Source organism: Desulfovibrio sp. (assembly GCF_014803725.1).
Taxonomy (GTDB): Bacteria; Desulfobacterota; Desulfovibrionia; order Desulfovibrionales; family Desulfovibrionaceae; genus Desulfovibrio.
This window is the reverse complement of sequence record NZ_JAAVBE010000003.1, coordinates 41771-98739: the sequence shown is the minus strand read 5'-3', so window position 1 is coordinate 98739 and position 56969 is coordinate 41771. Positions and strand designations below refer to the sequence as shown.

At 67.6% G+C, this 56969-nt stretch carries 48 protein-coding genes, 1 pseudogene and 1 riboswitch (1 of these 50 cut by a window edge); of the genes and pseudogenes, 31 read left to right on the top strand and 18 right to left on the bottom strand.

Going from position 1 to position 56969, the window contains the following annotated elements; translation table 11 throughout:
* Positions 1-1509 carry the 5' portion of a flagellar hook-length control protein FliK gene (locus HDR50_RS00755; protein ID WP_291355103.1) on the bottom strand. 372 nt of this gene lie to the left of the window's left edge, so the window shows 1509 of its 1881 coding nt (coding positions 1-1509); the start codon lies at positions 1507-1509; its stop codon lies beyond the left edge, outside the window.
* 244 nt (positions 1510-1753) lie between these two features.
* On the opposite strand from HDR50_RS00755, the gene HDR50_RS00750 reads away from it, so the two are divergent.
* The 7 genes from HDR50_RS00750 to HDR50_RS00720 all read left to right on the top strand — a co-directional run bounded on the left by HDR50_RS00750 (position 1754) and on the right by HDR50_RS00720 (position 7737).
* Positions 1754-2683, top strand: a complete 930-nt coding sequence (locus HDR50_RS00750; protein ID WP_291355101.1) for a phosphoglycerate dehydrogenase — start codon at positions 1754-1756, stop codon at positions 2681-2683.
* Positions 2684-2782: 99 nt separating this feature from the next.
* Positions 2783-2900, top strand: a riboswitch (cobalamin riboswitch).
* Positions 2901-3106: 206 nt separating this feature from the next.
* Complete coding sequence (locus HDR50_RS00745) at positions 3107-4159, top strand: iron ABC transporter permease (protein WP_291355099.1); 1053 nt, start codon at positions 3107-3109, stop codon at positions 4157-4159.
* The gene (locus tag HDR50_RS00740) at positions 4159-5010 is read left to right on the top strand and encodes an ABC transporter ATP-binding protein (RefSeq protein WP_291355097.1); all 852 of its coding nucleotides are present in this window, start codon (positions 4159-4161) and stop codon (positions 5008-5010) included. The genes HDR50_RS00745 and HDR50_RS00740 overlap by 1 nt, the downstream gene beginning before the upstream one ends.
* Complete coding sequence (locus tag HDR50_RS00735; protein ID WP_365816404.1) at positions 4958-5848, top strand: ABC transporter substrate-binding protein; 891 nt, start codon at positions 4958-4960, stop codon at positions 5846-5848. The genes HDR50_RS00740 and HDR50_RS00735 overlap by 53 nt, the downstream gene beginning before the upstream one ends.
* Positions 5845-6588 (top strand): precorrin-2 C(20)-methyltransferase, encoded by a 744-nt coding sequence (cobI, locus tag HDR50_RS00730; RefSeq protein WP_291355092.1) that lies wholly within the window; start codon positions 5845-5847, stop codon positions 6586-6588. The genes HDR50_RS00735 and cobI overlap by 4 nt, the downstream gene beginning before the upstream one ends.
* A gap of 109 nt (positions 6589-6697) precedes the next feature.
* Positions 6698-7384, top strand: a complete 687-nt coding sequence (locus HDR50_RS00725; RefSeq protein ID WP_291355090.1) for a hypothetical protein — start codon at positions 6698-6700, stop codon at positions 7382-7384.
* Positions 7385-7434: 50 nt separating this feature from the next.
* Entirely contained in the window at positions 7435-7737 is a 303-nt protein-coding gene (locus HDR50_RS00720) for a hypothetical protein (RefSeq protein ID WP_291355088.1), read from the top strand.
* A 36-nt stretch (positions 7738-7773) separates the two neighbouring features.
* Here the strand turns inward: HDR50_RS00720 and hypE are convergent, their stop codons facing one another.
* From hypE to HDR50_RS00685, 7 genes are all read right to left on the bottom strand, one after another.
* Positions 7774-8781: a hydrogenase expression/formation protein HypE gene (gene hypE / locus HDR50_RS00715; protein WP_291355086.1), complete on the bottom strand. Its 1008-nt coding sequence runs from the start codon at positions 8779-8781 to the stop codon at positions 7774-7776.
* A gap of 29 nt (positions 8782-8810) precedes the next feature.
* On the bottom strand, positions 8811-9929 hold the full coding sequence (hypD, locus tag HDR50_RS00710) for a hydrogenase formation protein HypD (RefSeq protein WP_291355084.1): 1119 nt from the start codon (positions 9927-9929) through the stop codon (positions 8811-8813).
* Positions 9930-9932: 3 nt separating this feature from the next.
* Positions 9933-10988 (bottom strand): N-acetyl-gamma-glutamyl-phosphate reductase, encoded by a 1056-nt coding sequence (argC, locus tag HDR50_RS00705; protein WP_291355082.1) that lies wholly within the window; start codon positions 10986-10988, stop codon positions 9933-9935.
* A gap of 46 nt (positions 10989-11034) precedes the next feature.
* The gene (locus HDR50_RS00700) at positions 11035-11322 is read right to left on the bottom strand and encodes a DUF1844 domain-containing protein (RefSeq protein WP_291355080.1); all 288 of its coding nucleotides are present in this window, start codon (positions 11320-11322) and stop codon (positions 11035-11037) included.
* A gap of 169 nt (positions 11323-11491) precedes the next feature.
* The gene (locus tag HDR50_RS00695) at positions 11492-12682 is read right to left on the bottom strand and encodes an alanine--glyoxylate aminotransferase family protein (RefSeq protein WP_291355078.1); all 1191 of its coding nucleotides are present in this window, start codon (positions 12680-12682) and stop codon (positions 11492-11494) included.
* Positions 12683-12703: 21 nt separating this feature from the next.
* Positions 12704-13882 (bottom strand): class I SAM-dependent rRNA methyltransferase, encoded by a 1179-nt coding sequence (locus HDR50_RS00690; RefSeq protein WP_291355076.1) that lies wholly within the window; start codon positions 13880-13882, stop codon positions 12704-12706.
* A gap of 1 nt (position 13883) precedes the next feature.
* The gene (locus tag HDR50_RS00685; protein WP_291355074.1) at positions 13884-15485 is read right to left on the bottom strand and encodes a hypothetical protein; all 1602 of its coding nucleotides are present in this window, start codon (positions 15483-15485) and stop codon (positions 13884-13886) included.
* Positions 15486-15744: 259 nt separating this feature from the next.
* Here HDR50_RS00685 and mgtE point away from each other — a divergent pair, with 259 nt between their 5' ends.
* The 5 genes from mgtE to HDR50_RS00660 all read left to right on the top strand — a co-directional run bounded on the left by mgtE (position 15745) and on the right by HDR50_RS00660 (position 22575).
* The gene (gene mgtE / locus HDR50_RS00680; RefSeq protein WP_365816319.1) at positions 15745-17202 is read left to right on the top strand and encodes a magnesium transporter; all 1458 of its coding nucleotides are present in this window, start codon (positions 15745-15747) and stop codon (positions 17200-17202) included.
* Between the two features lie 441 nt (positions 17203-17643).
* The gene (locus HDR50_RS00675) at positions 17644-18897 is read left to right on the top strand and encodes a hypothetical protein (protein ID WP_291355070.1); all 1254 of its coding nucleotides are present in this window, start codon (positions 17644-17646) and stop codon (positions 18895-18897) included.
* A 337-nt stretch (positions 18898-19234) separates the two neighbouring features.
* Positions 19235-20239 (top strand): secretion protein HlyD, encoded by a 1005-nt coding sequence (gene hlyD / locus HDR50_RS00670; RefSeq protein WP_291355068.1) that lies wholly within the window; start codon positions 19235-19237, stop codon positions 20237-20239.
* A complete protein-coding gene (locus HDR50_RS00665) occupies positions 20236-22032 on the top strand; it encodes an ATP-binding cassette domain-containing protein (RefSeq protein ID WP_291355066.1) in 1797 nt (598 codons plus the stop codon). The genes hlyD and HDR50_RS00665 overlap by 4 nt, the downstream gene beginning before the upstream one ends.
* Positions 22033-22074: 42 nt before the next feature.
* Positions 22075-22575 (top strand): VUT family protein, encoded by a 501-nt coding sequence (locus HDR50_RS00660; protein ID WP_165079492.1) that lies wholly within the window; start codon positions 22075-22077, stop codon positions 22573-22575.
* A gap of 3 nt (positions 22576-22578) precedes the next feature.
* Here the strand turns inward: HDR50_RS00660 and tgt are convergent, their stop codons facing one another.
* From tgt to HDR50_RS00640, 4 genes are all read right to left on the bottom strand, one after another.
* The gene (gene tgt, locus HDR50_RS00655) at positions 22579-23721 is read right to left on the bottom strand and encodes a tRNA guanosine(34) transglycosylase Tgt (RefSeq protein WP_291355063.1); all 1143 of its coding nucleotides are present in this window, start codon (positions 23719-23721) and stop codon (positions 22579-22581) included.
* Positions 23722-23805: 84 nt separating this feature from the next.
* Positions 23806-24678: a hypothetical protein gene (locus tag HDR50_RS00650; RefSeq protein ID WP_291355061.1), complete on the bottom strand. Its 873-nt coding sequence runs from the start codon at positions 24676-24678 to the stop codon at positions 23806-23808.
* 2 nt (positions 24679-24680) lie between these two features.
* Positions 24681-25310, bottom strand: coding sequence for an MBL fold metallo-hydrolase (locus HDR50_RS00645; RefSeq protein WP_291355059.1), 630 nt, complete (start codon positions 25308-25310; stop codon positions 24681-24683).
* Between the two features lie 45 nt (positions 25311-25355).
* Positions 25356-26054, bottom strand: a complete 699-nt coding sequence (locus HDR50_RS00640; RefSeq protein ID WP_291355057.1) for a DsbA family oxidoreductase — start codon at positions 26052-26054, stop codon at positions 25356-25358.
* 158 nt (positions 26055-26212) lie between these two features.
* Between HDR50_RS00640 and HDR50_RS00635 the strand changes: the two genes are divergently transcribed.
* Positions 26213-26863 carry a TetR/AcrR family transcriptional regulator gene (locus HDR50_RS00635; protein ID WP_291355055.1) on the top strand — a complete coding sequence of 217 codons (651 nt, stop codon included), beginning with the start codon at positions 26213-26215 and terminating at the stop codon, positions 26861-26863.
* A gap of 129 nt (positions 26864-26992) precedes the next feature.
* Here HDR50_RS00635 and HDR50_RS00630 read toward each other — a convergent pair whose 3' ends face one another.
* The 5 genes from HDR50_RS00630 to HDR50_RS00610 all read right to left on the bottom strand — a co-directional run bounded on the left by HDR50_RS00630 (position 26993) and on the right by HDR50_RS00610 (position 31500).
* A complete protein-coding gene (locus HDR50_RS00630; protein WP_291355052.1) occupies positions 26993-27679 on the bottom strand; it encodes a flavodoxin in 687 nt (228 codons plus the stop codon).
* Positions 27680-27901: 222 nt separating this feature from the next.
* Entirely contained in the window at positions 27902-28501 is a 600-nt protein-coding gene (locus HDR50_RS00625; protein ID WP_291355050.1) for a PqiC family protein, read from the bottom strand.
* Positions 28501-29466, bottom strand: coding sequence for an MlaD family protein (locus HDR50_RS00620; protein ID WP_291355048.1), 966 nt, complete (start codon positions 29464-29466; stop codon positions 28501-28503). Before HDR50_RS00620 ends, HDR50_RS00625 begins: the two co-directional genes overlap by 1 nt.
* Positions 29463-30365: an ATP-binding cassette domain-containing protein gene (locus HDR50_RS00615; RefSeq protein WP_291355046.1), complete on the bottom strand. Its 903-nt coding sequence runs from the start codon at positions 30363-30365 to the stop codon at positions 29463-29465. The genes HDR50_RS00620 and HDR50_RS00615 overlap by 4 nt, the downstream gene beginning before the upstream one ends.
* Positions 30366-30372: 7 nt before the next feature.
* On the bottom strand, positions 30373-31500 hold the full coding sequence (locus HDR50_RS00610; protein ID WP_291355044.1) for an ABC transporter permease: 1128 nt from the start codon (positions 31498-31500) through the stop codon (positions 30373-30375).
* 113 nt (positions 31501-31613) lie between these two features.
* Here HDR50_RS00610 and HDR50_RS00605 point away from each other — a divergent pair, with 113 nt between their 5' ends.
* The 8 genes from HDR50_RS00605 to HDR50_RS00570 all read left to right on the top strand — a co-directional run bounded on the left by HDR50_RS00605 (position 31614) and on the right by HDR50_RS00570 (position 42585).
* Positions 31614-34358: a DNA polymerase I gene (locus HDR50_RS00605; protein ID WP_291355042.1), complete on the top strand. Its 2745-nt coding sequence runs from the start codon at positions 31614-31616 to the stop codon at positions 34356-34358.
* Positions 34359-34921: 563 nt separating this feature from the next.
* Positions 34922-35644: a FadR/GntR family transcriptional regulator gene (locus tag HDR50_RS00600; RefSeq protein WP_291355040.1), complete on the top strand. Its 723-nt coding sequence runs from the start codon at positions 34922-34924 to the stop codon at positions 35642-35644.
* A gap of 19 nt (positions 35645-35663) precedes the next feature.
* Entirely contained in the window at positions 35664-36149 is a 486-nt protein-coding gene (locus HDR50_RS00595; protein ID WP_291355038.1) for a tripartite tricarboxylate transporter TctB family protein, read from the top strand.
* A gap of 21 nt (positions 36150-36170) precedes the next feature.
* Positions 36171-37661 (top strand): tripartite tricarboxylate transporter permease, encoded by a 1491-nt coding sequence (locus HDR50_RS00590; RefSeq protein WP_291355036.1) that lies wholly within the window; start codon positions 36171-36173, stop codon positions 37659-37661.
* A gap of 51 nt (positions 37662-37712) precedes the next feature.
* The gene (locus tag HDR50_RS00585; protein WP_291355034.1) at positions 37713-38957 is read left to right on the top strand and encodes a M20 family metallopeptidase; all 1245 of its coding nucleotides are present in this window, start codon (positions 37713-37715) and stop codon (positions 38955-38957) included.
* 62 nt (positions 38958-39019) lie between these two features.
* Positions 39020-39994 (top strand): tripartite tricarboxylate transporter substrate binding protein, encoded by a 975-nt coding sequence (locus HDR50_RS00580; protein WP_291355032.1) that lies wholly within the window; start codon positions 39020-39022, stop codon positions 39992-39994.
* 86 nt (positions 39995-40080) lie between these two features.
* Positions 40081-41136 (top strand): ABC transporter substrate-binding protein, encoded by a 1056-nt coding sequence (locus HDR50_RS00575; RefSeq protein WP_291355030.1) that lies wholly within the window; start codon positions 40081-40083, stop codon positions 41134-41136.
* 237 nt (positions 41137-41373) lie between these two features.
* Complete coding sequence (locus HDR50_RS00570) at positions 41374-42585, top strand: M20/M25/M40 family metallo-hydrolase (protein WP_291355028.1); 1212 nt, start codon at positions 41374-41376, stop codon at positions 42583-42585.
* Between the two features lie 12 nt (positions 42586-42597).
* Here HDR50_RS00570 and HDR50_RS00565 read toward each other — a convergent pair whose 3' ends face one another.
* Positions 42598-44427, bottom strand: a complete 1830-nt coding sequence (locus tag HDR50_RS00565) for an NAD-binding protein (protein WP_291355026.1) — start codon at positions 44425-44427, stop codon at positions 42598-42600.
* 271 nt (positions 44428-44698) lie between these two features.
* Here HDR50_RS00565 and HDR50_RS00560 point away from each other — a divergent pair, with 271 nt between their 5' ends.
* From HDR50_RS00560 to HDR50_RS00515, 10 genes and pseudogenes are all read left to right on the top strand, one after another.
* On the top strand, positions 44699-46645 hold the full coding sequence (locus tag HDR50_RS00560) for a cytochrome c-type biogenesis CcmF C-terminal domain-containing protein (RefSeq protein ID WP_291355024.1): 1947 nt from the start codon (positions 44699-44701) through the stop codon (positions 46643-46645).
* Positions 46638-47321, top strand: a complete 684-nt coding sequence (locus tag HDR50_RS00555; protein WP_291355022.1) for an ABC transporter ATP-binding protein — start codon at positions 46638-46640, stop codon at positions 47319-47321. Before HDR50_RS00560 ends, HDR50_RS00555 begins: the two co-directional genes overlap by 8 nt.
* Entirely contained in the window at positions 47309-47986 is a 678-nt protein-coding gene (locus tag HDR50_RS00550; protein WP_291355020.1) for a heme exporter protein CcmB, read from the top strand. The genes HDR50_RS00555 and HDR50_RS00550 overlap by 13 nt, the downstream gene beginning before the upstream one ends.
* On the top strand, positions 47987-48646 hold the full coding sequence (ccsA, locus tag HDR50_RS00545; protein ID WP_291355018.1) for a cytochrome c biogenesis protein CcsA: 660 nt from the start codon (positions 47987-47989) through the stop codon (positions 48644-48646).
* A gap of 37 nt (positions 48647-48683) precedes the next feature.
* Positions 48684-48821: a CcmD family protein gene (locus HDR50_RS00540; protein WP_291355016.1), complete on the top strand. Its 138-nt coding sequence runs from the start codon at positions 48684-48686 to the stop codon at positions 48819-48821.
* Positions 48814-49506, top strand: coding sequence for a tetratricopeptide repeat protein (locus HDR50_RS00535; RefSeq protein WP_291355014.1), 693 nt, complete (start codon positions 48814-48816; stop codon positions 49504-49506). Before HDR50_RS00540 ends, HDR50_RS00535 begins: the two co-directional genes overlap by 8 nt.
* Positions 49507-49838: 332 nt before the next feature.
* Positions 49839-50489, top strand: a complete 651-nt coding sequence (locus tag HDR50_RS00530) for a tetratricopeptide repeat protein (RefSeq protein WP_291355012.1) — start codon at positions 49839-49841, stop codon at positions 50487-50489.
* Between the two features lie 55 nt (positions 50490-50544).
* Entirely contained in the window at positions 50545-54753 is a 4209-nt protein-coding gene (locus HDR50_RS00525) for a 7TM-DISM domain-containing protein (RefSeq protein ID WP_291355010.1), read from the top strand.
* A 126-nt stretch (positions 54754-54879) separates the two neighbouring features.
* Positions 54880-55302, top strand: coding sequence for a universal stress protein (locus HDR50_RS00520; RefSeq protein WP_291355008.1), 423 nt, complete (start codon positions 54880-54882; stop codon positions 55300-55302).
* Positions 55303-55538: 236 nt separating this feature from the next.
* Positions 55539-56963, top strand: a pseudogene (locus HDR50_RS00515) (phospholipase D-like domain-containing protein).
* The last annotated feature ends 6 nt before the right edge of the window (positions 56964-56969 follow it).

Genomic DNA, 56969 nt, shown 5'->3' with positions numbered 1-56969 from the left:
GATGGTGATGGCGCCAAGCTCCGCCGGATGCAGCTGAAGGTCGAGGCGCGTGGCGCCGTCGCGCATGGCGGTGAGCATGCCCTGCTCCACCTGCTGCGCCACCTGGCGAGAGATCTGCGGGAGCTGGCCCGCATCCTGCGCCGGCACGGCCTCGGGAATATTTTGCCCGCCCTGGAGCATGGTATAGAGGAAGGAGCCATTGGCCGCGGTGGTCGTCTGCGGGGCTGCCTGCGTTGCGCGCGCCTCCACCTTGCCGAGAAGTTCGTTCCACTCGGGGTTCCTGTTGTCCCGGTTGTCGCGCGCGGCGCCATCGTCCGCGCCGTGGCGGGCGTCGTTGCCCATGTCGCGGGTGGCGGTGTTGCGGGCGCCCTCGGCATTGGAGGCGGCGCTCGCCTGGCGCTCCTGCACCGTCTCGGCCATGTTCTGGCGGCGCGAAGCGTTTTCCACGGCTTCGGCGCCCGGGCGGCGGCTGGCGCTCTCTTCCTTGCCGGCATGGCCGACCATGGCGCTCTTTTCCGCGTCGGCCTTGCGGCTCATGACCTCGGCCACGCTGGCCTGCTGCCTGTCGGCGGCCGGCGCGTCGGCGGCCAGCGTCTCGTCAAGGATGCCCCGGCTCTTTTCCTGCACGGTGCGGTCGATGAGGATACGGCTCTGCTGCACGCGGCGGTTTTCCAGCTCGCTGGCGGCCTTTTCCTTTTCCATGCGGTCGCGGGCCTTGCTGATGATGGGCTTGAGGGTCTTTTCCACGGCGGCGTCGAGCTTTTCCTGGTTGGCGCGCTGCTGGGTGAGCTTGGCCGTGGCCGGGGCCATGAGGTTGCCGAACTGCTCGGCCGTGACCTTCAGCGCCGGGAAGCCGCCGAAGTTGCCGGCAAGGTTCATGAGGCTGCCCGCATCAAGGCCGAGGCCCCGCCCGAGGGCGAGGGCGTCATCCACGCTGATCTCGATGGTGCTGCCCGCGTCCATGCTGGCGAAGCCCTGGGCGATGAGCTCAAGGGCCGCCTCGCCGTTGCCGTCGCGCATCTTGGCGAGCACGTCCTGGGCAAGGTCGCCCGTGGGGTCGATCTGGCCGAGCAGGGCGCTGATGGTGAGCTCGTCCTCTTCATTGAGGTTGGGAGTGGTCCCGGCCACCTGCAAGCTCGCCATGACCTGCGCGAGCGTGGCCCCGTTGGGCTGCCCCGCGAGGATGTCGAACTGCTTCAGGGCTTCTTCCGGCGCGCCTTCCTTGAGGAGCTGGGCGCGCAGTTCGGCCAGTTCCTGCTTGGTGAAGCAGACTTCGCTCAGGGTATAGGTCACGCCGTCTGTGGTGGTGCGGGTATAGGGGCTCTCCACCACCGGCCGCCCGGCCTCGGCGTCGGCCTCGAGGGCCGCGCTCACGGAGACCTCGCTGCCGTCGTTCACGGCTTCCATGGCGTCCTGCATGGACTGGAGGAAGTCGCTGTTGCCGTTGCCGGCAGAGGTGGAGGTGCTCCCGAAGAAGCCCAGGCTGGAATCGGCGGAACTGGTAGGCATAATTTGCATGGTCCACTCCTTGCGGCCCTTGTTATTCAAGGAATGTTCCAGTTGGGGAAAGTGGCGGCAAAATGTTGAAATATAAGGAAGGAGAGGACAGGGCCGAACCCGTGGCGCCCGCTTGCGGCGGCAAAGCCTGCCGGGGCTTGGGCGCCCCTGCACGGTTGACAGGCCGCGCCTTTTTCAGGAACGTGGGCCGAAGGGCCGGCCCTTAATTGTCGGGCGCCAGCCAAAGGAGTTGACCGTGAAAGTGCTTGTGACGCCGCGTTCCTTCGGCAAGACCGACCCCGGCCTTTTTGACCGCCTCAAGGACGCCGGGCTTGAGGTCATCCGCAACGAGACCGGCGGCATCCTCGACGAGGCGGCCATCAAGGAGCTCATCGCGCCCTGCGAGGGCGTCATCCTCGGGGTGGATCCCATGAACGCGGCTGTACTGGCGGCCGCGCCGAAGCTCCGCGCCATCGCCAAGTACGGCGTGGGTCTCGACAATATCGACCTTTCCGCCTGCGAGGCGCAGGGCATCAAGGTCTCGCGCACGGTGGGCGCCAACAGCGACGCCGTGGCCGACTACGCCTTCGCGCTCATGCTCGGCGTGGCGCGGCGCGTGGCCTTTATCGACCGCCGCTGCCGCGAGCGCGACTGGAGCAAGATCACCTCCATCGACGTGTACGGCAAGACGCTCGGCATCATCGGCCTCGGCGCCATCGGCCGGCGCGTGGCGAGGCGCGCCAAGGGCTTCGACATGCGCGTGCTCGCCAGCGACAGCGTGTGGGACGAGGCTTTCGCCGTGGCTGAGGGCATCGAGCGCGCGGACGCGGACCGCATCTGCCGCGAGGGCGACTTCATCACGCTCCATTGCCTGCTCAACGACGAGACGCGCAACATCATCAATGAGCAGCGCATCGCCTCCATGAAGCCCACGGCCGTGCTCGTCAATACCGCGCGCGGGGGGCTCATCGACGAGGGGGCGCTGCTCGCCGCGCTCAAGGCCGGGAGCATCTGGGGCGCCGGGCTCGACGTGTTCGCCCACGAGCCGCCAGAGGAGCCGGACTGGTATATCCTTAATAATGTCATCATGGGTTCGCATTGCTCCTCGTCCACGGCGGGGGCCGTGAACCTCATGGGCACCATGGCGGTGGACAACCTTTTGCGCGACCTCGGGCTGCCGCTGTAGGCGCGCGTTGACAGGGCGCGGCCGGCCGCATAGATTGCAGGCGGATACGGTCGCCGCGCCCCGATTTTTCGGCGCGGCGCGAGGGGGCAAGGCCCCCGGAGAGGGAATCCCGTGCAATGCGGGAGCGGACCCGCCGCCGTGAGATCCTTGAACCCTGTTCCCTGGTGCGCCACTGGCAACGGGAAGGCCGGAGCAGGGGGATCGAGCCGGAAGACCTGCCGTGCCCCAGCCATGCCGGACTGCCCGGCATGACGTGACGCGCCCCCGGGAAAGCCGGGCGGCGGCTGTCCGGCAACGGGTCTTTGCCGGATGTGGCGGAGGAAATACGGGCCTCTTCCCGCCGCGTTCCCGGTTTTTCGGGGCGGCGGGGAGGGGCCTTTTTGTGTGCCCGTGGGGCGCTCGCCCCGCAGTTTCCCGGTGTGCATGGCTGTGGCCCCTTCCTTCCTTTCCCTCCCTCGCGGCGAGGCGCGCGTGCGCGCGGCCTTGGGCGCGCTGGCTTTGCTCTGGCTCGTTTCCGCGCCGCTCGCCTGCCTGCCCGGGCCCTATCCGCTGGCCCCCGGGGAGGTTGCGGGCGCGCTCAGGGCATTTTTTGCCGGCGAGGGCGCGGGAGAGGTGCCCGTGCTCGTGGTGGGCGGCATCCGGCTCGCGCGGGTCACGCTCGCCCTGCTCTGCGGCGGGGCACTGGCCGTGGCCGGCGTGGCCCTGCAAGGGGTACTCCGTAATCCGCTGGCAGATCCCTTCACGCTCGGCATTTCCGCCGGCGCGGCCTGCGGCGCGAGCCTCGCCATCGCCCTTGGCGGGGGCCTCGCGCTGGCACTCGGCCTCTCGCATACGGCCCTTGTGGCCGGCGCGGCCATGTGCGGCGCCATGGTCGCCCTGGCGCTGGCTCTCTGGCTCGGGCGCGGGCGCGGCGCCTTCAGTCGCGAGAGCGTCATTTTGGCCGGCATCGCCGTGGCGGCCTTCCTGGGTGCGCTGGTGGCGCTCGTCAAGGCGCTCAACGAAGAGTCCGTGACGAGCATCGTCTTCTGGATACTGGGCTCCTTTCAGGGCCGCGGCTGGGAAAGCATGCCGCTTTTGCTCGCGGCCCTCGTGCCCGGCCTTGTCTGCGTCGGCCTTTCGTGGCGCAGGCTCGACGTGCTGGCCCTCGGCGGGGAGGAGGCGGCCCACCTCGGTCTCGCCGTGGGCCCGGCGCGCTTCTGGCTGCTCGCCGGGGCGAGCTGCATGACCGCGGGCTGCGTGGCCGTGGCCGGCGTCATCGGTTTCGTGGGCCTCGTGGTGCCGCATGTGCTGCGCCTGCTCATGGGGCCGGCCCACGGGCCCCTGCTGGCCGGGGCCTTTTTCGGCGGCGGCGCGCTTTTGCTGTGGGCGGACGTGGCGGCGCGCTGCGTGCTCGACGGCGGCAGGGAACTCCCCGTGGGCGTGGTCACAGCGCTTTTGGGCGGCCCCTTCTTTGCCCTGCTGGTATGGCGGCGCTGATGGCGGGCGCGCCCCCGCTGGAGCTTATGGGCGTCGCCGCCGGCTATGCCGGGGGGCTTACGCTCTCGGGCGTGACCCTTGCGGTGGCGCCCGGCGAGAACGTCATCCTGCTCGGCCCCAATGGCAGCGGCAAGACCACGCTCTTGCGTTGCGCGGCCGGGGCGCTCCGGCCGCAGCAAGGCTCGGTGCGCCTTGGCGGAGTGGCGGCGCACACTCTTTCCGCCCGGGCGCGGGCCAGGCTGGTGGCCGTGCTGCCGCAGCAGCCGGAGCGGCCCCGGGGCCTTTCCGTGCGCGATTTGGTGCTCTTGGGGCGCTATCCGTGGCTTTCGTGGACAGGCGTTTACCGCTCTGCCGACCATGCGGCGGCCGCGCGCGCCCTCGAGGCCGTGGATGCGGCACATCTTGCCGCCCGCCGGGTGGAAACGCTCTCGGGCGGCGAATGGCAGCGGGCCTTGCTCGCTCGCGCGCTCGCCCAGATGGACGGCGTGGCCGCGCCGCTCTTTTTGCTGGACGAGCTCACCGCGAGCCTCGACCCGGCCCGGGCCGAGGAAGTGTTCGCCCTGCTCGGCGAGCGGCGGCGCGAGGGCGCGGCGCTGCTCCAGGCGGCGCACGACTGCAACCTGGCCGCGCGCCACGCCACGCGCCTCGTTGGCCTCAAGGCCGGGCGCATCCTGTTCGACGGCCCCGTGCGGGCTGTCTTTACCGAGGAGAACCTCAGTGCCCTCTATGACTTGCCCCTCACCGTGTTCCGCCATCCTGACGGCGACATCCCGCAGGCTTTGCCGGCCCTTGTTGCTTGTGCTGTGCCTGCTCCTGCTCCCGCAGTTGCCGGCACTGGCCGCGCCCATTGAAGTCACGGACGACACGGGCCACACCCTCAAGCTGGAAAAGCCCGCGCAGCGCATCATCCCGCTCTACGGGGCTTTTGGCGAAATGCTGCTGGCGCTGGGCTGCGGTGACAGGCTCGTGGCCCGCACGGACGCCGACGCCAGCGTGCCGGAGCTCGCGCAGCTCCCCGCCGTGGGCACGCACATGCGGCCCAATGCCGAGCTCGTGGCCGGCGCGCGCCCCGACCTTGTGCTTCAGATGAGCGGGCGCGGCGAGGCCCTGCTCCAGACCGAGGCCCTGCGCAAGCTGGGCGTGCCGGTGCTGAGCTTCGAGGTCAATTCCTTTGCCCAGCTGTTCCGGGTGATGGAGATCCTTGGCCGGCTCTGCGGCCGCGAGGCCGAGGCGCGGGCCCTTGTGGCGGACTGGAAGGCGCGCCTGGACGCGCTTGCTGCGGCCCATGCGGGCCAGAAGCCGTGGCGCGTCTTCTATGAGGTGCGCTCGCCCGACCTTCTGGCGGCCGGGCGCGGCGGCATCGTGTCGGACATCATCGAGGCGGCCGGGGGCGAGAACGTGGTCAGCGAAAAACGCAAGCTCGCCCGGCTCAACGAGGAAGCCGTGCTCCTGGGCGACCCGGAGGTCTATCTCGTCCAGCGCGGGCCCATGAACCCGGCGCCGCGGCCCCTTGCCGAACGGCCGCATTTTCGCGGGCTCGGCGCCGTGCGCGAGGGCCGCACGCTCGAGGTGGACGAGGCGCTGTTCTCAAGGCCCGGGCCGCGCTCCGTGGAGGCGGCGGAACAGCTCGCCCAATGGCTGAAGGGGCTCAAAAGGCCGGCTGCCGGCACAAAGGGGGAGGGAAAATGAGCGGCACCCTCTATGCCGTGGGCGTGGGGCCCGGCGCGCCGGACCTGCTCACCCTGCGGGCCGTGCGCGTGCTCGGCAAGGTCCCGGTCATCCTGGCCGCGGCCTCACCGCGCAACGACGCCTCGGCCGCGCTTGAGACCGCGCGGCCGCACCTTTCGCCGCAGGCGCGCATCCTGCGCCTCGATTTTCCCATGACGCGCGAGAAGGCGGAACTGCGCGCGGCCTGGCGCAAAGCCGCCCAAACCACGCTGGCCGTGCTTGCCGGCGGCGAGGATGCGGCCTTCCTCACCATCGGCGACCCGCTGATCTACAGCACTTTCGGCTACCTCTTGCGCACGGTGCGCGAGCTCGCGCCGGAAACGCCGGTGGAGGTCATCCCCGGTATCACGTCCTTCCAGGCCACGGCCGCGCGCACGCAGACCATCCTCTGCGAAGGGGAGCAAAGCCTGCGCATCCTGCCCGGCATCCGCCGCGGGGAAGACCTTGCCGCCGATCTCGCCGGGGCCGACATGGCGGTCATCCTCAAGGCCTACCGCAATTTCCCGGCCATCGCGCGGGCGCTGGCGGCCACGGGCCGCGCGGAAGACGCGCTTTTGGCGAGCCATGTGGAACGCCCCGGTACAGAGGTGCGCCGGGGCGTGAGCGAAGAAGACGCCCGGCCACCTTATATGTCGCTTATTTTGAGCGGCCCTTCGCGCGAGGCGGCGCTCGCCGTTGACAACAAGGGCGGAGAAAGCTAGGCTTTCAAAAGCCTTTATTGACAATTACCACTTTTAATGGGGGGGGCAGCGGCTCATAAGCGAGTCGGCGCTCCCCTCTTTTTTATTCACCATCACCAGAGGGGGAGCCATGGAAACTTCCACAAACACTTTGCAGCAGGTGGCGCTGAACGAATTAAACGAAATTTTTGTGATGGGCATGGAAAAGTTCAAAAGTGCTTGTGATAAGCATGCGCCGTTTTGCGTGAGTTCTGCCGGCTATATCAAATATATTCCCGAGCAGTGTTTTGTGACCTACTTTTCGTGGGCGCTGATTGACGCGGGGTTCTCTGTTTTCAACGAGCAGACGGTCGGCTGCCCGGCACAATCCCAAAAAACGCAGCGTTTTGATCTGGTAGCCCGGAGATTCGGCGAAAAAGAGAAAATGATCCAGCTCAAGGTGGAGGCAAAGGGAAATCTGGATGGAAGATATGAAGAAATCCTTTGGGATATTGCGCGAATGGAAAAGTATACCGTGGCCTTCCCGAACCTGGAAGAAAAGGGGCTGCATTTAAATGCGCGCGATAGCGATTTTTCCTCACATTTCAACGCTATTATCACGCAGAACTGGGGGCTCGCCGCATTGTCCAACTGGTGGACGAGCGACGCTCCCGGGGCTCCGAAAGGTCGGGGGAGCAAGTGGGGACTTTTGAAGGAAAAACTTCTTGAGGCGAAAAAGCGTGGCAAGTTCACCGTGCTGAAATCCAAAAATGGCTATAGTATCGATGTCCTCTACGCCTTTTTTGAGGACGGCCCGAAGGACCAGAGCCACGCATAAGCCGGGATGAGTTGCCCGGCTTCAACCCCAACAGCAGAATGGAGGACGTGATGGCGGAATTCCGTTTCGAGAACAACCAGTTGAAGAGCCGGACAGGAAGCACTCTCGGCCGCATCGACCGCAGTGAGGTGCGCGATCGTTCAGGCGCCCTGCTCGTAAAAATCATCAATCAGGACATCCGGGACAGGACGGGCGCGCTGCTGGCGCGCGTCAGGGGCGATGTGGTCGAGGACAGCCATTCCCGCAAGATCGGCAGCATCGTTGGAATCAGAAAGGAAATCGACGGCGCGAATCTGCTTGACCCCATCTATGCGGCCGCGCTCTGGATCTGCTTCATCAGGCGCGGGCTGTAGACCGCGATATGCTCCGGGCCAAGCGCCGTCCTGGGCCTAGCAGATGCGCGGCAGTTGCGCGCCCTCGAGCATGGAGAGCAGGCGCGAGCCGCCGATGCGCGTGCGCAGGGAGACCTGGCCCGCCGGGCCTTCCGTGACCGTGCCGATGCGCGCGGCTTCGCTGCCGTAGGGCGAGGCGCGCATGGCAGCCAGCGCGGCCTCGGCCTTGTCCGCGGGCAGGATGCAGATGAGCTTGCCCTCGTTGGCGAGATAGAGCGGGTCGAGCCCGAGGAAGGAGCAGCCGTCGCGCACGGCCTCGTGGACGGGGAGCGCCGCCTCGTCGACCTGGATGCCCACGCCGGACTGTTCGGCGATCTCGTTGAGCGTGGTGGCGAGGCCGCCGCGCGTGGGGTCGCGCAGTGTGTGCACCTCGCCGCAGGCCGTGATGATGGCGTGCACCATATCGGCGAGCGGCGCGGAATCCGAGCGCACGTCCGTAAGGAAGGAAAGATCCTCACGGCTCGCCATGATGGTGAGCCCGTGGTCGCCGAGGCTCCCGCTCACGAGCACCGCGTCGCCCGGGCGCGCAGCATGGCCCGAGGGCACGGGATGGGCGTAGATCTCGCCCACGCCGGAGGTATTGATGAAGATCTTGTCGCAGGCCCCGCGCGGCACCACCTTGGTGTCGCCGGTGACGATGGCGACGCCGGCGCTCCTCGCGGCCTGGCCCATGTCCCTGGCCACACGCTCCAGCGTCTCGAGGGGCAGCCCCTCCTCAAGGATGAAGGCGCAGGTGAGCCAGCGCGGGCGCGCGCCGAGCATGGCGACATCGTTGACCGTGCCGTGCACGGCCAAGGTGCCGATGCTGCCGCCCGGGAAAAAAAGCGGCGTGACCGTGTAAGAATCCGTGCTCATGGCGAGCGGCCCCCGCACCGGGGTGAGCTCGGCCGCGTCGTCCAGCCGTTCGAGGAGCGGGTTGGTGAAATGGCGCAAGAAGCACTGGCTCACCAGCCGCTGGGAGGCGAGGCCGCCGCTGCCCGCATCCAGAAGAAGACAATCGTCCATGAGAGGTCCTTATGGGCCGCGCCGTGCGGTCAATGCGCGGCGTACTTGAAATAGGCCGCGCAGCTCCCCTCGGTGGAGACCATGCAGGGCCCCACGGGCGAGGCCGGCGTGCAGGCCTTGCCGAAGAGCGGGCACTCGGGCGGCGTGATGCGGCCGCGAAGCACCGCCCCGCAGCGGCAGCCCGGGAGCGGCGGCGTTTCGGCAAGCGCGATGCCGAAGCGCGCCGTGGCGTCGAAATCGGCCAATTCCGGCCTCAAGCCAAGCCCGCTTTCAGGGATGCGGCCAAGGCCGCGCCAGAGCGCGTCGCCGGGCGCGAACACCTCGTCCATGAGGGCGCGGGCGCGGGCATTTCCGCCGTCGGCCACCGCGCGGGGATAGGCGTTGACCACGGCCGGTGCGCCGTCGCGCCGCATCTCGGCCATCTCGCAAAGCGCCAGCAGGATGTCCGCCGGGGCGAAACCGCCCACGGCGGCGGGGACCTTGTGTTCCGCCGCCAGGAAGCGGAAGGGGGAAAGCCCGAGCACGGTGGCCACATGCCCGGGCAGGAGGAAGGCCTCCACCTTGCATTCCGGGTCAGCGGCGAGAGCCCGCAGGGCCGGCGGCACGAGCTTGTGCATGGAGAGTACGGAGAAGTTTTTGAGCCCCTGTGCCCGCGCTGCCAGCACGGAGGCCGCCACCGTGGGCGCCGTGGTCTCGAAGCCCACGCCGGCGAAGACCACCGCGGCACCGGGATTTTTGGCGGCGAGGCGCACAGCGTCCAGCGGGGAATAGACGATCTCCACGCGCGCGCCGGCCGCCTGGGCGTGCTTGAGCGAGCGGCCCCCCGGGCCGGGCACGCGCAAAAGGTCGCCGAAGGTGGCGAAGATCACGCCGTCGCGCCCCGCGAGGTCGAGCATGGCCGCCACTTCGGCGTCATGCGTCACGCAGACCGGGCAGCCCGGCCCCGAGAGATGGGTGACGGAGGCGGGCAACAGCGAGCGCAGGCCGCTCTGGAAGATGGAAACGGTATGCGTGCCGCAGACTTCCATGAAGCGCAGGCTTGCGCCGTCAAGGGCGGCCTCGAGCCGGCGCAGGAGTCCGGCGCAGAGTTCCGGGTCCTGCACCGCGGCTTCGAGGCGGGCGCCGGGGTCGTGCTGCGTCTCGTCCATGGCTTACGCGAGGGGCGCCAGGTGTTCCATGCCCGTCTCCACGGGGAGGCCGCACATGAGGTTCGCGTTGGCGAGCGCCTGNCCGGCCGCGCCGCGGCACANNTTGTCGATGACGGACAGGATGACGAGGCGCCCGGTGCGCGCGTCCACGNCGAGNCCGATGTCGCAGAACATGCTGCCGCGCACNTGCCGCGTTTCGGGGAGGCTCCCNGCCGGGAGCACGCGCACCCAGGGGCTGGCCTCCCAGGTGCGGGNAAAGGCGNCNTGCGCCTCCTCCAGCGTGAGGCCNGGNTTCTTGATAGTNGTATAGATGGTGGAGAGGATGCCGCGGTTCATGGGCACGAGATGCGGCGTGAACTCNAGCCGCACGTCCTCGCCGGCCACGCGCGAGACCTCCTGCTCCATTTCCGGNGTGTGCCGGTGCCGGGGGAGGCCNTAGGCGCGGAAATTGTCCGACACTTCGCAGAAGAGCGTGGGNACGGNNGCCTTGCGGCCCGCGCCGCTNGCNCCGGACTTGGAATCCACGATGATGCCGCCNGGCTCCACNAGNCCGTTCTTGAGCGCGGCGTACAGGCCGAGGATGACCGAGGTGGGATAGCAGCCCGGGTTNGCCACGAGCNTGGCGCGGGANATCTCNGCCGCNTANAGCTCGGGCAGGCCGTAGACCGCNCGGGGNANCACNTCGCGGCAGNTGTGGGGCGCGCCGTACCACTCCTCATAAACTCCGGCGTCGTGCAGGCGNAAATCGGCGGAAAAATCCACCACCTTGACGCCGGCCTCGAGCAGGGGCGGNGCGAGGCGCATGGCNGTGCCCGCCGGNACGGCCATGAACACGAGGTCGCACTTTTTCGCGGCCTCTTCGGCGTCGAACACGCTGATGACCACNTCCGCCCCGGGGAGATGGCGCAGGAAGGGATAAAAATCCCCCAGGCGCNTGCCNGCCTCGGCNCGCGAGCAGGCCAGCNTGAGNCGCATGGCCGGNTGCGCCGTCAGAAGGCGCGCCAGCTCCATGCCCGCATAACCGCTGATGCCCACAAGGCCCACATTGATGCTTTTCATGGCACTCCCGCCCNTTGAGTCAGGAAANNAAAGNCCCGCGCGCCGGTCAGGCGNCNGCGCCCTTGCCNGCGNCNNCNGANNCCGCCTTGGCGTCGCTGTTGATGACGAACTTGAGGTGCAAATCGCAGAGNATCTGGTCGAGNAGCGCGCGCTCCTTGGCGTTGAGCCCGCCCTCGGTCTTCTGGCGNAGCATNTCCAGTACGTCGATNTTGTGCCGCGCGAGCAGAAGGTCGCGCGTCACGCGGCCGGTGGCCGGNTCCGGCACTTCGCCGAGGCCCACCAGCGCGGCCGAGGCCAGCGAAATGATGAACGCGGAAAAGGTCACTTCGGGCATGGGGCTCGGGCCCGCNCANGCNCCGGAACAGGCNCCGCANCCTTCCTTGCNGGCGCCCTGGGAACTGGTCTTGTCAGTCATGAGAACCTCGTTGGCCGACGGTTNGCCGCGANCGCGGTTTCGCNCNCGGCTCCCCAAAACATAAGGCCTCNCCCGCGCGAGGCAAGGCCTAGCTGCGGANGCCGGCCCGGGCNGGGATGATGCCGGGCCCNAGCTCCAGCGCGGCCCGGTAGGCGCTCATGGCCGTTTCGAGATAATCGCGCGCCGCGGAATAGCCGCCCATGCCGATGAGGCCNCGGTCGAGNGCGTAAAGCCCGGCGAGCGCGTCGGCCCAGTCCACCCAGCCCATGTGGCCGATGCGCACGATGCGGCCCTTGAGCTGGTCCTGNCCGCCGGCCATGCACACGCCCCAGTCCTCCATGGCGAGGCGNAGCACNTCGCCGCCATTGACGCCNTCNGGNAGCCACACGCTGGTGAGGCCCCAGGCGAAATGNTCCTTNGCGAGCGGNGNNAGCCCCATGGCCGCCGTGCCNGCGCGNACGAGCATGGTGAGCGCCCACTGCTTGGTGTANANGAGGTCGAGGCCGTTCTCNAGCAGCATGTCGAGGCTCGCGTCCAGCCCGACGATGAGGTTGACGGGCGTGGTGAAGAGCGTCTGGCCCTTGAGCACGTTGTCGCGCTCNCGCGGCAGGTCNAAATAAAAGCAGCCCGGCCGCGTGGCCTCGGCCTTTTTCCAGGCGCGCGGCGAGAGCGCCAGCAGNGCGAGCCCNGGNGGCAGCATGAGGCCCTTTTGCGAGCCGGTGAGCAGNCAGTCGAGCTTCCAGTCGTCCATGGGGCAGGGCGAGATGCCCACGGCNGAGATGCCGTCCGCCACCANNAGGGCCTCGCGNCCGACCATGAGGTCNGCCACCTGGCGCACGGGNTGCANNACGCCCGTGGANGTCTCGCAGACCTGGATGAGCACGCCCTTGATGGACGGGTCGGCGTCGAGCGCGGCGGGCACGTCCTCGGGGCGCACGGCCTCGCCCCACGGCACGCGCAGGCTCGCCACGGCAAGGCCGCGCGAGGCCGCGATGTTGCGCCAGCGCTCGCCGAACTTGCCGCCCTCCACCACCAGCACCTTGTCGCCCGGCTCGAAGAGCGAATACACGGCCGCGGTCATGGCGCCCGTGCCCGAGCAGGAAAGCGGAAGCACCGGCCCCTCAGTGCCGAAGAGCAGGCGCAGCTTTTCCTGCACGCGACGCATGATCCCGGCGAACTCACGCTTGCGGTGGTGGATCATGTCCTGCGCGAGGGCCAGGCGCACGCGCTCGGGCAGCGGGGTGGGGCCGGGGGTGAGCAGGCGGACTTTGTTGAACATGGTGTCTCCGGGCTTGGCCGCTCAGTCGAAGCGGACGATGCGGCATTTGAGGTAGGCCGTTTCGGGCATGGCCACATGCACGGGATGGTCAGGCCCTTGCGCGCCGGTATAGAGGAGGCGCGCCGGGCGCCCGAGCTTCGCCGAGGCGTGGGCTATTGAGCGCCCGAGCTCGGCCCCGTCGAGGTGGTGCGAGCAGGAGGACGTGGCGAGCACGCCCCCGGGCGCGAGCAGGCCCGCGGCCAGAAGGTTGATCTTGCGGTAGGCGGCGACGCCCTGGGCCGCGTCCTTCCTGCGCTTGATGAAGGCCGGCGGGTCAAGGCTTATGAGCGAAAAGCGCCGGCCGGCCTCCGCCAGTTCGCCAAGGCGCTGGAAGGCGTCGCCCAGCATGGTCTCCACGGGCACGCCCGGGGCGTTGGCCGCCATGTTGCGGCGGGAAAGCGCAAGTGCCGGCTCCGAGGCGTCGAGAAAGGTCACGGAGCGGGCGCCATGTGCCGCCGCCGTGACGCCGAAGCCGCCCACATAGGAAAAAATGTCCAGCACGTCCGCGCCTTTGGCATAGCGGGCGAATTCGCGCCGGTTGGCCCGCTGGTCATAGAACCAGCCGGTCTTCTGGCCCTGCGCCGCCGCCACGGTGAAGCGGCAGCCGTTTTCCGGCACTTCGAGAAATTCCGGCACAGGCCCGGAACTCTCCGGCAGACGGGAAAGCCCTTCCAGGCCGCGGGCCGGGATGTCGCTGTCAAAGCGCAGGGAAGCGGGATGCACGAGCTCCTCGAGGGCGCGTACGATGAGCTCCCGGCGTGCTTCCATGGCCGCCGTGCCCAGCTGGAGCGTTAGGTGGGCGCCGTAGCGGTCGATGACGAGGCCAGGGAGGTAATCGCCCTCGCCGTGGCAGAGACGGTACCACGGTTCGGAAAAATACTGCTCCCTCGCCGCCAGCGCCGCGGCCAGCCGTTCGCGCAGGAGGCTTTCGTCCAGCGGGATGCCGGGCCTTTTGCTGTGCAGCCGCCCGCAGATGAGCGAAGCCGGGTTGACGCAGAGGCTGCCGAGCGCCTTGCCGCGCGCGTCCAGCAGGGTGGCCTCCTCGCCGGGGGCGAAGTCCGTGAGCGGGGTCTTTTTGGTGTCCACCTCGTTGGAGAAGACCCAGAGGTGCCCCGCGCGGATGCGGCGGTCTTCATCCTTTTTAAGGACAAGGCTGCGCATCCTAGCGGCCCCCGCTCCCGACCTGGCGCATGGCCTGCCCCAGAGTGAGCGGCCCGGGCGTGGCCTCGGCGCTCACGAGCGCCCCGGCATTGCCCTCGCCCACGGTGACGATGGCTTCCAGCAGGTTGAAGGACTTGCGCGCGGTCAGGGCGAGCGTGCCCGGCCGCTCCACAAAGGTCTCGAGCGCCGCGCGCAGGGCCGCGTTTTCCGGCGTGGGCCCGGAGCAGAAGCGGGCGAGGCCCACCTTGAGGACCATCATGGCCGCTTCCGCCGAGGGCATGAAGCTCGCTGCGAGCCGCGGCAAAAGCCCCGCATCGGTGTAGCGCAGCGAGGCGCCCGAATAGGTGCCGCGCAGGGCGGCGAGCTCGGCGCCATAGCCCTGCGGGTCGAGCGTGAAGGCATAGGCCACGGTGCAGAGCTCGCGGGCGGCGATGGTGCCGCTGTGCTGCTCCGGCCCGGACGGGCCCGCGCCCGTGCCGCGCACGGCGAGCGTGGCGTCGAGCGCGAGCGTGGAGAGGCCGGGCAGCGCGAAGCCCCCAGCCTGCTCAAGCGGCGCCGTGGGCATGGAAAAGCCCTCGATGGCGAGCTCCTGATCCAGCGGCTTCGTGGCGCGCCAGGTGAGGGCGGCGCGCTCGAGCTTGAGGTCGCTGCCTGCCGGGGCGTCCGCGATGGGCACGACAAGGCCGGTGAGGACGCAGGAGCCGGCCAGCGGCTCGGGGCCGGACAAGGCGGTCTTGAGGGCTTCCTGAAGCCGCTTTTCCGAGACCGTGGGCCGGGCGAGCTCCTCCAGGAGCGGCCGCAGCAGCGCCTTTTCCGGCAGGGCGATGGCCTCCTCGCGCAGGGAGGCGATGCTGACGGCCTGCCCGTCCGGCAGATCGCAGCGGATGCCGCGCGCCTCCTGCTCGGCCATGTGGCGGCGCTCGAGGCCGCGCGTGAGAAATTCCGCGCAGCTCAGGGAAAGGCTTTCGTCGCTTTGCGGCGCGTCCATGGCGAGGGCGAGGCCGCTTACACGAGAGTTCGCCACGGCGAAGCCATAGAGCCAGTCGAGGGCGTCAGGCATACTCCCGGCGGGGCGGCCTGTGAGGAGGACGCGCAAAAGGGCGCCGTCCACGGCCACGTCATTGGCCGCGGCGTCCGTGGCGGAAAGATTCATGGCAAGGCCTGGCTCGGCCACCGCGCAGGTGAGCTCCCGGGCGTCCATGCTGTCGGCCACGGGGATGAGCTCCGCGCCGGGCTCCCCTGTCGGCAGGAGGAAGCGCGCGAGCGGCGTGGTCAGAAGCATGCCGCGCACGGTGAGCCGCAGCTTGAGCTCTTCGGCGGTGGAGAGGAAGCTGCCCCGGCTAGCGCCGCCGTCGCCCGTGAGCGCACCCTGAAGGCGCACAGTGCGCAGCGTGAGCTCGCGCGAGGGGAGGGAAAACTGCACTTCTTCCACTTGCGGTTGTTCAAGGGCGATGCCCCGGTCGGCGAGCGCCGCGGGGAGCCCGGCCAATTGGCGGCGCGCGGCGTCCTCCACAAAGCCCGGGGCGAGCGCGCAGGCGAGGCCGGCTAAGGCCGCCAGAAGCACGAGGACGACGATGGCCGCGCGGCGGGGAAGATTCTTCATGGATTCCTGTCCTCGGCATCCTGCGGCCGGTGCGCAGAAAGGTTTGGCGGGCCTTGGGTGCACCGGGGGGCTTGTCCCACGGCGGGGCGCATGGTAAAAGCGGCGTTTATGCCGGTGGCGGCGCAAGACGCCGGGGGCCTGTGGCCGATGCCCGCAGGCCGGCACCCGCGCAGCCAACCCCGGGCAGCCGTGCCGGGCTGTTCATAAAATGCCCTGCGCCGCGCGTCAAGCAAGGCCCGTTGAGGAAGAGGGAGCCCACATGACCGACTCTGGCGCCGACCAGCACCGCCCGCTTGCGGACAGCCCCGAAGCATCGGGCGCGCGTGCCGGAACCGGGGCTCCCGCTGCCGCCGCGCCCGAGGACGGAGCCAGCCACCGGGGGCGGGGCGAGAAGGGCGAATCGCGCGGCCTGAGCGTGCCCGACATCTGCCTTGACGCCGGGGAAGAGGCGGAGTTCATCCATCCCGCCGACCTCGCCGACCATCTCGAAAATCTCAGTCTCGAAAAGCGCGTCTGCGCGCTCAGGCACATGTCCACCGAGGATGCGGCCGAGGCCTTGGCCGAGCTCGAGGGCAACGCGGCCGTGGACGTGCTCGAGAATCTCGACGCGGACGTGGCCGCGCAGATCATCGCCGAGATGGCGCCCGACGACGCCGCCGACGTGCTCGACGAGCTCGACGAGGAGCACCGCGATGTCCTCCTCGAACGGCTCACCCGCGAAGATTCCGAAGAGCTCCGCAATCTCCTCAATTTCGACCCGGACTCCGCCGCCGGCGTCATGAACACGGAGATCATCCTGCTCGAGCATGATCTCACAGTGGACGAGGCCATCGCGCATATCCGGCGCGAGATGTACGCCGACAAGGAGAGCCCCTATTACGGCTATGTGGTGGACGACCACGATATGCTCGTGGGCGTGCTCTCCCTGCGTGACCTCATGCTGGCGCGGCCCGGCACCGTGGTGGGCGATGCGGTTTCGGGCCAGAACGTGGTCAGCGTCACCTATGACACGGACAAGGGCGAGGTGGCGAACCTGCTCTCGCACTACAATTATCTCGCCATGCCCGTGGTGGACTACGAGGGCCACATCATGGGCGTCGTCACCTATGACGACATCATGGACATCATCCACGATGAGGCCAGCGCCGACATGCTTGGCATGGTGGGCGCGGACCCGGAAGAGAGCGTGGACACGCCGTGGCTCGAGAGCGTGCGCAAGCGCCTGCCCTGGCTCGCCGTGAACATGCTCAATTCCGCGCTGTCGGCCTCGGTGGTCTACATGTTCGAGGGCACCATCGCGCAGATGGCCGTGCTCGCCGTGCTCATGCCCATGGTGGCCAACCAGGCCGGCAACACGGGCCAGCAGGCGCTGGCCGTCATGATCCGCCAGCTCGCCACCGACCGCTTCGACCACCGCAAAGCCTGGAAGGCGGTCTTGCGCGAGGGCAAGATCGGCCTCGCCACCGGCCTCTTCATGGCGCTGGCCTCCTTTCTCGGCGCCTGGTGGTTCACGGGCAACCTGATGGTCGGCGGCGTCATGGGCGGCGCCATCCTCTGCGACATGTTCCTCGGGGCCGTGGCCGGGGGCTCTATCCCGCTCATCTTCCGCGCGCTGGGGCGCGACCCGGCGCAGGCCTCGAGCATCTTCTTGACCATGCTCACGGACGGCGCGGGCTTCTTCATCTTCCTGGGGCTTGCGTCGCTGATACTTTTTTGATAATAGCAGTATGAGGAGGCTGTCATATACCGTGTGGCCTCACCATACACAAACTCACACCGCTGGCTCCACCGGCAGGCGCCGCTCCCAAACTCTCCCTTGTCATGCCCTTCAATGGTTATCAGTATCGGGATTGCGTCGCCTTTAGGCACGTCGTCGGCATTTCTCTTGGCGGCGATAAGCAAGTATTTTTTATGGATTGCCTCCTTTTTCGGCACAAGGCTCGCTGGTCGGCAAAAGACGAAGTCCTTCCCTGCGGCGCCGTGGTGGCGGCAATGTGCACTGCGGATATGACAATCACGGCCGGGCTCATCGGGTTCGGGTGGGACCCGTATGGAGCAGGGTTTGGCCACCCGGGTCGGCTTTGTGGGCGACTTTTTCTTTCGTAAAAAGCTTGTGTTCTGAAGTATGGAAGAGGCTTTTCCACCGCAGGAGGGTTGAATGCAGGGGAGATTTTCGGCAGCCGTACATGGCGTTGAGTATTTTATTGACGCCTTGGGCTTTAAAAGGTTTGCCTTTGCTCTTTCATTTCTCGTGGTTCTGGCTGCCGTCATCAGGGCGAGTACTACGGGTCTGTTTTATGACGAGGCATTTACCTACCTTCACTATGCGCGTGTGGGGAATTTTTTGGGGGGAGGCCAAGTATTAAATAACCATCCATTAAACACGATACTTATATATATCTTAGAGGTGGTGAGCGGGGATAGATATAATGATTTTATCATCAGATTGCCAAATTTAATATTTTATGGATTTTATTGTTATGGTGCATACCTTATTTCTTTCAAATTGAAATTTAGATATTTAATATTTTCATTATTCATACTTAATTATTCCTTATTTCAATTTTTTTATCAAGCGCGGGGATACGGGATTGCAACTTCGTGCATTATGCTTGCCTGTTATTTTTTTATTGAATTCATTAATAATGAGGTGCGTTCTAAATTTGACTGTTTCATTCTTTTTTCCTCCCTCGCCGTCTTGGCGAATGGAATATGCATTTATATTACCGCATCCCTCTTGATTGCCTGTTATTTTGGCAATCGTTCTTTTTTCTATATCAAAAATTATATATATGAAATTATAATTTATTGTTCCGTATGCATTGGCATGGGATGTTTCATGTTTTATGTGACGAGAGCAGGGTACCCCATTCATTCTGGGGGATATGAAATGTTTTTTTTGGGAATTGGAAATGAGATTTTTTTTAAAGTGAAATTTCTTTCACTTATTTTCAGCGTAAGTATATGTGCAGTTCTATGTTATTCGCTTCTTTTCGGCCAGAAGCCTCTTTTTACCTACGCGTGCGTAATATATGTGATGCTTGCTGTGGCCGGACATCTTGCCACAGGGCGTGGGTTCCCCATAGACAGAGTGCTTTTACCTTTTTACCCATTGGTGATATGTGCCGTTGCATATGGTATCCAGTCTTTAAAGATACATAAATATATCTCATTTTTCTGCATACTCATACTATCTATAACTTTTCTTTCCCAATTCTTTTTGATTAGAGAGACGTATATGAGTGGGATTTCGAAGAGAGATGAAGTCCGTGCATATTTGTTTTCAAATGCATTACCCCTTACTGATGATATGAAAAAAAATATTAGCACCATAATTAATGGGCATCCAAGTGGAGATTATTATTTTGAAAAATATAAATATTTAAAAAATAAGTATAATAAAGAAAATTAATGTTTTTATAGAATATGGTAAATAAATACATATTTTTAAAATATCTGAATACATAAATTAGATAGCAGTTTATGTGTCAATTTATAAATTGATATACTATAACTCCATGTGCTTTTTAGTTAAATTTTTTTCGAAGGTACTTTCCTCTTTGTTCCCGGACCTGACTTTCTGTTTATGCGGGTAGGCGTGAGGCCACCCAATGAAGACGAAATATATTCAGAAACACGCCATTGTCTACTCCTTGCTGGACACGAGAATGTCCCGCGCCTATCATTAAAAACGGCAGACGGAGGGGCGTGAGCCCGGTTTGTGCGAGGATGCATTCGTGAGGCGGCACATGGCATTTTTCCCCAAGGCACGGTGGCTCGTCATTGGGATTTGTGCGCTCGCCTGCGTGGGTGTCGCTGCATGGGGCTGGCATCTTTATACTGGCCACACGCACGGGGGCCTCGTCCTCTTCGGCAATGTGGACATCCGCCAGGTGGACCTCGGCTTCCGCGTGGGCGGGCGCATCGAGTCCGTGCTTGTGGACGAGGGCGACACAGTGGCCGCGGGAGAGCCGCTGGCCAGGCTGGATGCGGACATCCTGCGCCAGCAGCGCGACCAGGCGGCCGCCCGGCTCGCCGGCCAGAAGGCCGACCTCGCGAGGCTTGAGCGCGGCTACCGCGCGGAAGAGGTCGCCCAGGCGCGCGCTCAGGTGGCGGCGGCCAGGGCCGTGGCCGAAAACGCGGCCATCAATCTCCAGCGTGTCACCGCCATGCGCCAGAGCAACGCCATCTCGCAGAAGGAGCTCGACAATGCCCGCGCTGCCGACCGGGAGGCCGCGGCCCGCCTGCGCTCCAATGAGGACCAGCTCGACATGCTCCTCTCCGGCTACCGTGAGGAGGACGTGCTCGCCCAGCGCGCCGCCGTGGCCGCGGCCGAGGCCGGCCTGCGCCGGGCGGAGATTGACCTTGCCGACGGTGTGCTCCGCGCGCCGCAAAAGGGCGTTATCCTCACCCGGGCGCGCGAGGCCGGGGCCATCGTGCAGCCGGGGCAGACGGTGTATACGCTCACCCTCACCGAGCCTGTCTGGCTGCGCGCCTATGTGGACGAGCCGAACCTCGGCAGGATCAGGCCCGGCATGCCCGTGCGCGTGGCCGTGGACGCGGCGCCGGGCAAGACCTTTCCGGGCACGGTGGGCTTCATCTCGCCCACGGCGGAATTCACGCCCAAGACCGTGGAGACGCGCGAGGTGCGCACAGCCCTGGTCTACCGGCTGCGCGTGCGGGCTGAAGACCCGGAAAATGTCATGCGCCAGGGCATGCCCGTGACCATCTTTGTGGATACGGCCGCGCCATGACGACGGAGCAGGCGGCGCCCGCGCAAGCCTTTGAGAACGCCGCCGCCATCGTCCTGGAGGGCGTGCGCATGGACTTCGGAAGCGGGAAGCAGCGCAAGGCCGCCCTCAGGGGCGTCTCGGCCAGCATCCCCGCCGGGCGCATCACCGGCCTTGTGGGGCCGGACGCCTCGGGCAAGACCACGCTCATGCGCCTGCTCGCCGGGCTCATGGCGCCCACGGGCGGCAGCGTGCGCATTTTCGGCGTGCCTGTGGACGAGCTCTTGAGGCGCGCGCCCAACAGTATCGGCTACATGCCGCAGCGCTTCGGCCTCTACGAAGACCTCAGCGTCATGGCGAACCTTGAGCTCTACGCAAGCCTGCGCGGCGTGGAGGGGGCGGCGCGCGAGGCGCTTTTTCGGCGGCTGCTCGCCTTCACGGCGCTCGCGCCCTTCACGGAGCGGCTGGCCGGGCGGCTCTCCGGCGGCATGAAGCAGAAACTCGGCATCGCCTGCGCGCTTTTGGGCGCGCCGCGCCTGCTCCTTCTGGACGAGCCGGGCGTGGGCGTTGACCCGCAATCGCGCCGCGAGCTCTGGAGCATGGTGCAGGAGCTCTCCAAAGGCGGCATGACCGTGCTTTGGTCCACCTCCTACCTCGACGAGGCCGCGCGCTGCCCCGGGGTGGTCATGCTGGACAACGGGGCCACGCTCTTCGCCGGGCCCCCGCAAGAGCTTACCCGCAGGGCGGAGGGCCGTGTCTTCCTCATCCGCGACCGGGATACGGGGGCCGAGGCGGGGAACGCCCACCGGGAGGAGCTGGCGTACTGGACCATGAAGCCCGGCGTCATCGACGCGCTCATTCAGGGGAGTTCCCTGCGCGTGGTGCTCGCCGCTGACGCGCCCCCGGGCCTTAAGGAAGAAGTCCTCGCCAGGGGCGGCGAGCCCGTGGCGCCCAGGCTGGAAGACGCCTACATGGGCGCGGTGGGCGGCATCGACAAGCGGCCGTCGCCGTACGGAAGGCTCCCGGGGGCTGCCGGGGGAGCGCCCGGGGCGGCATCGCCCCCATCGGGTCCGCGCATCGTGGCCAACCGCCTGACCCGTAAGTTCGGCGACTTCGTGGCGGCCCGCGACATCAGCTTTACGGTGGGCGCCGGCGAGATCTTCGGCCTGCTCGGGCCCAACGGCGCGGGCAAGTCCACCACCTTCCGCATGCTCTGCGGGCTGCTCAGGCCCACCTCGGGCGACTGCGCCGTGGACGGGGTGGACCTTTTGCGCTCGGGCAGCGCCGCGCGCGAGCGCCTGGGCTACATGGCGCAGAACTTTTCCCTCTATCCCGACATCACGGCCCGGGAAAACATCGCCATTTTCGCGGATCTGTACGGGCTCTCCCCCAGGCGGCGAGACGCGCTCCTGCCCCGGCTCGCCGACGCGCTGGACCTCACGCCGTGGCTCAAGGCCCGCACGGGCACCCTACCGCTGGGGCTCAAGAAACGGCTGGCGCTCCTCTGCGCCACGCTCCACGAGCCACCGGTGCTCTTTCTGGACGAGCCCACCTCCGGCGTGGACGTGCGCACGAGGCGCGATTTCTGGAAGCATATCTCCGCGCTCACCGCGGCCGGCGCGGCCGTGCTCGTGACCACGCACTTCATGGAAGAGGCCGAATACTGCGACCGCATCGCGCTCATCTACCGCGGTTCCATCATCAGCGTGGGCACGCCGGACGAGCTCAAGGCGGAGGTCACGGACATGAGGGATCCCACGCTGGAGGACGCCTTCATCGCCCATATCGAGCGCTATGACCGGGAGCACCCGATCTAGGCCTCGCTTGACGCCGGCGCGCCCGTGGCCTAGTGTGCCGCCATGCCTTCGCTCTTCACCTACATGGCGCTCATCGTTGGGGTCAACTGGCTCTTTGTGGTCACGCCGCTCCTGGAACTGCCCAACGGCGAACTGTGGTCCCCGGCGTCGCTCATCGTGGGCTTTGTCTTCGTGGTGCGGGATTTCGCGCAACGCCGTGTCGGCCACCATATCCTCTGGGCCATGCTCGTGGGCTGCGCCGTGAGCTGGTGGATGGCCTCGCCGGAGCTCGCGCTGGCCAGCGCCGCGGCCTTTGCCGTGGGCGAATTGGGCGACTGGGGGCTTTTCACCTTCACCCGCAAGCCCTTTTCGCAGCGCATCCTGCTCTCGAGCCTTCTGGGTGCGCCGCTGGACAGCCTCGTCTTCCTGCTGCTCATCGGCATCGCCTCGGCCGAGGGCATCGTGGCCATGAGCCTGTCCAAGCTGGCGGGCGCCTTTGTGGTCTTCTTCCTGGTGCGCCGCCGCGAGCGGCGCGAGGCCATGCCGGGCGCAGCCCCGGCGTAGGTATCAGAAGTCCGGAATTTCCGCTTTCGCCGCTTCGTCCGGGTAGAGCGCGGCGATGCCGGCCGCATAGGGCGCAAAGCGGTCTTCCAGGATGGCCGCGCGCGCCCCGCGCATGAGGTCGAGAAAATAGGTCAGGTTGTGCAGGGAGTTGAGCCGGAAGGACAGAAGCTCCTTGCTCACGAAAAGGTGCCGCAGATAGGCGCGCGAGAAGGTGCGGCAGGTGTAGCAGCCGCACGCCGGGTCGAGCGGGCCTTCATCTTCGGCATATTCCCGCCTCTTGATGTTGATCTTGCCTTCGGACGTGTAGAGCGTGCCGTTGCGCGCGTTGCGCGTGGGCAGAACGCAGTCGAACATGTCCACCCCGGCCTGGATGCCGAGCACGATGTCGAGCGGCGTGCCCACGCCCATGAGGTAGCGGGCCTTGCCTTCGGGCAGCAGCGGCGCCGTCATGCGCAGCATGGCGTGCAGCTCGGCCTTGCTTTCACCCACGGAAAGGCCGCCGATGGCATAGCCGTCAAAGTCGAGCGCCCTAAGCTCCTCCGCCGAACGCCGGCGCAAATCTTCAAAAAAGCCACCCTGCACGATGCCGAAGAGCAGGTTCGGCCCCGAGCCCGCGGGCCACGCCGCGCGCGCCCGCGCCGCCCAGCGCGTGGTAAGGCCCACGGAGCGCTCGGTATAGGCGTAGTCCGCGCCATAGGGCACGCATTCGTCGAGGGCCATCATGATGTCGGAATGGAGATTGCGCTGGATCTTCACCACCGATTCCGGGGTGAAGAGGTGGCGCGAGCCGTCGAGGTGCGAGCGGAACTCCACCCCCTCCTCGCGGAGCTTGCGCAAGCCGCTCAGGCTGAAGACCTGGAAGCCGCCGCTGTCCGTCAGGATGGCCCCGGGCCAGGAGGCGAAGCGGTGCAGCCCGCCCATCCGCGCGATTCGCTCGTCGCCCGGGCGCAGATAGAGGTGATAGGTATTGCCAAGGATGATGGGCGCGCCGATGGCCGTCAGGTCGTCGGGCGCCAGCGCCTTGACCGAGCCCACGGTGCCCACGGGCATGAAGATGGGCGTGGGGATGACGCCGTGGGCGGTGGCGAGGCGCCCGGCCCGGGCCGCGCCGTCCTGGTGTTCCAGTGTAAAGACAGGGTGAGCCATGGGCGCGAGACTAGCCGCAAGCGCGCCCGCGCGCAAGCGCCGCGTTGCCGGGCGCACGCCGTCACAACCTGCGGGGCGCCCGCTTCACTCTGCCTCCACCACGGGGATGCGCCCCTTGAGCGCCCCGGGGAGCAGCTTCACGAGCGCGGAGAGGCGCTGGTAGTCCTCGCCTTCGCGGTGCTTGAGGATCTGGCAGATCTTTTCCTTCCAGCAATGCGTGGCCGCCGTGGGCATGGGGCAGTCGAGCTGCCACATGGGGTTGTTTTCTATGCTGAACAGCAAAAATTCTTCCCATTCGGGCGTGGCGATGCCGGCGAGCTCGCAGAGCAGGCTGAAGGGCATGGGCGTTTTCGCGTCCCACGGCCATGCCCAGGCGAGCGGCAGGGTGTCGCCGCTGGCCCAGCCCGGGAGGGACTCGTTGGCCGGGATCTCCTTCTGGCAGCGAACGACGCGGATGAAGTTCTCCCACGCGAGGCGCGCGCCGTGCGCGGGCAAATGCCCCTTTCGGTTGCGCAAGAAGCCCCAGGGCTCGTCATGGGTGACGAGGCGGAACACGTAGGAGACGCCCTCCTGCGCGGGTTTTGCCAAATCTATCCACAGGATGCCGCGCGGCCCTTCCGGCTGCGGCGAGAAGCGGCGCATGCCCTCCTTTTGCAGGCCCTCCCAGGCGTCGGCATTTTTCTCCCACGGGTCATAAAAACCCAGGGCCACGGCGGTGGCGCGCTGCTCGCCGTCCTCCAGCACGGGGAGGCCGTCCCCGCGCCGGAGCGTGAAGCTGCCCAGCGGGCGCCCGCTGACCACGGCCTCCCAGAAGTTTTCCACATCCTGCGCGGACCAGTTGAAGCCGGCCGAATCAGCCTTGAGCGCGATCTTCTGCTCGCCGGCGTCCGGGCAGTTCACCTTCCAGGCGGCCACTTCCTCAAGGTCGAGGGCGCGTTGCGTGTTGACGGCGGCCATGGTCAGGCCCCCATATACGCGGGCTTTTCCTCCCCCACGCTGGTGGGCGGCGTGTGGCCCGAATAGAGGGTGGTCGCGTCCGGGAGAGTGAGGATGCGGTCCATGATGCTGGCGTACAGGTCGCGCTCGTTGCCCCCCGGGAAGCGCGTGATGCCCGGGCCGCCCCTGAAGATGGTGTCGCCCACGAAGGCCGCGTTTTCCGCCGCGCTGTAAAAGGTGACGGAATCCGGCGTGTGCCCCGGCGTGGCGATGACGGTGAGCCCGAAGCGCGGGTTCGCCGGCAGGGAGATGAAATCCCCGGGCTTGAAGAACTTCGCCTCGGTGAGCACGGACCAGCGCCCGCATTCCTGGCTCAGGTTGAGCGCCGGGTCGGTGAGGTAGGCCTCGCCGGGAGGCGAGATATAGTAGGGTACGCCGAGCCGCTCATGGAGGAAGGGGATGGCGCCCGTGTGGTCGAAATGCCCGTGGGTCAGCAGGATGGCCTGGATGTCGAGGCCGTTCTGCTCGATAATCTGGAAAAGGCGCTCGGGCTCGGCGCCGGGGTCGATGAGAAAGCCCTGGCGCGTTGCCGGGTCGATGAAGAAATAGGCGTTTTCCGCGAAAACATCCTTGACTTCCACACGCTGGATCATGGCTTGCTCCTGCGGGAATGGGGGAAAGGGCCGCCCTTGCGGCGGTTATTTGCGGCCGAAATCGACCGCGCAGCCCTCGGGGCCGCATTGCTGCGCCGCCGGGGCGCTCGTGCGGTTGCGCTGCAACAGTTCCTTGAAGTCCCGCTCGGAGATGGCCCCGGGGATGGTCATGCCGTCCGGGAAGAGGAAAAAGGGCACCCCGCGCACACCGCGCTCGGCCGCGGCGCGTTCGTCGGCGCGTACTTCGTCGGCAAATTCGTCGGAATGGAGCATGGCGAGGATCTTTTCGCGCTCGAGGCCGGCCTCCGTGCCCGCGTCCAAGAGGGTGGACTCGTCCGCGAGCCTGAGGTTTTTCGTGAAATAGGCCGCAAAGAGCAGTTCGTTGGTTTTGGCGGCGATTTCCTTGTCGCCAGTGGCGAGCGCGAGCTTCATCAGGCGGTGGGCGTCGAAGGTGTTGGTGTATTGCGTGGTCGCGTAGCGGAAGTCGATGCCCGCCTCGCGCCCGAGGGCCGAGATATGCTCGATCTGGGCTTGCGCCTGCACCAGCGGCAGCCCGTATTTGCGGGCAAAGCGGGTGGCCGTGTCGGACTGCACCGTCTTGGGGGCGCCCGGGTCGAGCTCGAAGGCGCGGGGCTCGAACGTGACCTCGGCTTCCATGCCCAGCGCCCTGATGGCGTTGTGCAGCCGGCGCTCGGCGATGTAGCAATAGGGGCACGCGTAGTCGCTCCAGTATATGATGTGCATCTGCGTTCTCCGTTGCCTTGAAGGGGGAAGTGAACTACCATCGGCACAAATGGCCGCCGGGACGGACCTGTCCGCCCTGAAGATTTTATAGCACTTGGCAAAAAAACATGCAATGGCCGGCGCGGCCGGATTTTCGCCGCCGCGCGGGGAGGACGCCCATGACCGAAGAGCCTGTTGCCGAAAAGCGCTCCCAGCGGGGGCGCCCGCGGGAATTCGACCGGGAGCTCGCCCTGCGCAACGCGCTCAGGCTCTTTTGGGAGCAGGGCTACATGCAGACCACCATGAGCCAGCTCTGCCGGGCCATGGGCATCAAGTCGCCAAGCCTCTACTGCGCCTTCGGCAGCAAGGCCGAGCTTTTTCTGGAGGCGCTGGCCTTTTACAAGGCGACCTACTGGGGGCCGGTCTTCGCGCGCTATCTCACCGAGGAAAATTTATATGAGGCGACAAAGAATCTTTTTGCCGCCACAGCGAGGATATTGCTTTCGCCGGACGCGCCCTGCGGCTGCCTGACCGTGTTTTCCGCCCTGACGCTGCCCGCCCGGGAGGAGCGCATCCTCGCCACCATCGCGGACATGCGCGCGGACACGCGCCAGGTCTTCCGGGAGCGCCTGAAAAAGGCCGTGCGCGACCGGGAGATCCCGGCGGATACGGACATCCCGGCCATCACCGGCTCGCTGACCAATTATTTCGAAGGCCTGACCCTGCAGGCGCGCGAGCGGGACATCTGTCAGGCGGAATTGCTCGCCATCGCCGTGCGCGGGGTGAAACTTTTGCCGCCAGTCATGGGAGTGGAAGAAGCGAAGAAGTGAAAATGCCCGAAGGCGTGCCTGGCATTCGGGCGCGGCGAAAAATATCAGGGTGGGACCGCCCTCACCCCAAAAATGAAGGGCCTCGCGCCTTTGCGGCGCAAGGCCCTTCCGCGTTCAGGCGTTGAAAGCTCAGTAGGCGCCGTCGGGATAGATGGCCGGGTTGCCCGTGGTGGTCATGATGAGGGCGTTGCCCAGGCCCTCGAGCCACTTTTCCACGTCCTTTTCCGCGCCGCCAGCGGCCGTGCCGCGCACGGCGAGGCCCTTGAGCACCTTGGAGTGGGGCACCAGCTTCTTGAGGTCGTCCACGCTGTGGCCGAGCCCGCCGCCGCCATGCGTGTCAAAGGGGGCGATGGTGTGGCCGTCGAGCTTGTTCTGCTCCACAAAGGTCCACACCGGCATGGGCATGCTGCTCCACCAGTTGGGATAGCCGAGGAAGATGACGCCGTATTCGTCCGGGTCGGCGATCTTGGTCTTCACGGCCGGGCGCGCGTTCTCCTGCTGCTCTTTCTTGGCGAGGTCCACCGTTGCCTGGTAGTCGGAGGGGTAGGCCGTGGCGGGCTCGATTTCGAGGAGGTCTCCGCCCACCTTCTTGTGGATGATCTCCGCGAGTTTGCGCGTGTTGCCGCTGTGGGAAAAATACACCACCAGCGGCTTCTTGGGCTTGGCCGCGGCAGCGGCGCCGGCGGCCGGAGCCTGGGCCTCCGCGCCCCAGGCCGGGGCGGCGCAGCCCACGAGGGGCAGCAGGCCCAGCGCCAAGGCGCCGGTGGCAGTCTGTTTCAGGAAGAAGCGCCGGGAGGGGCGAAAAGTGGCAGCCATGGGGAACCTCCTTGCGCGGCTTTGCCGCGCGGGCTGGGGGTCGCGTTTTCACCGCCTGAGGCCGGCCGCAAAAACGCAGATGGCGGCAGGGAAGGCCCTGCCCCGTCAGGTGCAGGATAGCGCGGGCCGCGTGCGTCCGTAAAGCGGCGGGAACGGCAATTTCTTGCCTGAAATCTTCGCCGGGCACGCCTATCTTCCGCGTGGGCCGGGGCGCGGCCAACCTCAGCGGCGCTTGAGCAGCGGCGGCAGCTTTTCGGCGAGATAGTCACCCATGCGGCGCACGAGGCGGCTTTCCGCGGCCACGAGCACATTGTAGTCGTTGCCCCCGACCATCTCCTCGGCGGCGAAGATGCCGTCGGCGAGCGGCGCCTCCTTTTTGTCGAGAAGGGTCCAGCGGCTTTCCAGCACAGCCTTTTCGTTGAAATTGCCGTCCAGCCGCTGCACGTCGATGAGCAGCACATAGTCCCCGCCATTGGCCGTGCCCGTGGGCAGCACCGTCACGCCCGCCTCGAGCAGGGGCGGGGTCAGGGTCTCCTCCACCACGCGGCGCACGCCATTGCTCACGGGCTCCGCCCAGAGGTGGAACTCGGCGAGGATGAGGCGTGTCTCGCCCGCAACGCGGCTCACGATATTGTTGCGGTTGAGGTAGCTCGGCACCTCCACCATGGCCACGCGCAGGGTGGCGGGGGGCAGGTCGTCGGCCGTCACGGGCGGCATGCCGCTTTCGAGGAGATAATAATTGGTGGGCTTGCTGCGGCCGCAGCCGGCGAGCGCCGCGAGACCGAGGGCCAGAAGCGCCAGGAGCGTGAGTATGCGGGGCATCAGCGTTTTCCTTGCCTGCCCATGAGCAGGGCTTCGGGGTTGCGTTCGAGCATGTCCGCGAGGTTGCGCAGGGAGCGCACGGCGGAGATGGATTCCGTGAGCAGGCGGCGCACCTCGTTCATGGTGGGCGAATCGCGGCCGAGCGTGTTCTCGGCGGAGTCGGCCACGCGGCGCAGGCGCTCCGCCGCCTGGGCGAGATTGTCCATGGCCGAATGGAAGGAGGCGAGAGCCCCCGGCAGTTCCTTCTGCATGGCGCGGCTGGCGCCGTCCACCTGCGAGAGCGTGTTTTCCAGCGAGTGCCTGAGGGAGCTGTCGGAGAGCAGGCGCTGCGTCTCCGTGAAGGTGGCGGTGAAGGCCTCGATGCCGGCCTTGAGCTGGCCGTTGCCTACGGCGGCCGAGACATTTTCAAGGATGTTGGAGAGCGCGCCCATGAGCTGGTCGATGGGGATGCGCGCCAGCGTGCGCTGGAGCGTGTCGATGGGCGATGGCACCGTGGGAATCTCGAGATCAGGCGTGGCCGAGCGGAAATTCATGGGCGTATCGGGGAAGAAGTCGAGCTCCACGCGGTACTGGCCGGTGATGAGGCTCTGGAGCTGGAGGCGCGCCCTGAGGCCGCGCTCCACCATGCGGCGGATGATCTCCTGCTGGGCGGACTCGGAAAGTGCCCGGCCGCTCGCCCGGATGAAGCTGCGCTCGTCGATGCGGATGGTGACCGGGATGGTCACGTTGGAGTCGCGCGCGTTGGCCACGAGGCTTATCTGCGTGACGCTGCCCATGGGCACGCCGCGGAAGACCACGGGCGCGCCGATGGACAGGCCGCTCACCGAGCCGTCGAAATAGAGCACATATTCCACGTCGTTGTTGAACAGGCGCCCGCCGCCGAGCAGGATGATGCCGAGCGTGAAGAGCACGATGCCCCCCACCACGAAGGCGCCCACCAGGGTTTTGTATGCTTGCGGAGTCATGCGTTTTCGTCCTTGGCCCGTGGTTCGGGGGAAGCGGCTGCTGCGGGCGCGCCGCCGGGTGGCGAGGGGGATGCCGCCGGGCAGCCTTGCGGCCGGAGCGGGTTCTTGCCGCCGCGCGTGAGGAAGAGCAGGGCGTCCTCCTGGGTGTGCGGATCTTCGGCAAGTTCGCGGGGGTTGCCTTTTGCCGTCACCGTGCGCGTCTTCACGTCGAGGAAGATGCCGTTGGTGGCGATGCTGAAGATGCTCGCGAGCTCGTGCGACACGATGACGAAGGTCGCGCCCAGGGTGTCGCGCAGCTCCTGGATGAGCTCGTCCAGGAGGTTGGAGCTCACCGGGTCGAGCCCGGCCGAGGGCTCGTCGAGAAAGAGGATCTCCGGGTCCAGCGCCAGCGCCCGGGCGAGGCCCGCCCGCTTGCTCATGCCGCCGCTGATCTCCGCCGGGTAATAATCCTCAAAGCCCGCGAGGCCCACCAGCGCGAGCTTGAGCGAGGCGAGCTCGCGGATCTCGTCGTCGTCGAGGTCGGTATACTGCTGGAGCGGCAGGCCCACATTCTCGGCCAGCGTCATGGAGCTCCAGAGGGCGCCGCTCTGGAAGAGCACGCCGGCATGCCGCATGGCGGCGCGGCGCTGGGCTTCCGTGCCGCCCCAGAAGTCCACCTTGCCGAAAAATTCCTTGCCGGCCTGCGGGCGCTTGAGGCCCATGAGCACATGCAGGAGGGTGCTCTTGCCGCAGCCGGACCCGCCCATGATGAAGAAGATGTCGCCCTTGCGCACCTCGAAGCTCACATGCCGCATGAGCACATAGGAACCATAGCCCACCTGGAGGTCGCGCACGCTGAGGGCGGAATCCGGCGGCGGCCCGGCTGTGGCAGCGGTGGAGGCAAGCGAGGTATCGGCCATATGTCCCTCAGACGCCGAGCACGTTGCAGATGATGGTGATGATGGCCGTCATGACGATGATGCCCACGATGGAATTGACCACGGCCCGCGTGGTGGTCTGGCCCACGGCCATGGCGCTCCGGCCGCAGCGCATGCCCTGGTAGCAGCCCGCGATGGCGATGACCACGCCGAACAGGGTGCCGTAGACGAGCCCGATGAGGATCTGACGGTAGGGCACCATCTGCGCTGTCGCCTGAAGATATTGCATGGGGTTGAGGTTCAGCATGAGCGTGCCCACGAGGTAGCCGCCGATGATGCCCATGAGGTCGGCGTAGAGTGTGAGCAGGGGCACCATGAGCATGAGCGCGAGCACGCGCGGCAACACGAGGAAGTCCACCGGCGAGATGCCGAGGGTCTCGAGGGCGTCCACCTCCTCGTTGACCTGCATGGTGCCGATGAGCGCCGCATAGGCCGCGCCGATGCGGCCGGACATGACCACCCCCACCATGACCGCGCCCATGACGCGCAGCATGCCGATGCCCACGAGCCCCGCCACATAGATCTGCGCGCCGAACTGGGTGAGCTGCACCGCGCCCACAAAGGCGAGGATGAGCCCGAAGAGCATGCTCGTGAGCGAGATGATGGGCAGCGACTGCACGCCGCACTCATACATGGCGCTGATGAAGTCGTGCGAGCGCATGCGCGAGCGGCCGATGATGAGGTTCCAGACGGCGATGCTCACGTCGCCCAGAAAGGAGAGAAAATCCGCGATGCGCGGGGGGAGCGCCAGGGCGGCCGCGCCGATGCGCTCGAAGGCGCCGCCGCGCTCGGTCTCGCGTTCCGCGCCGGCGCGGGGCGGCACGGCGAAGGCCATCTCGATGAGGCGCTTGAGCCCTTCGGGGAGGTCGAGCGTGACCTTGAGCTTGCGCGCCCGCGCGCGCCGGACGAGCTGCACGAGGAAGACGAGCAGGCTGCTGTCCCAAGAATCGAGGCCGCTTGCGGTGAGGGTGAGCCCGGTCAGGCGCTGGTCGGCAAGGCCGCCGAGCGCCGCGTCGGCCGTTTCCGGCCAGGGGGTGTCCAGGTTCCAGCAGCCGCCCACGCTGACGCGCCAGACGCCGCCGACGGCGCCAGCCGTCACTTGCGGGCTCGTTTCCATGCCGTTATCATATGCCACGCGGCCCGGTAAGCGCAAGCGTGTCGCGCTCCTGACACTTTTTCCCGGCGCTGTCCGCCCTTGGGGGCCGGGCGCGCCCCTCTGGATGGACTGCCATGTCGCTCAAGCAACGTCTCGGCCTCAACGTGGACCCCGTTTTCCTCATGGACGGCACGGCCTTCATCTACAGGGGCTTTTTCGCCAATCGCCACATGCAGCGCTCCGACGGCTTCCCCACCAATGCCCTCGTTGTGGTCACGCGCGTGCTCCTGCGCATCCTGCGCGAGGAAAAGCCCAAACATTTCCTCTTTCTCAAGGACGGGCGGGGCAAGAACTTCCGGCATGAGATCTATGCCGACTACAAGGCCAACCGCGAGGCCATGCCCGAAGACCTCGCCAAACAGCTGCCGCCCATCGAGCGCATGGTGCACGCGCTCGGCCTCGCCTTCGAGGAGTCCCGGGGCTGCGAGGCCGACGACTGCATCGCGGCGCTCGCCGCGCGCTTCGCGCCGGAACTGCCGGTGGTCATCATCAGCGGCGACAAGGATTTGAAGCAGTGCCTCGCGCCCAACGTCTATATGTGGGACCCGGGCTCCAAGGACGAGCGCCTGATCACCGAGGCGGACTTCGAGGCCGAGAACGGCGTCACCCCGGCCCAGTGGGCCGACGTGCAGGCCCTCGTGGGCGATGCGAGCGACAATATCCCCGGCGTGCCCGGCATCGGCCCCAAGACCGCGCGCCAGATCTTCGCCATCTGCCCCACGCTGGAGGACATCCGCGACCACTTTGCCCTCCTGCCGCCCAAGTTGCAGGACAAGTTGCGCCCGCATCTTGAGGACATGTTCACCTGGCGCGAGCTCACCAGGCTTTCGCGCGGCGTGTGCGCGGATATCGACCTTGGCGCGCTCGACGTGGGGCCCATCAATATCGCCGAATGTCGGGAGCTTGCGCAGGAATACGAGCTTTTCGCGCTCAGGCGCGAGATAGCGGCGCTCGTGCAGGCAGGGGCGCCCCATGTGACCGCGCCGGACATGGCCGCGGCGGCCGCCGGCGCGCCGGAAGACCGGGCCAATGCGGCCCGGGAGGCAAGCGGGGACGCCCCCGCCGGGGCCGGGAAGGCCGGCGCACAGCTCGAGCTGGGCGTGCCCGCCATACCCGCCGCCGAGGAAGTAGCAGAGGTCGGGCAGCTCCCGCCCTGCGAGGGGCGCACCGTGGCCCTCATCTGGGCCGAGGGCCCCGCGCGGCCGCCGCGCGTGGCCGTGGCCCCCGCCGAGGCAAAGGCCGGCGGCGTGGAGCCCGCGCCGGCCACGGTGCTCGCCAGCGTGACGGAATATGCCTGGACAGGCCCCATGACGGAATTGTGCGCCTGGGTGGAAAAAGCGGCGGAAGTGGCCGTGGCCGACCTGAAGAGCCTGCTTCTGGCCGCGCCCTTCTGGAAGGGACTGCTGAACATCCGCGTGCTCGACCTGGGGCTCGCGGCCTACCTGCTCGGGCCCGAGGCCGGGGAATACGGCTGGTCGCGCCTCGCGGCCCGCTGGAGCGACGCCTTGGGCCTCGAGGGGCGCGGCCCGGCCATCGTGGGCTTGGGCATGGCGCACACGCTCTCGGCGCAGCTCGCGGCCAACGAGCTCACGCGACTCTATGAAAAGCTGGAGCTGCCGCTGGTGCCCGTGCTCGCCGCCATGGAGGAGCGCGGCATCGCCATCGACCCCGCGGCCTTCCGCAGTTTTCTCGACGACGTGCAGCGCGAGCTCGATACGCTCACCCGCGAGGTTTATGCCGAGGCGGGCGGCGAGTTCAACATCCGCTCCGCGCGGAAGCTCGGGGAGGTGCTGTACGAACGTCTGCGCCTGCCCGCGCCCAAGAAGACCCGCGGCGGCCAGCCCTCCACCAGCCAGGAGACCCTGGAACGCCTCGCGCCGGACGCGCCCATCGTGCAGAACATCCTCCAGTACCGCAAGCTGGAGAAGATGCGCTCCACCTATCTTGAGCCGTTGCCCCTGCACATGGACGCGCATGACCGCATCCACACCACCTTCAACCAGGAGGCCACGGCCACGGGCCGCATTTCCTCCAGCAACCCCAACCTCCAGAACATCCCGGTGCGCGGGCCGCTCGGCAAGCGCATGCGGGCCTGCTTCGTGGCCGGCCCGGGCAATGCCCTCGTTTCGGCCGATTATTCGCAGATCGAGCTACGCATCCTCGCCCACATGTCGCAGGATCCGGCCCTGCTGGACGCCTTCCGCGAGGGGGAGGACATCCACGCCCGCACTGCGGCCCTCGTCTTCGACATGCCGCAGGACAAGGTGCTGCCCGACCAGCGGCGCATGGCCAAGACCATCAATTTCGGCCTCATTTACGGCATGGGCGCCAACAAGCTCGGGCAGGAGCTCAAGATATCCACGGCCGAGGCGCGGGCCTTCATCGACCGCTATTTCGCGCGCCTCACGGGGCTCAAGGCCTTTTACGAGCGCGTCATCGAGGGCGCGCGCGAGCGCGGCTATGTGGTGACGCTGGCCGGGCGGCGGCGCTGGCTGCCCGGCATCCTCTCCGCCAACGGGCAGACAGCGGCGCAGGCCCAGCGCCAGGCCGTGAACACGGTCATCCAGGGCTCGGCCGCGGATGTCATCAAGCTCGCCATGATCGCCGCGGCCGAAGATGCGGAGCTGCGCCGGCTCAAGGCCGGCCTCGTGCTCCAGGTGCATGACGAGCTCGTGCTGGAGCTGCCCGAAGCCGGCGCCAGGGAGGCCGGGGCGCGCGTGGCCGGCCTCATGGAGTCGGTGAGGCCCGGCGGCGTCGAACTTTCCGTGCCGCTCGTGGTGGATTGGGGCTATGGCCGCGACTGGGGCAGCGCGCACTGAGAGCGGCGCCGCAGCGGTAAAACAGCTCCCCGCTGCGCAGGGCGCCCATGACCACCCGGCACTTGGGCACCGGCGGGCATGCCCGGGGCACTCCGCATGCCCGCGGCCGTCCCGTGCCTCCGCCGCCCGGGTGCGCTGGCGTGGGCTTTTCCGCATACATTCTTAAATCGCTGATCTCCTTACCATCCCAGGCTCCCGGCCAGCCCTCTTCCTCCGCTCCAGTCAGTTCCTGACCTTCCTTCCGTCTCCTCACCCCCCCTTTTTTGTCCACGGTCGGAAACCTTCGCCGTTGCCCCTTTTTCCCTGCGGCCGCGTCCATCCCCACAGTCTGCGGCCCCCGGCATTGTCGTCCGCTGCGAGCCCGCGCCCGTGGGCGCCCCTTGCGCCGAAAAATGGAGTTAAGGTCAGGGAAAAATCCAGACCATTAGCATACCTTTTCTGCCCAATTTTCATTTTTTCCCTTTATGAAATAAAAAAGATGATAAATATCTATGAGATATAAATATTTCTTTGGTCGTGAAAATGGTTGACACAAAAAGCACAATGTTCCATACTCGCCACTGATGGAACCTCGAACCGCCTCCAAGATCCAATACCTCCCGCCGCGCGAAAAAACGTCCTCGGCTCTCCAGATATTGCTGGACAAGCTGTGGCGCTTCATCCGCGAAGGCAAGTTTCAGGAAGGGGACAAGTTGCCGCCCGAGCGCGTCCTCGCCGAAACGCTCGGTGTTTCGCGGGCAAGCCTGCGCAAGGCCATCCAGGTGCTGGTGGCGCGCGGGCTGCTCACAAGCCGGCAGGGCGACGGCACCTATGTCTGCACGGCGTCCGCTGCCATCCCGCTTTCGCCGGCGGTCATGGAGGAGCTCGGGGCATTCGACGATATTCTCGAGGCCCGAGAGCTGCTGGAGCCGCAAATCGCCGAGCTCGCCTGCCTGCGCCACACGAGGGAGCAGCTCGACCAGCTCAAGATCATCACCTGTGACCAGCAGCGGCGCCTCCTCACCGGGCAGGACGACGGCGACCTCGACGCCACCTTCCATACCGTGCTTGCCCAGTGCAGCGGCAACCAGGCGCTTGTGGAAATCATCAAGGCCATCAATGCGCGCTACAAACACTGCCGCTCGCCCGAACTTCGCGACGCCGAATGGCGGCAGTTCTCCGTGGAGACGCACCTGAGGATCATCGACGCGCTGGAGCGCCGTTCCATCCCCGAATGCCGCGCCGCGGTGATGGAGCACCTGAAGTCCGTCAGGCGCAACCACCCCTATACGGTGCAAAATCTCTAGCCCCACGCGGAGCCGGCCCATGAAAAGCCCCACCGACGTTGTAAGCGGCCTCCTTCTGCTCGTCTTTTGCGCCATCGGCTTTTCAAGCGTTGCGGAGCTTCCGGCCGGGGGCACCCTCGAGAACATCGGCCCCGCCGGCGTGCCCAAAGCGGTGCTCATCCTGCTCTCCTTCCTGAGCGCGGTGCTCATCGTCAAGGGCTTCGTGCGCGCGCCCGCCAGGCCCTACTGGCCCGACCGGCGCGTGCTCAAGAAGGTGGGCGCCTTCGTGGGGCTGTTCTTTCTCTACCTCGCCGGCGTCATCGGCCTCGGCGATGTCTTCGCGCACATGGAGTCGCCGCCCTTCGCCTGGGGCGGGGCCTTCGGCGTCAGCACCTTCTTCTTCCTCTGCCTCGCGCTGCCGCTGCTCGGGCGCCGAAAGCCGCTGGAGGTCTTTCTTGTGGCCAGCCTGACGACGGTGTGCCTGCTCGTCGCCTTCGGCTGGTTTTTCCAGGTCATGCTGCCCTAAGTCCGCCCCGCGGGAGGAACCATGCTGACACCCATCCTCGACGGCATCCTGAGCGCCCTGAGCCTGAACGCCATCCTCGCCAACCTCATGGGGGTCGTGCTCGGCATCATCTTCGGGGCGCTGCCCGGGCTCACCGCGGCCATGGGCGTGGCCCTGCTCATCCCCCTGACCTTCGGCATGCCCTCGGTGGAGGCCTTTTCGGCCCTGCTCGGCATGTATTGCGGCGCCATCTACGGCGGCTGCATCACCGCCATCCTCGTGGGCACGCCCGGCACGGTCTCGGCCGCGGCCACCATGCTCGAGGGGCCCGCGCTTACGGCCAAGGGCGAGTCGCGCAGGGCGCTCGACATGGCGACGGTGGCCTCGTTCATCGGCGGCATCTTCAGCGCTCTCGCCCTCGTTTCCGTGGCGCCGCTGCTGGCCCGGGCGGCCATGTCCTTTTCCGCGCCGGAATATTTCGCCGTGGCCGTCTTCGGGCTGACCATCGTGGCCTCCCTCTCGCAGGGGCAGCTCGTCAAGGGCCTCATCTCGGCCTGCCTCGGGCTGTTTTTCGCCACCATCGGCCTTGACCCGGTGACGGGCGACATGCGCAACACCTTCGACATGCCCGACCTCTTCAACGGGCTTTCGCTCGTGCCCGTGCTCGTGGGCCTTTTCGCCATGTCCCAGGTGCTGAACACGGTGGAGGATGTCATCCGCGGCGTGCAGCTCAAGAGCGGCGCCATCTCGAAGCAGGGACTCACGCTGCGCGACCTGACCTCCAACGCCTTCAACTTCCTCCGCTCCTCGGTCATCGGCACGGCCATCGGCATCATCCCGGCCACGGGCGTGAGCGCGGCCACCTTTTTCGCCTATTCCGAGGCCAGGCGGCACTCGAAGACGCCCCAGCTCTTCGGCAAGGGCTGCCTCGAGGGCATCGCGGCCACCGAGTCCTCCAACAACGCGGTCTGCGGCGGCGCCCTCATCCCGCTGCTCACCCTGGGCGTGCCCGGCGACATCGTGACCGCCATCATGCTCGGCGCGCTCATGATCCAGGGGCTCACGCCCGGGCCGCTGCTCTTCATCGAGCATCCCGTCACGGTCTACGGCATCTTCGCGGCCTTCATCATCGCCAATGTGCTCATGCTGGTCTGCGGGCTCGCGGCCGTGCGCGGGGCCAACAAGATCACCGCCATCCCGAGCGGCGTGCTCATGCCCATCGTGGTGACGCTGTGCGTCATCGGCGGCTTTGCGGTGAACAATTCCACCTTTGACCTGCTCATCGTGGCGGTGTTCGGCGTGCTCGGCTACCTCATGCTCAAGTGCCGCTTCCCGCTGCCGCCGCTGTTGCTCGCCATGATCCTCGAGCCCATCGCCGAGGCCAATTTCAGGCGCGCTCTCAGCATCTCGCACAACGATTACGCCATCTTTTACACGAGCCCGGTGGTCTTGGTGATGCTCGGGCTGAGCGCGCTCGTGCTCATCAAGTCCTTCTATGACGAATACAAGGCGGCGAAGAAGGCCGAGGCCTGACCGGCCCGCGCGGCCAGAACAGCGGAAAACACCGGCACCCGGGGGGAGACGATGGAACTCACGCACTGGAAGAACAAACTCGACGAGTGGTTTGCGGACAAGGAAGGCGAGATGCTCGGGCTGCTCGAGACCCTCGTCAACATGGATTCCTTCTCCCATGACGGGGCGGACGTGAACCGCGTGGGCGAGGTCATCGCCGCGTGGATGCGCTCCATCGGCTTCGAGGCCGAGGTCATGCCCAAGCCGCCGCTCCCGAAAGACGAGGCGTGGATGGAAAGCCTCGGCAACGTGGTGCGCGCCGGCAGCCACCCGCGGGAGGCCGGCCCGGGCGTGGCGCTCATCGGGCATATGGATACGGTGTTCCCGGCGGGCACGGCCGAGGCGCGGCCCTTCCACCTGGACAGGGCGAGCGGGCGCGCCACCGGCCCGGGCGTGCTCGACATGAAGGGCGGCCTCGTGCTCAACATGTTTGTGGCGCGGGCCTTCAAGGAGCTCGGCCTGCTCGACGTGCCGCTCACGCTCACCTTTTCCGCCGACGAGGAACTGGGCTCGCCCACGGGCACGCGCGTCCTCGCTGACCTGCTCAACGGGGCGCACGCCGTGCTCTGCCCCGAACCCGGCTACCCCGGGGGCGGCGTCTCCACCGAGCGCAAGGGCTCGGGCCACATGCTCCTCGACATCGAGGGCAAGGCGGCCCACGCCGGCCGCAACTATGAGGACGGCGCCTCGGCCATCATCGAGCTCGCCCACAAGATCCTCGCCTTCGAGAAGCATGTGGACCTCGAGCGCGGCATCACGGTCAACGTGGGCCTCGTCAAGGGCGGCATCTCGGCAAATTCCGTGGCGCCCAACGCCACAGCGCGCATCCACCTCACCTTCCGCACCCTTGAGGACGGCGAAAAGCTGGTGGAGGCCATCCGCAAGGATGTGGCCAGGGTGAGCGTGCCGGGCACGCGCTCGCAGGTGAGCGGCGGCATCCGGCTGTACCCGCTCACGCGCACGCCCAAGGTGGAGGAGCTGTGGGAGCTGGCGCAGGCCTCGGGCAAGGCCCTCGATTTTCCGCTGGAATGCGTCGTCTCCAAGGGCGCGGCCGAATCCGGCTTCTGCGCCAGCGTCCTCGACCTGCCCACGCTGTGCAATCTCGGGCCCGAGGGCATCGGGCTGCACTCGCCGGACGAATACGTGACGGTCTCCACGCTCGTGCCGCGGGCCAAGGTGCTCGCGCTCACGGCGCTCCAGGCGGGCCACGCCTTCACGGCCTCGCCGAAAGTGGACCTCAGCAAGTGGAAGCATTGAGCGGCAAACGGCACTGGAAAAGGGGCATGCCCCCGGACGAATAACCCGTTATGGAGGAAGCGATGAAGAGAGTGTTGCGAATGTTCTGCGTGTGCGCCCTGGCCTGCGCCCTGCTCGCGCCCGTGGCCCCGGCCCCCGCACAGGCCGCCTATCCCGACCGGCCCGTGAACATCATCATCCCCTTCGGGCCCGGCGGCGCGGTGGACATTGCCGCGCGCATCCTCGCCGAGTGGTTCCAGACCAAACACAAGATCACGCTCAACATCATCTGCAAGGCGGGCGGCGCCGGCGCCCCGGCCATGCTGGACGTGGCCAAGGCCAAGCCGGACGGCTACACCTTCGGCTTCCCCGCGCTGGCCACCTTCTCCACCACGCCCCAGGTGAAGAAGACCGGTTACACCCTCAAGGACTTCCAGGCCGTGGTGCAGATCACCAACATGTGGCTGAGCCTCGCCGTGAGCGCGGATTCGGGCATCATGAACTTCCAGGACCTCATCAACGCGGCCAAGGCCGACCCGGGCAAGGTCAACTTCGCCACGCACGGCGCGCTCTCCTCGCAGCGCCTGTTCATGAGCGGCGTCATGCAGAAGTTCCCGGGGGTGGAGCTCCCGCATGTGGCCTACACCAGCGGGCACGAGGTCTCCACGGCCCTGCTTGGCAAGCACATCACGAGCGGCTTCGGCGTCATCACCAACCAGAAGCCCTATGTGCAGTCCGGCGACTTCCGCATCATCGGCGTCACGAGCCCGCAGCGCCTGCCCGAATATCCCGATGTGCCCACCTTTGCGGAACAGCTGGGCGAGGAATTCGTCTTCCCGTCGCCGCACGGGCTCATCACCCAGGCCAAGGTGCCGCACGATAAGGTCATCACCATGCAGAACCTCGTCAAGGAAGCTCTGGAAGACCCCGACGTGAAGGAAAAGTTCGCCAAGGCCGGCCTCACTGTCGACTATCTCCCGGCTGCCGAGTTCCAGAAGGAGATGGACCAGATGTGGACCCTCGTGGGCGACCTTTTGAAGGCGAGCAACCTGAAGTAAGCCCGTGTTTTGCGGCCCCGATGCGGCCGGCGGCAGGAAAAGCGCCGCATCGGGGCCTTTGTGATGCAGTTTTGACGGGGACGGCGATGAACAAGTTTTTTCTGGCTTGGGCGTGTGCGGTGGTGTTGGGGCTTTTCGCCTGCTCCGGGGCGCATGCAGCCGAGAATGTGGAGCTCAAGACCGCGTGGATGGGCGAGAACGAGGCCTTCCCCATGTGGTACGCGGTGCAGCAGGGCTGGGACAGGGAACAGGGGCTCGAGATCCGTATGCTCCGCTTTTCCTCCGGGGCCGAGATCGTCCAGGGCCTGCTCGCCTATGACTGGCTTCTCGCCGGCTGCGGCGCCGTGCCCGCCATGGGCGCCATTTTGAGCGACAGGCTCTCCATCGTCGCCGTGGCCAATGACGAGTCGGGCGCCAACGCCGTTTTCGTGCGCAAGGGGAGCCTCATCTTCGCGGCCGAGGGGGCCAACCCGGCCTTCCCCAGGGTGCGCGGCAGCGCTGAGACCGTGCGGGGCAAGCGCATCCTCTGCCCCAAAAATACCTCGGCGGCGCAGATGCTGCGCGGCTGGCTCAAGGTGCTCGGCCTCACGGAAAAGGACGTGCGCATCGACGACATGCCCCCGGCCAAGGCGCTGGGCGCTTTTGCGGGCGGCCTCGGGGACGCCGTGGTGCTGTGGTCGCCGCAGACGCTCCAGGCGGAACAGAAGGGCCTTGTCATGGCCGCGGACTCGCGGGACTGCGGCATCTCGCAGCCCATCCTCCTCGTGGCGGACAAAAAGGCCGCCGCCGACCGGCCCGAAACGCTGGAAAAGACGCTCGGCGTCTACTTCCGCGCCGTGGGCGAACTGCGTGCGCTGGGCGCCCAGGGGGCGCTCCCGCTCTATAGGGAGTTTTTGAAGACCTGGGCCGGCGTGGCCCTGACGGAAGAGGAAGCCCTACGGGACCTCCAGGCCCACAAGATCTTTGACCTGCGGGAAAATCTGCGCCTCATGGCCGGTGCAGCCGGCGAAAGCCAGTTGCAGAAGTGGCTCGAAGAGGTGGCGGCCTTCAATGCAGGCGAGGCCCGGGCGGAAGACGCTGCGCGCATCGCCGAGGCCATCGACGCCCGCTATCTGGAAGCTGTCGGCGCCCTGGGGCAGTGAGGGGCGCAGTTGCCGGAGATTTTGTTTGCGTCCGTGCTGTTGGCGTGCTTGTGCTGCCTGGGTAATGCCGAAATTATCCGTCAAAAACAGCCTTTTTGCTGCTGGCTGCGTCAGAAAAAAATCTTATTTTTTAGGATTCTTCCGGCACCAGCACCCGTCTTCCGCTTCGCTCCAGACGGACTTAAGGAATCTCCCTCAACTACATCGTGCAATGTGACTTTGCTGGCAGAGGACGTTATGGATCTTTCGGAGTGGAAACGGGCCCTGGACGCCGAGTTTGCGGGCGCCGAAGGGGAAATGCTCGCCTTGCTTGAAGAACTGGTGAACATCGATTCCCCCACGGCCTCGGGCGCCGGGGTGGACCGCGTGGGCGACCGGCTCACCGCGTGGCTCGCCGAGGCCGGCTTTGACACCGAACGCCTGTCCAAGCCGCCCATTGCCCCGGACGAAGCGTGGCAGCAGGGGCTCGGCCATGCCCGCACCGCGCGCAGCCATTCGCTTGCCGCGGGGCCGGGCATCGCCTTCATCGGCCATATGGACACGGTGTTCCCCGAAGGGGAGGCGGCCCGGCGCCCCTTCCGGGTCGACCGCGCGGCCGACACGGTCACGGGGCCGGGCGCCGCGGACATGAAGGGCGGCCTCGTGGCCATGCTCTTCGCCGCGCGCGCCCTGCGGCGCCTCCTGCCCTGCCCGCTGACGCTCATGTTCTCCCCTGACGAGGAGCTGGGCTCGCCCACCGGCTCGGTTGCCCTCAAAAGCCGCCTGCCCGGCGCGCTCGCCGTGTTCTGCGCCGAACCCGGGGGCCTTGGCGGGCGCGTCACCCTGTCGCGCAAGGGCTCGGGCCACATGCGGCTGCGCGTCACGGGCAAGGCCGCTCATGCGGGCCGCAACTACGAGGACGGCGCCTCGGCGGTCATCGATCTCGCGCACAAGCTGCTGGAGATCAATGAACTTCTGGATCTTGACCGCGGCCTCACGGTGAACGCCGGCATGATCGAGGGGGGCATTTCCGCCAATTCCGTGGCGCCCTGGGCCGAAGCGCTCATCCACCTCACCTACAGGCGCCTTGAGGACGGCGTGAACACGGTGGAGTCCATCCGCGAGGCGGCGCGCCGCGTCCACGTGCCGGGCACCAGCGCCAGCGTGAGCGGTGGCCTGCGCCTGTACCCGCTGGAGCGCACGCAGGCCGGGGACGACCTCTTCGCGCTGGTGCGGGAAGCGGGCGAAAGCCTCGGCATGCGCCTCACCGGCCAGCATTACGAGAGCGCGGCCGAGTCCGGCCTGTGCTCGAGCGCGCTCGGGCTGCCCACCATCTGCTGCATGGGGCCCGAGGGCGAGCATATCCACACGGAACAGGAATTTTTGCGCCTCTCCACCCTGGTGCCGCGGGCGAAGCTCCTGGCGCTCTCGGCGCTCGAAGCCGCGGCCCGCTTCGGCAGTCAGGCCTGAGGGGGCGCGGCCTCAGGCCGTGAGCGGCTCGTTCTTGCCGAAGGTCTCGTAAAAGGTCTTTTCCGCTTCCGAATCGCCGATGAGGTACATTTCCTCGCCTTCCTCGAAAACGTGGCTCGGGTCCGGGTTGGCGTGGAGGATGCCGTCGGCCCCGCGCAGGGCCACCACGCTGCAATGCGTGAGGCTCCTGATGCCGCTGCCCATGAGCGGCTTGCCGGCAAGGCTCTTGCCCACGGTGGCGCGAAAGATGTTCAGTCCCTCGCTGATCATGAGCACCTTGCCGGGCGCCAGCAGGTTGATGATGCTGCTCGTGACCATGGAGGCCAGCGAGAGCACGAGGTCGGCGCCGGCCGCGTGCAGGATGCCCACGTTGCGGTCAAGCGTGGCGCGGCTGATGATCTGGATGTCCTCGCGCAGGCGCCGGCAGTAGAGGGTGAGATAAATATTGGTGTCGTCGTCGTGCGTCGTGATGATGACCGAGGGCGCGGTGCGGATGCCGGCGCGCTCCAGCACCTCGAGATCCGCGGCGTCGCCGATGACGAGGTGGTCCTTGAGGAAGCCGCCCTTGGGCGTCTTGTCCACCACGCTGTAGGGGCGCCCGCTGCGCTCGAGCTGGCGCGCGGCGTCGCGGCCCACGCGGCCGCAGCCGAGGATGACCACCGGGGCCGCACCCAGCTTGTCCTTCTTCTCCGCCTTCTCGCCCTTTTCCCCGGCGTCCGCGCCCTCGGGCCTGGCGGCGGGGGCCTCGGGCTTGCCGTTCTTGTCCCCATTTTTGGGCGCCGCTGCCTCGGGGCCGTCCTTCTCGCTCAAAAAGGCGTTGGCCGCCTGGATCTGCTGCATGTCGCCCACGATGACCATGACCATGGTGGCCGTGAGCACGGTGTCGGGCCCGGGCAAAACGAAGCGCCCCCGCTCCCACAGCCCGACGACATTTGCGCCAGAGGCGTTGCGCAGGCCGCTCTTCCTCAGGGTCTTGCCCACGAGCGGCGTGCGCATGACCGGGCCTTCCGCGGCCACCAGCTCCTTGTAGCGGCTCGCGATGCTGAAGCGGGCGTTGGCGTTGAGCACGCGCCGGGCCAGGGCTTCGCCGAGCAGCCGGTGGAACTGGAAGACGCGCGAGCTGCCAGCCAGCCGCAGGATGTCGATGGCGTCCTCGCTCTGGGCCGAGGCCACGATGGGCACATCCGGCGCCACGTCACGCGCGGTAAAGACGATGTTGGTGTTGCGCACATCGCTGTCGAGCACCACGAGCATGGCCGCCTCGGCGAGGCGCAGGTTGCGGTAGACCGTGGCGGAGTCGTGCTCGCCCACGATGGCGTCGTAGCCTCGGTCGAGCAGGTCGAGGGTCTTCTGGCTGTCATTGCAGAGGAGCACGCAGCGCGCGCCATAGCCCTTGAGGTCGTCCACGAGGTTGAGGGCGATGGGGCTCGTGCTGACCACGATGACATGGCCCTTCATGTCCGGCGCCACGGCGCGAGGGGTGTGGCCCTTTTCCTGCGCCTTGAGCCAGGGCGCGTAAAAGAACTGGATGAAGGCGAAGGGCAGCATGATGAGCAGCAGCATCACGCCGGAGAGGAGGACGACGATGGAAAACACCATGCCGAGGTCGGAATGGAAGGTGATGTCCCCGAAGCCCAGGGTGGACATGACCGTCAGCGTCCAGTAGAGGCCGGTGATCCACGAATAGTCGTGCCCCTCGTAGTGCATGATGACGTGGAAGAGCGCGGAATAAAGGAGGATGAGCCCCACGAGCATGGCCATGAAGCGCGTGAGGGCGACGAGATTGCGGCGCACGCTGTGCTGCTTGAGAAAGAAGCTGACCTGTGCGGGGACGAATTTCATGGCTGGCTCGCCGTTGGGGCGCGGGGCGTGGCCGGCGCGCCGGGTTTCGGGGGGCATCAGTGTGCCAAAGAGCGCCAAAAAGGTCGAGCGGAAATCCCGGCGCCCGGGGCCGGGACGGTCGCGGCGGGCCCGAAAACCCGTCCGCCGCAATGCCGCATCCCGTTGACAGGCGGCGTATGGTGAAGTATCTGTCAGGCTGTCCATGACAGGCCCGGCCCGGGCCCAGCCCCGGCGCGCGGCACCCCCCTCCAAGGCCCCGCAAGGAATGCCCATGTATGTCTTCGCCTATGCCATGCTTCTCCTGGCCCTGCTCTGCGCGCTGGGCGGCGGGGGCATGGCGCTGCTCCAGCTCTGGCAGGGCCGGAGCGACCACCTGCGCCTGCTCGAAAAAGCCCAGTGGGGCGTGGCCGGCGCCCTGTTCGTCGCGGCCGCGTGCCTTCTGCACGGCCTGTTCTGGCAGGACTATCGCCTGGAATATGTGGCCTCCTACACGGACGCCATCCTGCCGCTCTTTTACCGGCTCACGGCCTTCTGGGCCGGTCAGCCCGGCTCGCTGCTCTTCTGGGCGCTCGCGGCCGCGCTCAGCGGCTGCATCTTCGCGGTCACGCGCGCCCACGCCGGCCTCACGCCGCGCACGCGTCTCTGGTACGAGGCCTTCAACTGCGCCATCCTCGCCTTTTTCTGCCTTTTGCTCACGAGCTGGAGCAATCCCTTCATCATGCAGGAGCCGGCCCCGGCTGACGGCAACGGCCTGAACCCGCTTTTGCAGAACCCGGGCATGATCTTCCATCCGCCGCTGCTCTTTCTGGGCTATGCGGGCTTCGGCGTGCCCGCCTGCCTCGGCCTCGCGCAGCTCCTCTCGGGCGACGGCGCGGCCGAAGGGCGCTGGTTCCGGCTCACCCGGCCCTTCATCCTCCTCTCCTGGGTGCTGCTCACCGCGGGCATCGTGCTCGGCGCCTGGTGGGCCTACATGGAGCTCGGCTGGGGCGGCTACTGGGCCTGGGACCCGGTGGAGAACGCCTCGCTTTTGCCGTGGCTCGCGGCCACCGCCGGCCTGCACGTCCTCGCCGTGCAAAACCGCAGCGGCAAGCTCGGCCGCGCGTCGGCCGGGCTCATGGCGCTCACGGTCATCATGGCCTTTTTCGCCACCTATCTTACAAGGAGCGGCGTCATCCAGTCCGTCCACGCCTTTGGCGACGGTGGCGTGGGCACGCCGCTTTCGGTCTTCGTGCTGGCGGCGCTCGCCGTCACTCTGTGGGCGCTCTGGTGCGTGGGCCCGCAGGGGCGCCCGCTGGCCTCGCCCGAGAGCCGCGAGGGCGCGCTCGTGCTGGTGGCGTGGATATTCCTCGCACTCGCGGCCATCATCTTGGTGGCGACCATGTGGCCGGTGTTGAGCAAGCTCTGGACCAGCGCCCCGCGCGGGCTGGACGCCGGCTTCTACAACCGCGTCTGCCTGCCCCTGGGCGCGCTTTTGCTGGTGCTTCTGGCGGCCTGCCCCTGGCTTTCGTGGAGCGGCGGCGCGGATGCGGCTGACGGCGGGGCCAAAAGCGGGCCCAAGACTGGTGCGGACTGGCCGCGCCTCATCATGGCCGCAGGGGCCTTTGTGGCGGCTGCGGGGGCCCTGTGGGCGCTCGGCTACCGCCGACCCACGGCGCTCGTGAGTGCGGCCGCGTCCATCGCCATCCTCGTGGATATGGGGCCGCTGCTCCTGCGCCGGGCGGTGCGCCGCTCCCCTCGGGCGCGATCGGCCCTGGGGGCGCATGCGGGGCTCGCGCTCCTCGCCCTCGGCATCGCCTTTTCCGGCCCCTATACTCAGGAGAAAGAACTGCTGCTCGCCAAGGGCGAGAGCGGCGAGGTGGGTGGCTATACGGTGACGCTGGAATCCGTGGCCGACGGCGAGCGCCCGGGCTATGACTACCTTATGGCGCGCCTTGCGGTGAGCCGGGACGGCAAGCCTCTGGGCGTGGTGGCGCCGGAGCGGCGCATCTACGCAAAGTTCGGCAGCATGCAGTTCTCCGAGGTGGATGTCATTTCCAGCCCGGCGCGGGATATTTACGCCTCGCTTCTCGGCATGGACGAAGATTTGCGCGTCTATGTGAAAGTGAGCATCGAGCCTCTGGTCAACTGGATATGGGTGGGCGGCGCGCTCATGTGCCTTTTGCCGCTGCTGGGCCTCGGGGGCGGCCGGTCCCGCGAGGGCGGGGGGCCCCGTGCCTGAAGACGCGGCGCTCCTGCTCGAGGGCGTGGGCAAGCGCTACGGCGCGGCGCGCGTGCTGCGCCAGGTGGACGCCGCCTTTCCGCAGGGAACGGTCACCCTGCTCACCGGGGGCAACGGCGCGGGCAAGAGCACCCTGCTCAAGATCATGGCCGGCCTTACCCGGCCGAGCGCGGGCCGCGTGGTGGTCTCCGGGGGGGCGGACGGCGCGGAAGCGCGCTTAGGCTATGTGGGCCACGCCACCTTTCTCTATCCGGGCCTTACGGCGCTGGAAAATCTCGCCTTCTGGCGCACGGCCCACGGGCTCGCGCTGGACGAGGACGCCCTTTTTGCCCTGCTCGAGCGCGTGGGCCTCGGAGACCATGCTCATGAGCGGGCGCGCGTCTTCTCGCGCGGCATGGCGCAGCGCCTCAACCTCGCGCGGGTGCTCATGCTCGCGCCGGAGATCCTGCTTTTGGACGAGCCGGCCACCGGCCTCGACGCGCCCTCGCGCGCCGTCCTGCGCCGGGAGATCTCCGACGCACGCGGCCGCGGCGCCTGCGTGGTGCTGGTGAGCCATGATTTGGCCGGCGACGCCCCCCTGGCCGACCGGGTGCTGGCGCTCGCCGGGGGCAAGACCGTCTATGCCGGGCCGGCGGCGGACTTTTTCGCCCAAGAGGGGGGCGCATGTTCCGCCTGAGCCTCGCTATCGCCCGCAAGGACCTTTTGCTCACCCTGGCGCGCGGCAACGGGCTGCTTCAGGCGCTCCTGCTCGGGCTGCTCTTGCTCTTCGTGTTCAGCCTTGCGCAGGGGCCCGGCGAAAAGGTGGGCCCGCAGGCGGCCGCTGCCATGTTCTGGCTGGCTTCCGCCTTTTCGCAGGTGCTCATCTTCAACCGCCTCTATGACCTCGAAGAGGCCAATGCCGCGCGCCTCGGCCTCGCGCTCTGCCCGGCGCCCGTGCAGGCGGTGTGGCTCGGCAAGCTCGCGGCCGGGCTGGTGCTGCTTTTGCTGGCGCAGGCCGTCTTCCTGCCGGCGGCCATGGTCTTTCTCGGGCAGGGCGTGACGGCGCAGCCGCAGGCCGGCCTCGCGACACTCGCGCTCGTGGATGCGGGCATGTGCGCCCTGGGTTCGCTGCTCGGGGCGCTGGGCCAGGGGCAGTCCGGGCGCGAGTCCCTGCTCGGGGTGGTCCTCTTCCCGCTGCTGACACCGCTCCTCCTGGCGGGCATCGGGGTGGGCGCCCAGTGCCTGGGCGCGCCCTCGCCGGACGGCCCCTCGGCGTGGCTCCGGCTGGCGGCGGCCTTCGATGCGGTCTTTTTGGGCGCGGGCCTCGTGCTCTTCGGCTTCATCTATCCGGGGGAGGACTAAATGCCCCAGTTGCTCGCCCTCGCCGGCGCCCTCGCCATGGCCGCGGCGCAATGGCTCATCTGGTGCTATGCGCCGGAGGAAGCCACCCTCGGCCTGATGCAGAAGATCTTTTATCTGCACCTGCCGCTCGCGTGGTGGGCGCTCATCAGTTTCTTCATCGTTTTTTTGGGTTCCCTCGCCGTGCTCCTGCGGCGCAGCAACGCGGCCGACAGGCTGTGCGCCGCCGCCGCCGAGGTGGGCGTGCTCTTCAGCGGCCTGACCCTCGTGACGGGCATGCTCTGGGCGCGCCGCTCCTGGGGCGTCTGGTGGACGTGGGACCCGCGCCTCTCCACCGCGCTCGTCATGTGGTTCGTCTATGCGGCCTACCTGCTGCTGCGCGGGCTCGACATGGCCCCGGAACGCCGGCGCCTCGTCTGCGCGGTGGTGGGCGTGGCGGCCTTTCTGGACGTGCCGCTGGTCTTCGTGTCGGCGCGAATCTGGCGTTCCATCCATCCGGCGGTCTTCGCCTCCCGGGAGGGGGGCCTCGAGCCGGAAATGAAGCTCACGGCCGTGGCCTGCGTGGTGGCGCTCGGCCTGTTCTGGGCCGGCCTTGTGTGGCTGCGCAAGCGCCAGCTCGACCTCACGGCCCGGCTGGATGCCGCCGCGGAAGAAGACGACTGAACGGCGCGGCCGCGCCGTCTTTTTGACGGAGGAAATCATGGACACCCTGTACTGGCTCATGGGCGCCAACGCCGCGGTCTGGATCGGCCTCGGCGCCTATCTCGCCTTCCTGGGCGGGCGGCAGCGGGCGCTGGCCCTGCGTCTTGCCCGGTGGGAGCGCAGCGCCCGTGGCTAGCGAATTCACCATTCCGGCGCGCGCGCGGGTGCTCATCATCAGTCTCGGGATCGCGCTCGTGGCCATGCTGGCGGCATCCCTGGCGGAGCGCTTCACCTCCACGGGCCTCACCGTCCGCCACACGCACGAGCCCGCGGCGCAGGCCCCGGCCCCCGGCACCGACGAGGTGGGGCGCCTCATGCAGGAAGTGGCGAAAGACCCGGGCAACAAGGCCGCGCTCGTGGAGATCGCCGAGCGCCTCATGACCATGGGCAGCTGGGACGGCGCCGAGAGCTTTGCCACGCGCGCCCTGGCGTTGGACCCGCGCGACGGCCGCACGCGCTACCTGCTCGGCGTCATCCGCCACAATCAGGGCAAGCACGCCGAAGCGGCGAAACTCCTCGAGGAGGCGCTCAGGGACAAGGACAGCGCGGCCATGCGCTACAGCCTGGGCGTGCTTTACCTCCACTATCTCAACGAGCCCGCCCGCGGGGTGGAGCACCTGACCGAGGCGCTGCACGCGCCGGACGCGGACGAAAGCCTGCGCCAGGCCATCCGCGAGGAGCTGGAAAAGGCCCCGCTGCCCGCAGGGGAGGGCGCTGAAGAAAAATTGGTCGGCGCGCCCTCGGGCGATGCTGCCAAGGCGGCTGCCTCCAAGAAGGGCCGGCCCGCAAAAACCGGGGGGCAACCCGCCGGCACGCGCTGACGGCCGCCCTTGCCTCTTTTTTGCGCCGGTTGTAGAGAAAGAGAAACAATCGCGGCCCGTTGCCGGGCATTTCCCCCGGCGGCGGTGCCATTATGGAGCATGCGGCCCGGCGCCCTGCGCGCCCGAGCGAGGTGGAGATGGCCCGTCGCAGATCCAGGAAAAATGCCGACGCCCCGCGGCGTCCGGCCGTGGTGAATCAGGAAGAGACGCCCGTTTCCGGCGAGGCTGCCGAGGCCCCGGCAGCTCCCGTTGCGCCAACCGCAAAGAAGGCGCCGAAGCGGCCGGGACCTGGGGGGAGCGTATCGTCCAAGCGTCCTGCTCCGGGGCGGTCGGTGCGGCTCTCCACCTGCATCGCGGGCATGGTCCTGACCCTTGTCCTCGGCCTCTATCTGGGGACGCTCCTGCCCGGCGTCCTTCAGGACATTCGCGGCCGCGACACCGCCGTCGCGCCGCAGCAGGTGCTCGCGGAAGCGGCGCCCGCTGCCGCACCGCCGTCGCCTGCCCAACCGGCGCCCGGCCCCGGGGACGCCGCGCGCGGGCTGCCGCCAGAACTCGCCGCGCGCCTCGCCTCGCTGGAAGCGGCCGTCCGCAAGGATCCCTCCTCGGCCGACAACTGGACGCAGCTCGGCAACCTCTTTTTTGACGCCGGCCGCGTCAGTGAAGCCATCCAGGCCTATGAGCGCTCGCTGGCGCTCGCCCCCGGCAATGCGGACGTACTGACCGATCTCGGCATCATGTATCGGGAAAACAAGGCGCCGGAAAAGGCGGTGGAGTGCTTCCGCAAGGCCTTCGCGGCCGATCCGCGCCACGAGAACGCCCTGTTTAATGCCGGCGTTGTGCTCTATAACGACCTCGGGCGCAAGGATGAGGCGATCGCTGCCTGGCGCAGGCTGCTCACGCTCAATCCGCAGGCGCGCGCGCCGGACGGCCGCACGGTTTCGGAAATGGTGCGGCGGCTGGAAGAGCCGACTCGGAGACAATGACGCTATGACGACCCTGGGGAGAAAAGTCCCGGCCCGGCGCCCGCGTGGGGCCTTCATGCCGGGCATGGCCCTTGTTGCGCTGCTGGCGCTCCTTTCGCTGGCGCTGCCGAGCCTTGCCGCTGACGCCCTGTTGCCGGAAGCGCGGCCCGAAGTCTCCGCCCGCGCCGTGGCGCCGGCGCTCGCCGCATTGCAGGCGTCGCGTACACCGGGTGCCCGGCCGCAGCAGGCCATGCTGCCCGTTACGGGCGCCGGCCCCAACCTGTCCCTCTTGCCCTATCTGGACTATCTGCTGGACGAAAGCGGCAGTCTCGACATCGAGGAGGCCGCGGCGCCAGACCGGGCCGACGCCTTTGTGCCGCTTGCGCTCGAAAAGCTGCCGCGCACCGAAGGCGTCATGTGGCTGCGCTTCACGCTGGCGCCCCTGGCCGCGGGCGCGCGCCCGGCGACCCTCCTGCTCGACATGGGCGAGAGCATCCCCGGCACGCCCATGCTCTACGAGCCGGAGCGTAATGACCTGAGCGGCGCGCTGGAGTGGCGCGAATCGAGCCCGGCGCAGCGCAATGTGCTGCTCCTGCCCGAGGCTGGCGCCGAACCGCTCACCTGCTATATCCGCCTTGACGGGCTGCCCGGGCCGTGGTTCTCGCCCATGGTGCGCACCCCGGCGGACGCGGCCACCAACTGGGGCAGCCTCGCGCGCACCGGCGCCATCCTCGCCCTCGGCGTGGTCATGCTCCTGTGCCTTCTGCGCGGGCTCTCCGAAAACGGGCAATGGCGCGTCTGGACCGCCCTGTATGTGGCCGTGGCGCTCGGCCAGGCCCTGCTTGGCATGCCGGAGGCCGGCCCGCACCGCTCCATGCTCGGCCATGCCGCGGCCACCATGGCCCCGGGCATCGCGCTCATGCTCCTGCCGCATGTGGGGCGCCACCTCATGCGCACGCGCCAGCGCGCCCGCGGGCTCGACATCCAGCTCCTCCTGCTTTCCCTGCCCGGCGCGGCGCTGGCCCTGCTGCCGCTCGTGCCCGGCTGGGCGTGGCTCGACCGCTGGCTCGACCTCTGGCCCGCCGGCACCCTGCTCTTTGTGCCCACGGCTCTCGGCGCGTGGCTCATGGGCCTTGGCGGGGCGCGCCGCTTTTTGCTCGGCTGCCTGCTGCCGCCGCTCTTCGTGGCGGCCGGGCTGCTCGGGCTGGATTTCGGCATCCCGCCGAACCTGCTCGCCTCGGCGCCCCTGTGGGGCACGGCCCTGAGCGCGCTGCTCATCGCGGCCACGGGCACTCCGGCGGACATGACAGCGGAAGCCGCCGCTCCCAAGGCGCGGCCGGCTGACGGAAAGGACGCGGACGAGGGCGGCATCATCAATCTCGATCATCCACTGGACGATCCCAATTTGCGTCTCGTTTCGGGTGGCAAGGCCCCGGCCGCTGCCGAGGCCCAAGGCGGCGGGGAGGCCGCGGACGAAGCTGCCACGCAGGCCCCGGGCTCGGCGGAACGGGCCCGGGCCGAAGCTCGCGAGGGCGCCCTGCGCGCGCCGCTGGACGACCTTTTGCGCGAGGGTGCGGCCCTCGAGCAATGCGCGCTGCCCCCGGCCGTGCGGCAATATGCCGCGGCCATGCTGGATGCGGCGCGGCGCATGGCGGATGTGCTCAGCCATGCGGACGCAGGGGAGGGCGGTGCTTCGGGTGACGGCGCGCCAGCGGCGGAAGGCGCGGAGGCCGGTACGGCCTTCGATCTCCAGCGCCTGCTGCGCGAAGCCCATGGGGCCGTGGCGCCGGCCGCGGAATATGCCGGCATCGGCCTTGCCTGGTACATGCCCCCGCATCTCGGGCAGCTCTATCGCGGCGATGCACAGACGCTCGGCGAGACCTTGGGCCTCCTGCTCGAAAGCGCGGTGCGGGCCACCCGGCAGGGAGCGGTGCATCTTTCGGCGCGGCGCGTGCCCGAGAGCAGCGACCCCGGCAATATCCTCTTCACCGTGACGGACACGGGCAGCGGCGCGCCCCCGCGGGAGCGCTCGAGCCTCGCGCTCGCCCGCGCCTGGGAGCTGGCAGCGCGCCACGGCGGCTATGTGGGCATGGAATATGGTCCCAATGGCACGACCATCGCCTTTTCGCTGCATCTGGAGCCGCTGGAGGACAGCGCGGACGACATGCAGGGCGAGAGCCTTGCGCATGTCATCATCGTGGCGGATGACCCTAAGCAGCGGCGCGAGCTCGCGCGCATGGTGGCGGATCTCCCCTGCCGGGTGAGCGAGGCGGCGAGCGAGCACGAGGCTCTCAGGCGCCATGAGGCGGACCCGGCCGTGCTCCTGGTGGCGCAGGGACGTTATGCCCTGCCCGCCGCGGCGGACATGGTGACAAGGTTCATGGAGGCAGCCGCCGGGGCCGGCCTTTCCGGCTGCAAGGTGCTGGCCGTCACCGTGGACGACAGTCAGTGGAACCTGCTCGCGGACAGCGGCTTCACCCATGCCATGCTGGAACCCGTGGACGCCGAGGTGCTGCGCCAGACCGTGCGCGACGTGATGCGCGGGGTGCGCCGCAGCCGGCCCGCGCCGCAGAAAACGGCGGCGGATGCTGAAGAAGCTGCGGCGCCTTCGCAGGCCGGCACATCGGAAAAGAGCCCGGAGGGTGGGGAAGAAACCCCTGAGGCCGGGGCGGCTGCTCCGGCTGCCGAGACTGCGGATACTGAGCCGGCCCAGGAAGTCGCACCTGCCCCGGAAGCTGAGGCGGCTCCCGAGGATGCCGGCGCTACAGCTGAAGCGACCGACGCCTCGGCCGGGGCGCCATCCGCGTCGGAAGAAGCGGAAGTTTCAGCCGTGACAGAAGCGGCCGCTCCGGCTCCTGAAGCCGGGGAGGGCCAGACGGCCGGGGAACTGAGCGGCGAGGAGTGGCACTTCCTGCTGGCGGAACAGGCGGAAAATACCGGCGTGTCCGAGGAGCAGGCACCGGCAGCCGAACCGCCCGCAGAATCCGAACAGCCGGCCGCAGCTGAGGCGATGGAAAGCCCGGCCGAAACCGGGACCGCGTCGGAGCCGGCAGCGGAAACGCCTGCGGCCGGGACTCCCGAGACTCCCGGGCAGCCCGCGGGGGCGACCGCTGCGCCGGCCACCGACGAGCCCGTCTCCTCCCTCATGGACTTTGCGGTGGAGGCAGTGAGCGCAGCCGGGAGCACGCCGGAAGGGCAGGGCGCGGAAATGCCGCAGGCTCCTGCCCCTGTGGTCGCGCCTGAAGCGGAGCGGGAGGAAGCCGTCGCCCGGGAGGCTGGCCCGGCAGACGGCCATGAGGCAGGCGAGACGCCCGTGCAGGAGTCTGCCGGAGTCCTGGCTGCAGAGCCTCCGCGCCCCGAACCATCACGTTCAGACCCAGCGCGCCAGCCGGCCGCGCCCGTAACGGCCGCACGGGCGTCCGTCTATGTGAGCCCGGCCCTGGCGAGCCCCGGGGAATGGGTGGGCGAACCCATGCCCATCGGGACGCCGGTGGCGCGCCGTGACGCGCCGGAAGCGCCTGAAACTCCCCGGCCCGGCGAACCCCGGAAGGAAGAGGTGCGCCCGGCTCCATCGCGGCCGGCGCACGCCGTGCAGCCAGCGCGCACCGGCTACACGAGCCCCAGCGTGCCCGTGCCCGGGGAATGGGTGGGCGAGCCCATGCCCATCCTGCGCAAGGCGCCGCAGTCGGAGTCGGCGGCGGAAGTGGCTGCGCCCGCAGCCCCTGCGGAAGCAGCGGCAGCGGCCGCAAGCGCCTCCGCGTCGGGCGCCGCTGCCGACGAGGGCGGTTCGTTCATGGATTTCATCGTGGGCGCCACGCCAGTGGATGCCCCCGAAAAGCCCGCGCCCAAGGCCCCGGGCGGCGTGACGGACTTTGTGGAAAGAAGCGTCTCGCTTGTGACGAGCGCAGTTTCTTCGGCATTTGCGCCGGGTAGGAACGAGGCCGACGCCCCTGCCCCAGCGGAAGCGGCGGCCACGTCGCCCGTGCCGCAAGCGCCAGAGGCTCCCGGCCCGGATCCTGCCATCCTCGCCCTGGTGGAGCGCCTGGACGCGGCCATGGCGCAAGCCGTTTCCGCGCATGCCGCGGGGCGCGGGCAGATGGTGGCCCAGGCCGCAGCGGCCATCGCGGAAGAGTCGGAGAGCTTCGGTTTCAGGGTGCTCGCGCGCATGGCGCGCTGCGTTGAGCGGGCCGGGCGCGCCGGCGACATGAACGCGCTCCGCGACCTGCTCCCCGAGCTCGAGGTCTCGGTGGAGCGCAACCGCATCGCCCTGACCCAGCGGAGGTGAGGCGGCATTGCCCGTTGCGGCCTTCGGGCTTGCACAAAGCGCCGCGACATGCCAACATGGAAACGCAAGGCCCGGGCAATGGCGCGCCATGCGGTGGCTCCGGGGCGCGAATCGAAAGGAGGCGTCATGTACAGCAAGGTTCTTTTGCCGGTCAACGGCGAATCCCGCGGCGAACGCTCCCGGAAGGCCCTGGAGAAGGCCATGGCCGTCTGCTCGGGCGAGATCGTCCTGCTCCATGTGACCGAGCCCATCTCGCAGGTGGTGGGGGGCGAGGCGCGCGTGGAGCTGCAGCGCGAGGAATCGGCCGAGGGCATGACCCTGCTCTGCCCCATCATCGAGATCCTCGAGAATGCGGGCGCGGCCTTCCACACCCGCGTGGAGCCTGGCACCATCGCCGAGACCATCGTGCGCATCGCCGATGAGGAAAAGGTCGACCTCATCGTCATGTATACTGACGGCCGCGACGGTATCAGCGACATGCTGCTCGGCTCCATCACCGAGCGGGTGCTGCGCAATACGGGCGTTGATCTCCTGGCGGTGCGCAACTAGGGCTTTTGCCCGAAACGCGCTCCCTGCTGGCCCCGCGCCCGCGCGGGCTGCACGGAAGGCGCTTTTCCGCCAGCGGGGGCAGCCGCAAGGCCGCTTGGCGCCCCTGGCGGCAACGGCTCCGCACTCGCTGTGCGCGCTCCGGCCGGTGGTGCGGGGCACCCGTACGCGCCGCGCTGTCGCGGCCGCCCTTGTCCCAGCCCCCGCGCTGCCTGTAACCGCCTTCTTGCACGCTAGCCATGCTCGTTTTCCATATCCTCCTGGGCCTTGTCATCCACAGCCTCTCCTGGGTGGCGGCCATCCATGCGCTCCTGACCAAGCATGATCCCCGCTCCGCTCTGGGCTGGACGGCGTGCGTCTTCCTCGTGCCGCTCGTGGGGCCGATGCTCTATGCGCTCTTTGGCATCAGCCGTGCCCAGAGCCACGCGGAAAAGATCCTGCGCCGCGAGGCCGCCCATGACCCGGGCCGGGCGCTGCGCGCCTGCTCTCCCGTGCCCCCGGGCACGGAATCCCAGCCGGAGAGGGAAGAGCCCGTCATCCTCGCGGGCACCGGGCGCCGCCTCACCGGCGTGCCGCTGTGCGGCGGCAATGCGGTGACGCCGCTGCACAACGGGGACGAGGCGTACCCGGCCATGCTCGAGGCCATCGACGCCGCCAAGTCGCATGTCTTTCTCGCCACCTATATCTTCAATGCCGGCAAGGCCGGCCACGCCTTTGTGGACGCCCTGACCCGCGCCGCCGACCGTGGCGTGGACGTGCGCGTGCTGGTGGACGGCGTGGGCGCGCTCTATTCCTGGCACAAGCCTTGGGAGGTGCTCAAGCGCCGCGGCGTGCGGACGGCGCGCTTTTTGCCGCCCTCGCTCGTGCCGCCGCGTTTCTCCATCAACCTGCGCAACCACCGCAAGGTGCTCGTCTGCGACACCGTGGGCTTCACCGGCGGCATGAATATTTCGGACGGCAACCTGGCCNCNGCGGGNANNCACCGCATCCAGGACATGCACTTCCGCTGCGTGGGNCCNGTGGTGAGCAGCCTGCGCNACGCCTTCGTGCTNCACTGGGGCTTCTGCACNGGCGACTATGCNCCGCCCCCGCCCATGCCCATNGNNNCNNCCGGNGACCACCANTGCCGCGTNGTCGTGGACGGCCCCGGCAACGACGCGGACGTGATCAACGACCTNATCTGCAGCGCCATCAACATGGCNCGCAAGCGCGTGCGCATCATGACCCCGTATTTCCTGCCCTCGCACGACCTCATGGGCTCCCTGCGCTCGGCCGGNCAGCGCGGGGTGGANGTGCGCGTGGTGCTNCCCGCCAANAACAANCTGCCCTACATGAACTGGGCCACCTNNNGGCTNNTGCCNGGGCTGCTCNCNGCCGGNGTGCGCGTNCTCNTNCAGCCGCCGCCCTTCGCNCACACCAAGCTGCTNGTGGTGGACGNNTNTTANACCCAGGTGGGCTCGGCCAACCTNGACGCNCGCTCCCTCAGGCTCAATTTCGAGCTCAACATGGAGATNTTNGACCCNNCCTTCGCNGCCGGCATNGCGGACTTCATCGACGCCGCCGTGGANAAGGGNACNGANATCACCCTCGCCGAGCTCAANGCCGAGCCCCTGCCCGTGAAATTGCGCAACGCGGCCTGCTGGCTCTTTTCGCCCTATCTCTGAGGGCGC

Bases quoted from the DNA above. Each gene is read 5' to 3' on its own strand.
- HDR50_RS00745 (WP_291355099.1), top strand. From the start codon at position 3,107: ATGGCTGTGGCCCCTTCCTTCCTTTCCCTCCCTCGCGGCGAGGCGCGC.
- HDR50_RS00740 (WP_291355097.1), top strand. From the start codon at position 4,159: ATGGCGGGCGCGCCCCCGCTGGAGCTTATGGGCGTCGCCGCCGGCTAT.
- cobI (WP_291355092.1), top strand. From the start codon at position 5,845: ATGAGCGGCACCCTCTATGCCGTGGGCGTGGGGCCCGGCGCGCCGGAC.
- HDR50_RS00725 (WP_291355090.1), top strand. From the start codon at position 6,698: ATGGAAACTTCCACAAACACTTTGCAGCAGGTGGCGCTGAACGAATTA.
- HDR50_RS00720 (WP_291355088.1), top strand. From the start codon at position 7,435: ATGGCGGAATTCCGTTTCGAGAACAACCAGTTGAAGAGCCGGACAGGA.
- hypE (WP_291355086.1), bottom strand. From the start codon at position 8,781: ATGGACGATTGTCTTCTTCTGGATGCGGGCAGCGGCGGCCTCGCCTCC.
- hypD (WP_291355084.1), bottom strand. From the start codon at position 9,929: ATGGACGAGACGCAGCACGACCCCGGCGCCCGCCTCGAAGCCGCGGTG.
- HDR50_RS00690 (WP_291355076.1), bottom strand. From the start codon at position 13,882: ATGCGCAGCCTTGTCCTTAAAAAGGATGAAGACCGCCGCATCCGCGCG.
- HDR50_RS00685 (WP_291355074.1), bottom strand. From the start codon at position 15,485: ATGAAGAATCTTCCCCGCCGCGCGGCCATCGTCGTCCTCGTGCTTCTG.
- mgtE (WP_365816319.1), top strand. From the start codon at position 15,745: ATGACCGACTCTGGCGCCGACCAGCACCGCCCGCTTGCGGACAGCCCC.
- HDR50_RS00675 (WP_291355070.1), top strand. From the start codon at position 17,644: ATGCAGGGGAGATTTTCGGCAGCCGTACATGGCGTTGAGTATTTTATT.
- hlyD (WP_291355068.1), top strand. From the start codon at position 19,235: ATGGCATTTTTCCCCAAGGCACGGTGGCTCGTCATTGGGATTTGTGCG.
- HDR50_RS00665 (WP_291355066.1), top strand. From the start codon at position 20,236: ATGACGACGGAGCAGGCGGCGCCCGCGCAAGCCTTTGAGAACGCCGCC.
- HDR50_RS00660 (WP_165079492.1), top strand. From the start codon at position 22,075: ATGCCTTCGCTCTTCACCTACATGGCGCTCATCGTTGGGGTCAACTGG.
- tgt (WP_291355063.1), bottom strand. From the start codon at position 23,721: ATGGCTCACCCTGTCTTTACACTGGAACACCAGGACGGCGCGGCCCGG.
- HDR50_RS00650 (WP_291355061.1), bottom strand. From the start codon at position 24,678: ATGGCCGCCGTCAACACGCAACGCGCCCTCGACCTTGAGGAAGTGGCC.
- HDR50_RS00645 (WP_291355059.1), bottom strand. From the start codon at position 25,310: ATGATCCAGCGTGTGGAAGTCAAGGATGTTTTCGCGGAAAACGCCTAT.
- HDR50_RS00640 (WP_291355057.1), bottom strand. From the start codon at position 26,054: ATGCACATCATATACTGGAGCGACTACGCGTGCCCCTATTGCTACATC.
- HDR50_RS00635 (WP_291355055.1), top strand. From the start codon at position 26,213: ATGACCGAAGAGCCTGTTGCCGAAAAGCGCTCCCAGCGGGGGCGCCCG.
- HDR50_RS00630 (WP_291355052.1), bottom strand. From the start codon at position 27,679: ATGGCTGCCACTTTTCGCCCCTCCCGGCGCTTCTTCCTGAAACAGACT.
- HDR50_RS00625 (WP_291355050.1), bottom strand. From the start codon at position 28,501: ATGCCCCGCATACTCACGCTCCTGGCGCTTCTGGCCCTCGGTCTCGCG.
- HDR50_RS00620 (WP_291355048.1), bottom strand. From the start codon at position 29,466: ATGACTCCGCAAGCATACAAAACCCTGGTGGGCGCCTTCGTGGTGGGG.
- HDR50_RS00615 (WP_291355046.1), bottom strand. From the start codon at position 30,365: ATGGCCGATACCTCGCTTGCCTCCACCGCTGCCACAGCCGGGCCGCCG.
- HDR50_RS00610 (WP_291355044.1), bottom strand. From the start codon at position 31,500: ATGGAAACGAGCCCGCAAGTGACGGCTGGCGCCGTCGGCGGCGTCTGG.
- HDR50_RS00605 (WP_291355042.1), top strand. From the start codon at position 31,614: ATGTCGCTCAAGCAACGTCTCGGCCTCAACGTGGACCCCGTTTTCCTC.
- HDR50_RS00600 (WP_291355040.1), top strand. From the start codon at position 34,922: ATGGAACCTCGAACCGCCTCCAAGATCCAATACCTCCCGCCGCGCGAA.
- HDR50_RS00595 (WP_291355038.1), top strand. From the start codon at position 35,664: ATGAAAAGCCCCACCGACGTTGTAAGCGGCCTCCTTCTGCTCGTCTTT.
- HDR50_RS00590 (WP_291355036.1), top strand. From the start codon at position 36,171: ATGCTGACACCCATCCTCGACGGCATCCTGAGCGCCCTGAGCCTGAAC.
- HDR50_RS00585 (WP_291355034.1), top strand. From the start codon at position 37,713: ATGGAACTCACGCACTGGAAGAACAAACTCGACGAGTGGTTTGCGGAC.
- HDR50_RS00580 (WP_291355032.1), top strand. From the start codon at position 39,020: ATGAAGAGAGTGTTGCGAATGTTCTGCGTGTGCGCCCTGGCCTGCGCC.
- HDR50_RS00575 (WP_291355030.1), top strand. From the start codon at position 40,081: ATGAACAAGTTTTTTCTGGCTTGGGCGTGTGCGGTGGTGTTGGGGCTT.
- HDR50_RS00570 (WP_291355028.1), top strand. From the start codon at position 41,374: ATGGATCTTTCGGAGTGGAAACGGGCCCTGGACGCCGAGTTTGCGGGC.
- HDR50_RS00565 (WP_291355026.1), bottom strand. From the start codon at position 44,427: ATGAAATTCGTCCCCGCACAGGTCAGCTTCTTTCTCAAGCAGCACAGC.
- HDR50_RS00560 (WP_291355024.1), top strand. From the start codon at position 44,699: ATGTATGTCTTCGCCTATGCCATGCTTCTCCTGGCCCTGCTCTGCGCG.
- HDR50_RS00550 (WP_291355020.1), top strand. From the start codon at position 47,309: ATGTTCCGCCTGAGCCTCGCTATCGCCCGCAAGGACCTTTTGCTCACC.
- ccsA (WP_291355018.1), top strand. From the start codon at position 47,987: ATGCCCCAGTTGCTCGCCCTCGCCGGCGCCCTCGCCATGGCCGCGGCG.
- HDR50_RS00540 (WP_291355016.1), top strand. From the start codon at position 48,684: ATGGACACCCTGTACTGGCTCATGGGCGCCAACGCCGCGGTCTGGATC.
- HDR50_RS00525 (WP_291355010.1), top strand. From the start codon at position 50,545: ATGCCGGGCATGGCCCTTGTTGCGCTGCTGGCGCTCCTTTCGCTGGCG.
- HDR50_RS00520 (WP_291355008.1), top strand. From the start codon at position 54,880: ATGTACAGCAAGGTTCTTTTGCCGGTCAACGGCGAATCCCGCGGCGAA.